The sequence below is a fragment of the Cytobacillus sp. FSL R5-0377 genome, from assembly GCF_038004385.1.
Taxonomy (GTDB): domain Bacteria; phylum Bacillota; class Bacilli; order Bacillales; family Cytobacillaceae; genus Cytobacillus.
Genome location: NZ_JBBORA010000001.1, coordinates 2,375,001 through 2,432,671, shown reverse-complemented (window position 1 = coordinate 2,432,671; position 57,671 = coordinate 2,375,001). Strand labels below are relative to the sequence as shown.

At 44.0% G+C, this 57,671-nt stretch carries 57 protein-coding genes, 2 tRNA genes and 2 rRNA genes (2 of these 61 cut by a window edge); 57 read left to right on the top strand and 4 right to left on the bottom strand.

The window, feature by feature from the left end; genetic code table 11:
* Together NSQ49_RS12590 and rrf are read left to right on the top strand one after the other, a co-directional pair.
* Window positions 1-849: ribosomal RNA gene (locus NSQ49_RS12590) — 23S ribosomal RNA — on the top strand; it begins 2,087 nt to the left of the window's first position.
* A 138-nt stretch (window positions 850-987) separates the two neighbouring features.
* Window positions 988-1,104: ribosomal RNA gene (rrf, locus tag NSQ49_RS12585) — 5S ribosomal RNA — on the top strand.
* Window positions 1,105-1,574: 470 nt separating this feature from the next.
* Here the strand turns inward: rrf and NSQ49_RS12580 are convergent.
* Window positions 1,575-1,778 (bottom strand): sigma factor G inhibitor Gin, encoded by a 204-nt coding sequence (locus NSQ49_RS12580; protein ID WP_159869916.1) that lies wholly within the window; start codon window positions 1,776-1,778, stop codon window positions 1,575-1,577.
* Between the two features lie 258 nt (window positions 1,779-2,036).
* Here NSQ49_RS12580 and NSQ49_RS12575 point away from each other — a divergent pair, with 258 nt between their 5' ends.
* The 10 genes from NSQ49_RS12575 to rsmI all read left to right on the top strand — a co-directional run bounded on the left by NSQ49_RS12575 (window position 2,037) and on the right by rsmI (window position 9,353).
* Complete coding sequence (locus NSQ49_RS12575) at window positions 2,037-3,473, top strand: aminotransferase class I/II-fold pyridoxal phosphate-dependent enzyme (protein ID WP_251284676.1); 1,437 nt, start codon at window positions 2,037-2,039, stop codon at window positions 3,471-3,473.
* A gap of 21 nt (window positions 3,474-3,494) precedes the next feature.
* A complete protein-coding gene (tmk, locus tag NSQ49_RS12570) occupies window positions 3,495-4,121 on the top strand; it encodes a dTMP kinase (RefSeq protein ID WP_159869921.1) in 627 nt (208 codons plus the stop codon).
* Between the two features lie 153 nt (window positions 4,122-4,274).
* On the top strand, window positions 4,275-4,604 hold the full coding sequence (locus tag NSQ49_RS12565; protein WP_159869924.1) for a cyclic-di-AMP receptor: 330 nt from the start codon (window positions 4,275-4,277) through the stop codon (window positions 4,602-4,604).
* 35 nt (window positions 4,605-4,639) lie between these two features.
* Window positions 4,640-5,080 carry a YaaR family protein gene (locus NSQ49_RS12560; RefSeq protein WP_159869927.1) on the top strand — a complete coding sequence of 147 codons (441 nt, stop codon included), beginning with the start codon at window positions 4,640-4,642 and terminating at the stop codon, window positions 5,078-5,080.
* Between the two features lie 13 nt (window positions 5,081-5,093).
* Window positions 5,094-6,101: a DNA polymerase III subunit delta' gene (holB, locus tag NSQ49_RS12555; protein WP_159869930.1), complete on the top strand. Its 1,008-nt coding sequence runs from the start codon at window positions 5,094-5,096 to the stop codon at window positions 6,099-6,101.
* A complete protein-coding gene (locus NSQ49_RS12550; protein ID WP_035332950.1) occupies window positions 6,094-6,921 on the top strand; it encodes a PSP1 domain-containing protein in 828 nt (275 codons plus the stop codon). The genes holB and NSQ49_RS12550 overlap by 8 nt, the downstream gene beginning before the upstream one ends.
* A 12-nt stretch (window positions 6,922-6,933) precedes the next feature.
* Window positions 6,934-7,308 (top strand): DNA replication initiation control protein YabA, encoded by a 375-nt coding sequence (gene yabA, locus NSQ49_RS12545; protein ID WP_159869933.1) that lies wholly within the window; start codon window positions 6,934-6,936, stop codon window positions 7,306-7,308.
* Window positions 7,309-7,380: 72 nt separating this feature from the next.
* A complete protein-coding gene (locus tag NSQ49_RS12540; protein ID WP_159869936.1) occupies window positions 7,381-8,121 on the top strand; it encodes a tRNA1(Val) (adenine(37)-N6)-methyltransferase in 741 nt (246 codons plus the stop codon).
* Window positions 8,111-8,374 carry a GIY-YIG nuclease family protein gene (locus tag NSQ49_RS12535; RefSeq protein ID WP_251284675.1) on the top strand — a complete coding sequence of 88 codons (264 nt, stop codon included), beginning with the start codon at window positions 8,111-8,113 and terminating at the stop codon, window positions 8,372-8,374. The genes NSQ49_RS12540 and NSQ49_RS12535 overlap by 11 nt, the downstream gene beginning before the upstream one ends.
* A gap of 97 nt (window positions 8,375-8,471) precedes the next feature.
* Complete coding sequence (rsmI, locus tag NSQ49_RS12530; RefSeq protein ID WP_159869942.1) at window positions 8,472-9,353, top strand: 16S rRNA (cytidine(1402)-2'-O)-methyltransferase; 882 nt, start codon at window positions 8,472-8,474, stop codon at window positions 9,351-9,353.
* 34 nt (window positions 9,354-9,387) lie between these two features.
* Here the strand turns inward: rsmI and NSQ49_RS12525 are convergent, their stop codons facing one another.
* A complete protein-coding gene (locus NSQ49_RS12525; protein WP_144546004.1) occupies window positions 9,388-9,672 on the bottom strand; it encodes an AbrB/MazE/SpoVT family DNA-binding domain-containing protein in 285 nt (94 codons plus the stop codon).
* A gap of 840 nt (window positions 9,673-10,512) precedes the next feature.
* Here NSQ49_RS12525 and metG point away from each other — a divergent pair.
* The 26 genes from metG (at window position 10,513) to NSQ49_RS12395 (ending at window position 37,059) form a co-directional block, all read left to right on the top strand.
* The gene (gene metG, locus NSQ49_RS12520) at window positions 10,513-12,480 is read left to right on the top strand and encodes a methionine--tRNA ligase (RefSeq protein ID WP_251284674.1); all 1,968 of its coding nucleotides are present in this window, start codon (window positions 10,513-10,515) and stop codon (window positions 12,478-12,480) included.
* A gap of 216 nt (window positions 12,481-12,696) precedes the next feature.
* Window positions 12,697-13,464 carry a TatD family hydrolase gene (locus tag NSQ49_RS12515; protein WP_251284673.1) on the top strand — a complete coding sequence of 256 codons (768 nt, stop codon included), beginning with the start codon at window positions 12,697-12,699 and terminating at the stop codon, window positions 13,462-13,464.
* Between the two features lie 622 nt (window positions 13,465-14,086).
* Entirely contained in the window at window positions 14,087-15,280 is a 1,194-nt protein-coding gene (locus tag NSQ49_RS12510) for a G5 and 3D domain-containing protein (protein WP_251284672.1), read from the top strand.
* 305 nt (window positions 15,281-15,585) lie between these two features.
* The gene (gene rnmV, locus NSQ49_RS12505) at window positions 15,586-16,146 is read left to right on the top strand and encodes a ribonuclease M5 (protein ID WP_159869951.1); all 561 of its coding nucleotides are present in this window, start codon (window positions 15,586-15,588) and stop codon (window positions 16,144-16,146) included.
* Window positions 16,139-17,017, top strand: a complete 879-nt coding sequence (gene rsmA, locus NSQ49_RS12500; protein WP_159869954.1) for a 16S rRNA (adenine(1518)-N(6)/adenine(1519)-N(6))-dimethyltransferase RsmA — start codon at window positions 16,139-16,141, stop codon at window positions 17,015-17,017. The genes rnmV and rsmA overlap by 8 nt, the downstream gene beginning before the upstream one ends.
* Before the next feature lie 177 nt (window positions 17,018-17,194).
* Window positions 17,195-18,079, top strand: a complete 885-nt coding sequence (yabG, locus tag NSQ49_RS12495; RefSeq protein ID WP_159869957.1) for a sporulation peptidase YabG — start codon at window positions 17,195-17,197, stop codon at window positions 18,077-18,079.
* Window positions 18,080-18,389: 310 nt separating this feature from the next.
* The gene (veg, locus tag NSQ49_RS12490; protein ID WP_009336667.1) at window positions 18,390-18,653 is read left to right on the top strand and encodes a biofilm formation stimulator Veg; all 264 of its coding nucleotides are present in this window, start codon (window positions 18,390-18,392) and stop codon (window positions 18,651-18,653) included.
* A gap of 118 nt (window positions 18,654-18,771) precedes the next feature.
* On the top strand, window positions 18,772-18,945 hold the full coding sequence (locus NSQ49_RS12485; RefSeq protein WP_026041722.1) for a small, acid-soluble spore protein, alpha/beta type: 174 nt from the start codon (window positions 18,772-18,774) through the stop codon (window positions 18,943-18,945).
* A 315-nt stretch (window positions 18,946-19,260) separates the two neighbouring features.
* Window positions 19,261-20,130 carry a 4-(cytidine 5'-diphospho)-2-C-methyl-D-erythritol kinase gene (gene ispE / locus NSQ49_RS12480; RefSeq protein ID WP_095246042.1) on the top strand — a complete coding sequence of 290 codons (870 nt, stop codon included), beginning with the start codon at window positions 19,261-19,263 and terminating at the stop codon, window positions 20,128-20,130.
* A gap of 60 nt (window positions 20,131-20,190) precedes the next feature.
* A complete protein-coding gene (gene purR / locus NSQ49_RS12475; protein WP_159869960.1) occupies window positions 20,191-21,009 on the top strand; it encodes a pur operon repressor in 819 nt (272 codons plus the stop codon).
* 24 nt (window positions 21,010-21,033) lie between these two features.
* Window positions 21,034-21,408: a 2-iminobutanoate/2-iminopropanoate deaminase gene (gene ridA, locus NSQ49_RS12470; RefSeq protein WP_251284671.1), complete on the top strand. Its 375-nt coding sequence runs from the start codon at window positions 21,034-21,036 to the stop codon at window positions 21,406-21,408.
* 163 nt (window positions 21,409-21,571) lie between these two features.
* Complete coding sequence (gene spoVG / locus NSQ49_RS12465; protein ID WP_009336662.1) at window positions 21,572-21,862, top strand: septation regulator SpoVG; 291 nt, start codon at window positions 21,572-21,574, stop codon at window positions 21,860-21,862.
* Between the two features lie 269 nt (window positions 21,863-22,131).
* A complete protein-coding gene (glmU, locus tag NSQ49_RS12460; RefSeq protein WP_095246045.1) occupies window positions 22,132-23,505 on the top strand; it encodes a bifunctional UDP-N-acetylglucosamine diphosphorylase/glucosamine-1-phosphate N-acetyltransferase GlmU in 1,374 nt (457 codons plus the stop codon).
* 44 nt (window positions 23,506-23,549) lie between these two features.
* The gene (locus NSQ49_RS12455) at window positions 23,550-24,506 is read left to right on the top strand and encodes a ribose-phosphate diphosphokinase (protein ID WP_095246046.1); all 957 of its coding nucleotides are present in this window, start codon (window positions 23,550-23,552) and stop codon (window positions 24,504-24,506) included.
* A gap of 168 nt (window positions 24,507-24,674) precedes the next feature.
* Window positions 24,675-25,325, top strand: a complete 651-nt coding sequence (locus NSQ49_RS12450; RefSeq protein WP_251284670.1) for a 50S ribosomal protein L25/general stress protein Ctc — start codon at window positions 24,675-24,677, stop codon at window positions 25,323-25,325.
* Between the two features lie 365 nt (window positions 25,326-25,690).
* A complete protein-coding gene (pth, locus tag NSQ49_RS12445) occupies window positions 25,691-26,251 on the top strand; it encodes an aminoacyl-tRNA hydrolase (protein ID WP_251284669.1) in 561 nt (186 codons plus the stop codon).
* Between the two features lie 129 nt (window positions 26,252-26,380).
* Window positions 26,381-26,611 (top strand): anti-sigma-F factor Fin family protein, encoded by a 231-nt coding sequence (locus NSQ49_RS12440; RefSeq protein ID WP_251284668.1) that lies wholly within the window; start codon window positions 26,381-26,383, stop codon window positions 26,609-26,611.
* A 395-nt stretch (window positions 26,612-27,006) separates the two neighbouring features.
* Window positions 27,007-30,546 carry a transcription-repair coupling factor gene (gene mfd / locus NSQ49_RS12435; RefSeq protein WP_251284667.1) on the top strand — a complete coding sequence of 1,180 codons (3,540 nt, stop codon included), beginning with the start codon at window positions 27,007-27,009 and terminating at the stop codon, window positions 30,544-30,546.
* Window positions 30,547-30,956: 410 nt separating this feature from the next.
* On the top strand, window positions 30,957-31,493 hold the full coding sequence (spoVT, locus tag NSQ49_RS12430) for a stage V sporulation protein T (protein WP_159869975.1): 537 nt from the start codon (window positions 30,957-30,959) through the stop codon (window positions 31,491-31,493).
* Between the two features lie 161 nt (window positions 31,494-31,654).
* Window positions 31,655-33,262, top strand: coding sequence for a putative polysaccharide biosynthesis protein (locus NSQ49_RS12425; protein WP_251284680.1), 1,608 nt, complete (start codon window positions 31,655-31,657; stop codon window positions 33,260-33,262).
* 8 nt (window positions 33,263-33,270) lie between these two features.
* Window positions 33,271-34,725, top strand: coding sequence for a nucleoside triphosphate pyrophosphohydrolase (gene mazG / locus NSQ49_RS12420; RefSeq protein ID WP_251284665.1), 1,455 nt, complete (start codon window positions 33,271-33,273; stop codon window positions 34,723-34,725).
* 16 nt (window positions 34,726-34,741) lie between these two features.
* Window positions 34,742-35,008 carry an RNA-binding S4 domain-containing protein gene (locus tag NSQ49_RS12415; protein WP_159869981.1) on the top strand — a complete coding sequence of 89 codons (267 nt, stop codon included), beginning with the start codon at window positions 34,742-34,744 and terminating at the stop codon, window positions 35,006-35,008.
* Window positions 35,009-35,162: 154 nt separating this feature from the next.
* A complete protein-coding gene (yabP, locus tag NSQ49_RS12410; protein ID WP_159869984.1) occupies window positions 35,163-35,465 on the top strand; it encodes a sporulation protein YabP in 303 nt (100 codons plus the stop codon).
* Complete coding sequence (gene yabQ, locus NSQ49_RS12405) at window positions 35,462-36,094, top strand: spore cortex biosynthesis protein YabQ (protein WP_159869987.1); 633 nt, start codon at window positions 35,462-35,464, stop codon at window positions 36,092-36,094. Before yabP ends, yabQ begins: the two co-directional genes overlap by 4 nt.
* 15 nt (window positions 36,095-36,109) lie before the next feature.
* Window positions 36,110-36,520, top strand: coding sequence for an FtsB family cell division protein (locus NSQ49_RS12400; protein ID WP_159869990.1), 411 nt, complete (start codon window positions 36,110-36,112; stop codon window positions 36,518-36,520).
* 83 nt (window positions 36,521-36,603) lie between these two features.
* Entirely contained in the window at window positions 36,604-37,059 is a 456-nt protein-coding gene (locus NSQ49_RS12395; RefSeq protein WP_251284664.1) for a S1 domain-containing RNA-binding protein, read from the top strand.
* Window positions 37,060-37,185: 126 nt separating this feature from the next.
* Here the strand turns inward: NSQ49_RS12395 and NSQ49_RS12390 are convergent.
* Together NSQ49_RS12390 and NSQ49_RS12385 are read right to left on the bottom strand one after the other, a co-directional pair.
* A tRNA-Glu gene (locus NSQ49_RS12390) sits at window positions 37,186-37,257 on the bottom strand.
* A 53-nt stretch (window positions 37,258-37,310) separates the two neighbouring features.
* A tRNA-Met gene (locus NSQ49_RS12385) sits at window positions 37,311-37,384 on the bottom strand.
* Between the two features lie 356 nt (window positions 37,385-37,740).
* Between NSQ49_RS12385 and spoIIE the strand changes: the two genes are divergently transcribed.
* The 19 genes from spoIIE to lysS all read left to right on the top strand — a co-directional run.
* Entirely contained in the window at window positions 37,741-40,221 is a 2,481-nt protein-coding gene (spoIIE, locus tag NSQ49_RS12380) for a stage II sporulation protein E (protein WP_159869996.1), read from the top strand.
* Window positions 40,222-40,255: 34 nt separating this feature from the next.
* Window positions 40,256-41,050 carry a VWA domain-containing protein gene (locus NSQ49_RS12375; protein ID WP_268891685.1) on the top strand — a complete coding sequence of 265 codons (795 nt, stop codon included), beginning with the start codon at window positions 40,256-40,258 and terminating at the stop codon, window positions 41,048-41,050.
* Window positions 41,019-41,996 carry a serine/threonine protein kinase gene (locus NSQ49_RS12370; protein WP_251284679.1) on the top strand — a complete coding sequence of 326 codons (978 nt, stop codon included), beginning with the start codon at window positions 41,019-41,021 and terminating at the stop codon, window positions 41,994-41,996. The genes NSQ49_RS12375 and NSQ49_RS12370 overlap by 32 nt, the downstream gene beginning before the upstream one ends.
* A 161-nt stretch (window positions 41,997-42,157) precedes the next feature.
* On the top strand, window positions 42,158-43,546 hold the full coding sequence (gene tilS / locus NSQ49_RS12365; protein ID WP_251284663.1) for a tRNA lysidine(34) synthetase TilS: 1,389 nt from the start codon (window positions 42,158-42,160) through the stop codon (window positions 43,544-43,546).
* Window positions 43,547-43,569: 23 nt separating this feature from the next.
* Window positions 43,570-44,115 (top strand): hypoxanthine phosphoribosyltransferase, encoded by a 546-nt coding sequence (gene hpt, locus NSQ49_RS12360; protein ID WP_251284678.1) that lies wholly within the window; start codon window positions 43,570-43,572, stop codon window positions 44,113-44,115.
* 142 nt (window positions 44,116-44,257) lie between these two features.
* Window positions 44,258-46,249 (top strand): ATP-dependent zinc metalloprotease FtsH, encoded by a 1,992-nt coding sequence (gene ftsH / locus NSQ49_RS12355; protein ID WP_159870008.1) that lies wholly within the window; start codon window positions 44,258-44,260, stop codon window positions 46,247-46,249.
* A gap of 154 nt (window positions 46,250-46,403) precedes the next feature.
* The gene (locus tag NSQ49_RS12350) at window positions 46,404-47,183 is read left to right on the top strand and encodes a type III pantothenate kinase (RefSeq protein WP_201306604.1); all 780 of its coding nucleotides are present in this window, start codon (window positions 46,404-46,406) and stop codon (window positions 47,181-47,183) included.
* A gap of 100 nt (window positions 47,184-47,283) precedes the next feature.
* Entirely contained in the window at window positions 47,284-48,162 is an 879-nt protein-coding gene (gene hslO / locus NSQ49_RS12345; protein WP_251284662.1) for an Hsp33 family molecular chaperone HslO, read from the top strand.
* A gap of 151 nt (window positions 48,163-48,313) precedes the next feature.
* Window positions 48,314-49,180, top strand: coding sequence for a peptidyl-prolyl cis-trans isomerase (locus NSQ49_RS12340; RefSeq protein WP_251284661.1), 867 nt, complete (start codon window positions 48,314-48,316; stop codon window positions 49,178-49,180).
* Between the two features lie 195 nt (window positions 49,181-49,375).
* Window positions 49,376-50,305, top strand: coding sequence for a cysteine synthase A (gene cysK / locus NSQ49_RS12335; RefSeq protein WP_159870017.1), 930 nt, complete (start codon window positions 49,376-49,378; stop codon window positions 50,303-50,305).
* Between the two features lie 158 nt (window positions 50,306-50,463).
* Entirely contained in the window at window positions 50,464-51,879 is a 1,416-nt protein-coding gene (gene pabB / locus NSQ49_RS12330; RefSeq protein ID WP_251284660.1) for an aminodeoxychorismate synthase, component I, read from the top strand.
* Window positions 51,876-52,469 carry an aminodeoxychorismate/anthranilate synthase component II gene (pabA, locus tag NSQ49_RS12325; protein WP_159870023.1) on the top strand — a complete coding sequence of 198 codons (594 nt, stop codon included), beginning with the start codon at window positions 51,876-51,878 and terminating at the stop codon, window positions 52,467-52,469. The genes pabB and pabA overlap by 4 nt, the downstream gene beginning before the upstream one ends.
* Window positions 52,470-52,472: 3 nt before the next feature.
* Window positions 52,473-53,342 carry an aminodeoxychorismate lyase gene (gene pabC, locus NSQ49_RS12320; RefSeq protein WP_159870026.1) on the top strand — a complete coding sequence of 290 codons (870 nt, stop codon included), beginning with the start codon at window positions 52,473-52,475 and terminating at the stop codon, window positions 53,340-53,342.
* Window positions 53,342-54,178: a dihydropteroate synthase gene (gene folP, locus NSQ49_RS12315; RefSeq protein WP_159870029.1), complete on the top strand. Its 837-nt coding sequence runs from the start codon at window positions 53,342-53,344 to the stop codon at window positions 54,176-54,178. The genes pabC and folP overlap by 1 nt, the downstream gene beginning before the upstream one ends.
* Complete coding sequence (gene folB / locus NSQ49_RS12310) at window positions 54,171-54,533, top strand: dihydroneopterin aldolase (protein WP_251284659.1); 363 nt, start codon at window positions 54,171-54,173, stop codon at window positions 54,531-54,533. Before folP ends, folB begins: the two co-directional genes overlap by 8 nt.
* Window positions 54,530-55,057 (top strand): 2-amino-4-hydroxy-6-hydroxymethyldihydropteridine diphosphokinase, encoded by a 528-nt coding sequence (folK, locus tag NSQ49_RS12305; protein ID WP_159870035.1) that lies wholly within the window; start codon window positions 54,530-54,532, stop codon window positions 55,055-55,057. Before folB ends, folK begins: the two co-directional genes overlap by 4 nt.
* Window positions 55,009-55,224, top strand: a complete 216-nt coding sequence (locus NSQ49_RS12300) for a helix-turn-helix domain-containing protein (protein ID WP_159870038.1) — start codon at window positions 55,009-55,011, stop codon at window positions 55,222-55,224. Before folK ends, NSQ49_RS12300 begins: the two co-directional genes overlap by 49 nt.
* A 37-nt stretch (window positions 55,225-55,261) precedes the next feature.
* Complete coding sequence (dusB, locus tag NSQ49_RS12295) at window positions 55,262-56,263, top strand: tRNA dihydrouridine synthase DusB (protein ID WP_159870053.1); 1,002 nt, start codon at window positions 55,262-55,264, stop codon at window positions 56,261-56,263.
* Window positions 56,264-56,473: 210 nt separating this feature from the next.
* A protein-coding gene (gene lysS / locus NSQ49_RS12290) for a lysine--tRNA ligase (RefSeq protein ID WP_311315961.1) crosses the window boundary here: on the top strand, window positions 56,474-57,671 show its 5' portion. The gene runs 293 nt beyond the window's last position; the window shows 1,198 of its 1,491 coding nt (coding positions 1-1,198); its start codon is at window positions 56,474-56,476; its stop codon lies off the right edge, out of view.

The window sequence follows — 57,671 nt, the reverse complement described above, 5'->3', positions numbered from 1 at the left end:
GGACGGAAAGACCCCGTGGAGCTTTACTGTAGCCTGATATTGAATTTTGGTACAGCTTGTACAGGATAGGTAGGAGCCTGAGAAGCCGGAGCGCCAGCTTCGGTGGAGGCGTCGGTGGGATACTACCCTGGCTGTATTGAAATTCTAACCCGCGCCCCTTATCGGGGCGGGAGACAGTGTCAGGTGGGCAGTTTGACTGGGGCGGTCGCCTCCTAAAAAGTAACGGAGGCGCCCAAAGGTTCCCTCAGAATGGTTGGAAATCATTCGCAGAGTGTAAAGGCACAAGGGAGCTTGACTGCGAGACCTACAAGTCGAGCAGGGACGAAAGTCGGGCTTAGTGATCCGGTGGTTCCGCATGGAAGGGCCATCGCTCAACGGATAAAAGCTACCCCGGGGATAACAGGCTTATCTCCCCCAAGAGTCCACATCGACGGGGAGGTTTGGCACCTCGATGTCGGCTCATCGCATCCTGGGGCTGTAGTCGGTCCCAAGGGTTGGGCTGTTCGCCCATTAAAGCGGTACGCGAGCTGGGTTCAGAACGTCGTGAGACAGTTCGGTCCCTATCCGTCGTGGGCGCAGGAAATTTGAGAGGAGCTGTCCTTAGTACGAGAGGACCGGGATGGACGCACCGCTGGTGTACCAGTTGTCTTGCCAAAGGCATCGCTGGGTAGCTATGTGCGGAAGGGATAAGTGCTGAAAGCATCTAAGCATGAAGCCCCCCTCGAGATGAGATTTCCCATAGCGTCAAGCTAGTAAGATCCCTGAAAGATGATCAGGTTGATAGGTCAGAGGTGGAAGCGTGGCGACATGTGGAGCTGACTGATACTAATCGATCGAGGACTTAACCAAAATGAAAAGCGGAGGCGACTGTTCAACTTCGAGAGAAGTTAGGAGCCGAAGCTAGACAAGTCATTGGTGAATACTCGGCAAAATGCTTCTTCATACATTATCTAGTTTTGAGGGAACGAAGTTTCTTCAACCAAATAGTCCGGTGGCGATAGCGAGAAGGTCACACCCGTTCCCATACCGAACACGGAAGTTAAGCTTCTCAGCGCCGATGGTAGTTGGGGGCTGTCCCCCTGTGAGAGTAGGACGCTGCCGGGCAAATGAAAGAGCACCTGATGGGTGCTCTTTTTTGTGTGTATGAAGGTCAGAAGAATAAATTTGTGCTTTAATTTAAAAGGAATTACACCTATATGTGTCACTTTGCCCGCATATGTGCTGCTTTTTCATTTTATGTGTCGCTTTCAGACATAAATGTGCAAGAACCAAAATATATGTGCTACTCCTTATTTCCGCGTCTGTTTTAAAATTCAAAGCTTTTCTCTCTAAAGATAACTAGTGCTAAATGTTAGATAAAATCCAAAGTATGCTAGATAAATCGAAAAACCTGTTAGATAAATTTACAGTCATGTTAGATAAAACCCATAACCTGTTAAATAACATTCAAAACATGCGAGATAAACCGCCAAGACAGGTATAAGCCGCCCAGATTCTACCGAAGCATGCCAAACCAAAACCTCAGCGCCAGCTGCGGACCCAAAATAAAAAGCCCCTATCAAAGGGCTTACATTTCAAGAAAATATCTCCGGCATCGTTATTTTCCGCAGTTTCTTTAAATAATAATTATATTTTGGATGACTTGTATCCGTGGCAATTAAATCATTTTCACAATCTGTGCAGATAAAAGAAGTGTATAGATGTATTCCCCTGGTTTTAGCCTGCTCGCATATGACACATTCTTCTCCTGCCTGTTTCTTTGCTAATAGCGAACCCAATCACTCCACCTCCATACCCTTATTCTGCCCAGATTAGTTGTATTGTATACAATTTTTCGAATATTCATTGGCGGGTTTTTCTGAGGTTACTTGATTAATATTGTATGATGGAAATCTAATTTGGGTGTATGTCTATAAAGGATTTCTTTTAAATTTTGCCTGATTCTTCTGGGACTGGCGCAGAGATCGCCCTTATGTAGCAGTTATATACTGGTTTTGTTAAAATAAGAGAAGAATTATAGGAAAGTGATGAAAAGTATGAGCCAGGAAAATACCCCATTATGGGACCAATTACGAAAATATGCTTCCCGCCAGCCGCTATCTTTTCATGTGCCGGGCCATAAAAACGGTTATCTTGCAGACGGTGCGGGAACAGACTATTTTAACCAGATTTTAAAGCTCGATGCAACGGAACTAAGCGGCCTGGATGATCTGCATTCTCCTGAAGGAGTCATCCTCGAGGCACAAGAGCTGCTTGCCGGCCTGTATGGGGTTTCAAAAAGCTTTTTTCTTGTGAACGGATCGACTGCCGGGAATCTTGCCATGGTTCTGTCAGCTGCAGGGGAAAATGAGACGGTGCTAGTCCAGCGGAACTGCCATAAGTCCATCTTAAATGGCATTACTCTGGCTAAGGCAAAGCCGGTCTTTTTGGCACCTGAGTATAATGCCGAGTGGGGTGTCGCCGGGGGAGTGGCTTTAGAAACGGTTAAAGAGGCGATCAGGCAATATCCCGATGCAAAAGCAATCATCTTAACCTATCCGAATTATTATGGAATGATCAATGATCTTGAAAGCATTATTCAGTGTGCCCATAATTATCGCATTCCAGTGCTGGTGGATGAGGCACATGGGGCACATTTCATAGGCGGAGCCCATTTTCCCAATTCGGCTGTTCAGCTTCAGGCAGATCTCGCTGTACAATCAGCACATAAAACGCTGCCTGCTATGACGATGGGGGCTTATCTTCATTTTAATAGCCGTTTTATTAAGGAAGAAAAGGTATCCAAATATCTGGAGATACTTCAATCAAGCAGCCCTTCCTATCCGATTATGGCTTCTCTTGATTTGGCAAGAGCGTATCTATCTTCATTTACGAAAAAGGATGAGGAGGCGCTGCTTGAAAAGGTCGGGCGTTTCAGGAGGAATTTAAACAGGATTAAAGGCATTAAGGTACTGCCATACGATCAATACAACGGTGACCCTTTAAAGGTAACCATCCAATCGGAAATCTCACTCAGCGGATTTGAACTGCAGACTCTTCTGGAGAAGAGAGGGATTTTTACGGAAATGGCGGATCCCCATAATGTCCTGTTTGTTTTACCTCTCCTAAAGAACGATATGGATTATCCATTTGAACGGGTTATTGAATGTTTGAAAGAGGACTTGAAGTCATTCGGACCGGCAGTCCGCCAGGAAAAAATCACTTTCAGCAAAAAGTCTGTTTCCGGCCTTGCCCTTGAGCAAAAGGAACAGAGCCAGCACACCATTAAAACGGTGGCACTGGAAGAGGCGGCCGGGAAAATATGTGCACAGCAGGTAATTCCGTATCCGCCGGGCATTCCGCTCTTATATCCGGGTGAAATCATTGAGGGTGAGGATATCGCAAACATCAAATTTCAAGTTCAGGCCGGAGCCCGGTTTCAAAATGGGAACAATCTAAAAAAAGGCAGTATTAACATTTATCAGGATCTATAAAAGCAGCTGGAGGAAGTAAAAATGAAAAAAGGGAAATTTATTACAGTCGAGGGACCTGAGGGTGCCGGGAAAACAACAATTATTGATATGCTGGCAAGCAATTTGGCAGAGGAAGGCTATCAGGTTCTACAGACAAGAGAGCCTGGCGGAATTGAGATAGCTGAGCAGATCCGAAGTGTAATTCTCGATAAAAAAAATACAAAGATGGACCCGAGAACAGAGGCTCTTCTGTATGCGGCAGCCAGAAGGCAGCATCTGGCTGAGAAAGTAAAGCCGGCACTGGATAAGGGATACATTATACTATGTGACCGGTTTGTTGATAGCTCTCTTGCCTATCAGGGCTATGCAAGAGGCCTTGGCATTGAAGAGGTCTATTCTATCAACAGCTTTGCGATTGAAGGCATGATGCCTGAACTGACACTGTATTTTGATATTGAACCTGAAGCCGGGCTGGAAAGGATCAACCAGCATAAAGGACGGGAAGTGAACCGCCTGGACCTGGAAAAGCTCGAGTTTCACCATAAAGTGCGAGAGGGCTATCTGAAGCTGATGGAGCTTTACCCAGAGCGCATTTTTAAGATTGATGCCTCAAAGCCACTGGAGGAAGTGTATCAGCAGGCAGAGAGCAAACTGAAAGAACGAATATAAAAATGGGCCTTAAAGATTTGATATCTTTAAGGTTTTTTTACAGACTTTAAAATTATTTTTCCTGTATTCCCTTAATTTCTGCTTGAAGATAAAATAATTGATATAATAAAAGTAAGACAATACGGAAAAAAACTTTGTAAAGGGGATGGACTTATGAAATTAATTCTCGCAGTTATTCAGGATCAGGACAGCAATAAGCTAATGAATGCGCTGGTTGATAATAATTTTCGTGCAACGAAATTGGCCAGTACAGGCGGATTCTTGAAATCAGGGAATACGACGTTCATGATTGGGACAGAGGATATTCGCGTGGAGAGAGCCCTGCAGGTTATTAAGGAAAATTGCAGAGCAAGGGACCAGCTGGTCGCACCGGTTTCGCCGATGGGCGGCAACGCGGATTCTTATGTGCCATACCCTGTGGAAGTAGAAGTTGGCGGTGCGACAGTGTTTGTTCTGCCAGTTGAGCAATTTCATCATTTTTAATTAATACAAAGAGAGCCCTTTGCGGAGGAACAGGTATGAAAATTAATCAGGAACTTCGGCTCAAGATGGAAAATTTTCGCAATGAGCAGAAGCAGTCGGACGGCAACGGCGTTAAATTTTCTGAAATGGTGCAGAAGCAGGACCGGAAGATGCAGGCTTCCCAGCTTCAAGGTCTGTTAAAGGATATAGATGCTGCAGGAGAACGGCTTGCCCGCTCCAGAACCTTTAAGGATTTAGCTAAATTTAAAACACTTGTGAAGCGATTTGTAAAAGAAGCTGTTGATTTTGGAATGGAGATGAAGCAATCTCACAGCTGGAATCAGCATGGACAGGGACGGTCTCTGAAAGTGGTGGAAACGGTTGATGAAAAACTTTCGGAGCTGACAGATGAATTAATGAAAAAAGAAGAATCTACTATTGATATATTAGGGAAAGTCGGAGAGATAAAGGGACTTCTAATAAATTTATATATGTAAGTGAGTGATACTTGTGGGAAAATCGTGGGAACAGCTGGAGGCCGTACAGCCAGTTGTATTAAAAATGTTTAAAAATAGCATAGTGAAGGATCGGCTGGCCCACGCCTACTTATTTGAAGGAATGAAAGGCACAGGAAAGCGGGAAGCTAGCATGCTTTTGGCCAAAAGCCGATTCTGCCATGAGCCGCTTGAAGGGTATGTTCCATGTGAAACATGTTCAAACTGCAAAAGGATAAACAGCGGAAATCATCCGGATGTTCATATTCTGGAGCCGGATGGGCTTTCTATCAAAAAAAATCAGATTCAAAGCCTTCAGGAAGAGTTTTCAAAGACCGGGGTCGAATCCAAGCGGAAACTTTATGTGATTGTTCATGCTGACAAAATGACAGTGAACGCTGCCAACAGTCTGCTTAAATTTCTGGAGGAACCCCATTCAGAGACGACCGCTGTGCTAATTACCGAGCAGTCACAGCAGATCCTTCCTACTATTCTATCCCGCTGCCAGGCCATTTCTTTTAAACCATTATCTCCTGCTGAAATGATCCAGCAATTAAAAAATAATGGAGTGGACCCTGCCCAGGCACCATTACTTGCACAAATTACCAATAATTTGGATGAAGCTTTGCAATATAGTTCTGATGATTGGTTTGTACAAGCACAAAAAATAGTGTTAAAATTATATGAAGTGGTAAGAAAAAATCCGCTTGAGGCCATGGTTGCCCTGCAGGAGGATTGGTTCTTGCACTTTAAAGAAAAAGAGCAGATTGATCGCGGCTTGGATCTATTACTTCTTATTTTTAAAGATTTACTATATATTCAGCTTGGAAAACAAGACCAAGTTGTCCATCTGAACGAACGAAATCGTTTAGAGCAGTTTGCGCTGCAATCTTCAGCTAAGCGCCTGACGGAACAGATGACGGCTGTTTTGGAAGCAAAAAGAAAATTGCAGGCAAATATGAATCCGCAGCTGTTGATGGAACAGCTTGTGCTAAAATTGCAGGAGGGATCTTCCTTTGTATGATGTAGTAGGAGTGCGCTTTAAAAAAGCGGGCAAGATTTATTATTTTGATCCCGGAGATCTCTCAATACAAAAGGATGACTTTGTCATTGTCGAAACTGTCCGAGGCGTTGAATACGGAAAAGTGGTAATTGCCCCGAAGCAGGTCGATGAGCATGATGTTGTCCTTCCATTAAAAAAGGTTCTTCGTATTGCAGATCAAAAGGATCGCATGATTGTTGAGGAGAACAAGCAGGCCGCCAAGGAAGCATACGAGGTATGCTGTGAAAAGGTACAAACACATCAGCTTGATATGAAGCTGGTCGATGTTGAATATACATTTGACCGAAATAAGGTCATTTTCTACTTTACGGCTGATGGCAGGGTGGACTTCCGCGAGCTTGTCAAAGATCTTGCTGCCATCTTCCGTACCAGGATTGAACTTCGCCAGATTGGTGTGAGGGATGAAGCAAAGATGCTGGGCGGAATTGGCCCATGCGGAAGAATGCTATGCTGTTCCACCTTCCTGGGTGATTTTGATCCTGTATCCATTAAGATGGCAAAGGATCAGAATCTATCGCTGAACCCAACGAAAATCTCGGGTTTATGCGGCCGCTTAATGTGCTGCCTGAAATATGAAAATGATGAGTATGAAGCAGCGAAAGAAATGCTTCCGGATCTTGGAGAATGGATTCAGACTCCGGATGGAGCCGGAAAAGTGGTAGGCTTAAATATATTGGAGCGTGTGCTGCAGGTTGATGTAAAAGAAGCCGAGCGCGTCCTCGAATATACACTGGATGAAATTTTAAAACAAGGTGCTGTATCAGTTCAGTCCACAGATTAAGAGGTGGAAGCCGTGGATAAAAAAGAAATCTTTGACTCAGTGAGTAATATGGAAACCCAAATTGGAGAGTTATATCAGCAGCTTGGTGAGTTAAAGCAGCATTTGGCAGAAATACTTGAAGAGAATAACTCTTTGAAGCTGGAAAATGAACATTTAAGACGTCATTTAGACATACCTGCGGAAAAGGAAAGCAAATCGGTGAAAAAAGGCAAATCAGAGCAGTCGGCCGATGCTGCAGATGATGATAAAGTAATTGATATAGGCGAAGGCTATGATAACCTGGCCCGCCTCTATCAGGAAGGCTTTCACATTTGCAATCTCCATTTCGGAAGCCCGCGTAAAGAGGGCGATTGTCTGTTTTGCCTGTCTTTCCTTAATAAGAAGTAACCTTTTAGCCTTCCTATGATAGGAAGGCTATTTTTCCATAAAAACAAAGAAAAGAAGCATGGAGGATCAAGAATGGATTTTTTAAAAGAAGGGGAGCGGCTGGACTACTTGCTGGCTGAAGATATGAGGATCATTCAAAGCCCGGCCGTTTTTTCTTTTTCACTGGATGCTGTCCTGCTGGCCCGGTTTGTGTATGTGCCGATCCAAAAAGGCAATCTCATTGATTTGTGCAGCGGAAATGGCGTGATTCCGCTTTTCTTAAGCACAAGAACAAAAGGGGCTATTACAGGCGTCGAAATTCAGGTGCGTCTGCATGATATGGCAGTCAGAAGCATTGCATACAATAAGCTTCAAGACCGGATTAAGATGATTCATGGGGATATTAAAGAGATCCATCAGGTATTAGGTTATGGAAAATACGATGTTGTGACCTGCAACCCGCCATATTTCCCCACTCCTTCTAAGGAAGAAATCAATGAGAATGAGCATTTGGCCATTGCCCGCCATGAAATTCTCTGTACACTTGAAGATGCGGTGAAAGCGTCAAGCGGGCTTGCGAGACAGGGAGGCAAGGTGGCATTTGTGCACAGGCCTGGCAGGCTCCTGGACATTGTCACGCTCATGCGGAAATATAAGCTTGAGCCAAAAAGGGTGCAATTTGTCTACCCGAAGGCTGGAAAAGAAGCGAATACCCTGCTGATTGAGGGAGTCAAAAACGGCAATCCGGATTTGAAAATCCTGCCTCCTTTATATGTATATAATGAAGAAAATGAATACACACCTGAAATGAGAGAGATTTTATATGGAGAATAGCCATTTTTTTTACGTTCTCCATTGCCGTGATGGCAGCTTATATGCCGGCTATACCAATGATCTTGAAAAACGGGTGAAGGCCCATAATGAAGGAAAAGGGGCCAAGTATACCAGAGGAAGAGGACCGGTTGAGCTGGTCTTCTCCCGTTCTTTTTCAGATAAGAGCGAAGCGATGAGGGCGGAATATGAATTCAAGCAATGGTCCCGCAAAAAGAAGGACGAGTTTTTAAAGCAGCACAATAATTCAATTTAATCATTTGAAAACTGTCTAGCGCCGAGCATCCTCGTCTCGAGGTCTTTAGCCGATAGCGGGTGCGCTGCGCTTTTCAAGAAGGAGACGGGTGGTACATATGTGGCAGCAAAAAAGCTTTGAGCATGAAGAAACAAAAGGAATTCTATACTTAGTCCCGACTCCGATCGGGAATCTGGAAGACATGAGTTTCCGGGCTGTCAGAATCCTGAAAGAAGCGGACTTTATAGCAGCTGAGGATACGCGAAATACCAAAAAGCTATGCAATCATTTTGAGATTGCCACACCGATCATCAGCTATCATGAACATAATAAGGAAATTAGCGGTCAGAAGCTGCTTGATAAAGTGGCCAATGGTGCAAAAATTGCTCTTGTCAGTGATGCAGGAATGCCTGCAATTTCAGACCCGGGTTATGATCTTGTAACAGCCGCTGCTGAAGAAAAGCTGACTGTGGTGCCCCTTCCCGGTGCGAATGCTGCTTTAACCGGCCTGATTGCATCCGGCATCAATACCCAGCCCTTTTATTTCTATGGGTTTTTGAACAGGCAGAAGAAACTCAAGAAACAGGAGCTGGAGGATCTCTCCAGACTGTCGGCAACCATCATTTTATATGAAGCTCCCCACCGCCTGAAGGAAACCCTCTCGCTGATGTCTGTAATTATGGGCAACAGAAATATTGCGCTATGCCGCGAACTGACCAAGAGATATGAGGAGTTTATCAGGGGTACTGTAGAAGAAGTGATAGAATGGGCTTCAAGCGGCGAAGTAAGAGGAGAATTTGTGATTATTATTGAAGGGACTTCCGAGACATGGCAGAATGCAGAAGAAACAGCCTGGTGGGAGGATCTTTCGATTGAGGATCATGTCAGACATTATATAGAAGAAACTGGTCTCCCGAGCAAGGATGCCATTAAGCAAACGGCAAAAGATCGGGGATTAAGTAAGCGGGATGTTTATCATGCTTATCATATTGAAGAATAAAAAAAGCTTCTCACACAAGTGAGAAGCTTTTGTATTATTTTACAAGTTCAAACGTGTTTTGAATTTCTTTTAACAGCTGTTCTGCACCGTCACGACTTAAAATTAGCTTGCCGTTAGCAAGTGAGATGTTTTCATCAGATACTTCCCCTGTAACCTGGCAAGTCATGTTAGGCTTGTACTTTTTAAGGATGATTCTTTCGTCGTCTACGTAGATTTCCAAAGCATCCTTTTCAGCGATTCCAAGTGTGCGTCTTAGTTCAATAGGGATTACTACGCGGCCAAGCTCATCAACTTTACGAACAATACCTGTCGATTTCATAATTAAATTCTCCTCTCAAATCTCCAATAATATTTTTCTCTATCTATATCGTTTCGTCATTATTCGACAAAATCTTTGTTACAATTATAATACCAGCCATTCCCATATACGTCAATTACTTTATTTTGGAATGAAATAGTAAATTTTAGGATGTTTAATGAAGCGTTGATAGAACTACGATTATCGAAATAAAAGTAATTTTTTACGGATAAATGGAAAAGAGATGCCGAAAATAAAATGTATAAATGATATTCGACATTTCGACAAAATTCTACAAAAATCTTGCTTTTACAATAATAATATTCGAATGGCAGTTTCCTTTTTTAGGGATAGAAAATAAAAAAATTTTATTTGAAAAAAATCCTGCTGTTCCTATCTGCCTATTGGTTGCACAATTTCAAGTTTTTAGGTATATTTTGATGGTATAAGAGGTTATGCTGACGAATATAACTTCTTGTAAAATATCGATATAGCAGGCCCAGTAACGGCAAGATTTTCTGATTAAAACTCTCGTCCAAATGGGGCGGGATTTTTTTACAGAGATAAGAAAGTAAAAATTAAAATTCGATAACTGTCTAGCGCAAGCAGCCTACCCCCTCGAGGTCACAAGCCAAGCCTTCCAATAAGGTAAAGATTTACCTTCTGTGAAGTCCGTTTTGTGCTTGAGGCCCCCGGGATGGGGGTCATGCAGATGATGCCGCAGGATGTGGTGTTCTCAGTCTGTGCTACTTCGGGGGGGGAGGGCTCCTGCGCTTTTTTAGTATTCATTGTGAGACAGCAAAAAGCATAGCTGCATATAGATATGCACTGATGTTTTCATTAAATGAGGGAGGGAATCTTGTGGAGGACAAATTAAAGACGTTTTATTTAACCACTCCAATTTATTATCCTAGCGGAAATTTACATATAGGGCATGCCTATACAACAGTGGCCGGTGATGCAATGGCCCGCTACAAGCGCATGCGCGGCTTTGATGTTATGTATCTGACAGGAACGGATGAACATGGACAGAAGATCCAGGAGAAGGCAGAAGAAAAAGGGGTAACACCTCAGCAGTACGTAGATGAAATTGTTGCCGGCATTCAGGATCTTTGGAAAAAGCTTGATATCTCTTATGATGACTTTATCCGCACGACACAGGACAGGCATAAGCAGATCGTCGAAAAAATCTTTGCTCAGCTTGTAGAACAGGGCGATATCTATCTTGGTGAATATGAAGGCTGGTACTGTACTCCATGCGAGTCTTATTATACAGAACGCCAGCTTGCTGATGGCAACTGCCCTGACTGCGGACGCCCTGTTCATAAAGTGAAGGAAGAATCCTATTTCTTTAAGGTAAGCAAATACGCTGACAGACTTCTGCAGTATTATGAAGAGAATCCAGCTTTCATACAGCCTGAATCACGCAAAAATGAAATGATCAATAACTTCATTAAACCGGGACTTGAGGATTTGGCGGTATCCAGGACAACTTTCGACTGGGGCGTAAAAGTGCCAAATAATCCAAAGCATGTGGTGTATGTCTGGATTGATGCTTTATCAAATTACATTACAGCGCTTGGCTATGGAACCGAAGATGATTCCAAGTATCTGAACTACTGGCCTGCAGATGTTCACCTGGTAGGAAAAGAAATTGTTCGCTTCCATACGATTTACTGGCCTATCATGCTGATGGCTTTGGATCTGCCTCTTCCGAAAAAGGTATTTGCGCACGGCTGGCTTTTGATGAAGGACGGCAAAATGTCCAAGTCAAAGGGAAATGTAGTGGATCCTGTTACCCTAATTGACCGTTATGGCCTGGATGCACTGCGTTATTACCTTCTTCGCGAAGTGCCATTTGGTGCGGACGGAGTCTTTACACCGGAAGGATTTGTGGAACGAATCAACTTTGATCTAGCTAACGATTTAGGCAATCTGTTAAACCGCACTATTGCGATGGTGAATAAATACTTTGACGGTGTTATTCCGGTATATGCAGATTCAGAAGGCGAGTTCGACCAGCAGCTGCTCCAAATGAACCGTGAAACGGTTTCCAAGTACGAGGAAGCGATGGAAAAAATGGAGTTCTCTGTTGCCTTGTCTGCTGTATGGCAGCTTGTCAGCAGAACGAATAAATATATAGATGAAACACAGCCTTGGACTTTAGCTAAAGAGGAAGAAAAAAGAGAAGAGCTTGCAAGTGTAATGGTTCATCTGGCGGAATCCCTGCGCAGAATCGCAGTGCTTCTGCAGCCATTCCTGACGCGTACGCCGAAGGAAATCTTCAAACAGCTGAATGTAAATGAGGAAGCCTTAACATCCTGGGAAAGCCTTGAGACATTCGGCCTGATTCCTGAGGGCACAAAGGTATTAAAGGGAGAACCGATTTTCCCTCGCCTGGATATTACGGAAGAAGTTGAGTTCATTAAAACAAAAATGCAGGGATCTGCTGCTCCTAAAGAAGAAGCGAAGCCCGAAGCAAAAGCAGAGGAAAAGCCGGATAGTGAGGAAATCTCAATCGATGACTTTATGAAGGTCGATTTAAGAGTGGCTCAGGTTATCGAGGCAGAACCTGTGAAAAAAGCTGATAAGCTTCTGAAATTACAGCTGGATCTTGGCTATGAAAAGCGCCAGGTCGTTTCGGGAATTGCTAAATTCTACACACCGGAAGAACTGGTAGGCAGAAAAGTTATCTGTGTAACCAATTTAAAGCCTGTTAAACTTCGCGGCGAGCTTTCAGAAGGAATGATTTTAGCAGGAGGTAAAGACGGTGAGCTGTCACTTGCCACAATCGCTGAATCTCTTCCATTAGGTGCAAGGGTAAAATAATATTATTTGTTTTTCTTGTTAAACATAAAAACATAGAAGTGTTAAGCGTATAACGTAAGCATTTCTATGTTTTTTATTTTTGGAAAAAATTATTGTCAGAAAGTAATTTCTGGTGGGATTATGAAATTGGAACCACATTTCCAGTAAAGTAATTTTGTTACATCACTGACATAATAGTAATAGAAAAATAATATGAAGAAAAAGGAGTTTTTTGATGTGTTTTTCGACACACACGCACACCTTAATGCCGAACAATATAACGAAGATTTACAAGAGGTAATCGACAGGGCCCTGAGTGAGGGTATTTCCAACATAGTGGTTGTGGGATTTGACCGTCCAACGATAGAAAAAGCGATGGAGCTGACTGAGAAATACGATTTTATCTATGCAAGTGTCGGATGGCACCCGGTTGATGCCATCGATATGACTGAAGAAGATTTGCTATGGATTGAGAAGCTTTCCAGTCATCCAAAAGTGGTCGCACTGGGAGAAATGGGCCTGGATTATTATTGGGACAAGTCCCCGAAGGATATTCAGCAGGAAGTCTTCCGGAAGCAGATCCGTCTGGCGAAGAAAGTTAAGCTTCCCATCGTCATCCATAACCGTGATGCCACAGCCGATATAGTCGAAATCCTTAAGGAAGAAGGAGCAGGAGAAGTAGGCGGAATTATGCATTGTTTCAGCGGCAGCCCGGAGATTGCCCAGGAGTGTGTGGATATGAATTTTTATATTTCCCTGGGCGGTCCGGTGACCTTCAAAAACGCAAAAAAACCAAAGGAAGTAGCCGATATTATTCCGCTTGAAAAGCTGCTGATTGAAACAGACTGCCCATACCTTACCCCTCATCCACACAGAGGAAAACGGAATGAACCCAGTTATGTCAAATTGGTAGCAGAGCAGATTGCAGAAATAAAAGGACTTACAACAGAGGAAGTTGCACAGGCAACCACAGAAAATGCAAAAAAATTATTCGGCATAAACTGATAGCTCAATTTGTCGAAGTCTGTAGGAGCTTGTCCAAATTTTTTCTGATTCTAAAAAGTTCTACACGTCTCCTTCCTCTCATAGGATAACCATGTCGATAAGTCTCTCTTTTCTTTCATCTTGTTTTTTTGCATAATAGGAAATATGTTTACGAGAGAGCTTGCCAAAAGGTGCTGTTCTGGCACCCTGTTGATCGAGCGGAGGGCGTTTGATGACAGTCGGGGAGAATGAAAGATGGAGGGCCGGAAGCCTGAAGTCCTGAAAAATGTTCTGAAACTGTTCCCGATTGCCGAGCGCCTGGTCAGCAGAATACAAAGGATTTCCAGATGAGTGAAAAACTCCAAAATCAAAAAAAGAAGGATTTTTCTCATGGATGTGGAAAGTATAAATCCAAGGCAAGCATGACCGAAAACAGGACATTTGCAAGATTGCATGCATAGAAGGGAACTATCATTCATACATAGAGATAGAGTGCAGTTCTGAGAATACAGGCAAAAATGCCCAATGCCTGCATTCTTCCAGCCTTTCGGAAGCTGGAAAATTGAAAGAGTTGACAGTCGGCTAGATACTCTATATAATCACTCCGAGAGAAAAGGAGGCGTTTTTCATCGTGATTCAAAACATGAAAAACCTGTTATCCAAGTCTTTGAGTAAAAAGAAATTGGCCATTTTTTCTGCTAGTTTAGTAGTTTTTGCTGCTGCCTGCGGTTTCATTGCATATGAGACGACAAAGAAAACAGTAGCATTGACAATAGAAGGCCAAGAGAAAGTCATCAAAACGCATGCAACAACAGTTCAAGATATATTCGATGATCTAGATATTTCACTCCGCTCAGAAGATTATGTGTTTCCCTCGGTAAACACAGAGGTTAAGGACAATACAGAAATTGTCTATGAACCGGCTAAACAGGTGAAAGTAGTAACAGATAACGGGAAGAAAACGATTTGGACGGCTGCAAAGACGGTCGGAGACGTTTTAAAAGAACAGGATATTACGCTGACTGAACATGACAAGGTTCAGCCAAAGCCAGAAGAACCCATTAAAAGCAACCTGGAAATTCAAGTAGAGAAGGCTTTCGCTTTAACGCTGAATAATGGCGGCAAAGAGAAGCAGGTTTGGTCAACTTCGACTACGGTCGCTGACTTTTTATCACAGCAGGGAATCAAGCTTAATGATTTAGACCGTGTTGAACCAAAGTTGGAAGAGACAGTCAAAGCCAATGACGAAATAAAAGTCATTCGAGTTGAAAAAGTCACCGATGTAGTGGAAGAACCAATTAATTTCGCAGTTGTGACAAAGAAGGATACTAGTTTGGCAAAGGGCACTGAAAAAGTAATGAATGCTGGAAAAGAAGGCCTTAAGACGAAAAAGTTTGAGGTTGTCATGGAGAATGGCAAGGAAATTTCCAGAAAGCTGATCAGTGAAAAGCAAGTGAAAGAGAAGCAGGATAAAGTCATTGCTGTTGGAACAAAGGTGGCTGCGGCAACACAGGTGGTTTCCCGCGGAACGAGCAGCGAGGCAAGCGGCAAAGAAATATATGTATCATCTACAGCCTATACGGCCAATTGCAGCGGATGCACAGGCAAAACGGCTACCGGTATGGATCTGCGCGCCAATCCGGGTGCTAAGGTCATAGCGGTTGATCCAAGTGTCATTCCTCTTGGAACGAAGGTCTATGTAGATGGCTATGGCTATGCTGTTGCAGCTGATACAGGCGGCGCCATTAAAGGAAACAAAATCGACGTATTCTTCTCATCCAAATCAGAAGCTTACAAGTGGGGAAGAAAAACGGTAAAAATTAAAATACTGAATTAAATTTTTTATGATGCAGGGGGCTCCCCCTGCATTTTTTATTTCATTGGAGAGAAGGTTAATGGATAACATTTTTTCATTTTGAAGCTGGTTCATATATAATAAGAACTATTCTTTATAAATATATTCTTTTTACATCTATTTAGACGAATTACATTACAGAAATGTTTCAAGTTTTTTTCATTTTATTGTTTTTTTTTAAAAACAAGCAGTTCTTAATTCGAACATTGATAACAGTCTAGCGCAAAGAGCCTGTCCTTCGAGCATTCATGGGCAGGCGGAGACTTTCGCTTTTCTTAGGAGGAACCATGAAAATCAAGGAAATTATCGTTGTAGAAGGCAAGGATGATACAGCGGCGATTAAAAGGGCGCTGGATGCCGATACAATTGAAACGAATGGATCTGCCATTAATGAGGCAACCATTGAAAAAATAAAGCTTGCCCAGAAGACAAGAGGGGTCATCGTATTTACAGATCCGGACTTTCCCGGCCAAAAAATCAGGAATACGATTACCAATGAAGTCCCGGAATGCAAGCATGCTTTTATAGAAAAAGCGGATGCCCTCCACAAGCATGGCAGAGGAGTGGGCGTTGAGCATGCATCGCCTGAAATGATCCGCCAGGCATTAAAGGACGCCCAGGTTATGAAGGAAACCTATGAAGAAACCATTACCCAGGAAGACCTGGTCACTGCTGGCCTGATTGGCGGGGAAGGTGCCAAGGAAAGAAGAGAAAAGCTTGGCAGACTGCTAAAAATCGGCTACACAAATGGCAAGCAGCTTCATAAGCGCTTAATGATGTTTCAAATTTGCCGGAAGGATTTTGCAGAGGCAATCGAAGCTATTCGCAAGGAGGAACAAAATGCATAAAGATATTGCAACGCCAGCCAGAACACGTGCGATTTTGGATAAATACGGTTTTTCTTTTAAGAAAAGCCTGGGACAGAACTTTTTGATCGATACGAATATTCTCCGGAGGATTGTCGATCATGCTGAATTAACGGAGGAGTCGGGCGCCATCGAAATCGGACCGGGGATTGGGGCATTAACTGAACAGCTGGCCCGGAGAAGCAAGAAGGTGCTTGCTTTTGAAATCGACCAGCGGCTGCTTCCTATTTTAGAGGAAACTTTATCGCCATATCCCCATGTCTCCATCATCAATGAAGATGTATTGAAGGCAGATGTTAAGACAGCGATTGAACAGAAGTTCGAAGGGGTTGACGATATTATGGTTGTCGCCAATCTTCCATATTATGTTACAACGCCGATTATCATGAAGCTGCTCGAGGACAAGCTTCCGATCAGGGGCATCGTCTGTATGCTCCAAAAAGAGGTGGCAGACAGAATTTCGGCCCGTCCAGGCACGAAAGAGTACGGCTCCCTTTCCATCGCTGTCCAGTACTATACAGAGGCTGAAACAGCCATGATCGTGCCGAAGACAGTCTTTGTGCCGCAGCCGAATGTTGATTCTGCCGTCATTAAACTGACAAAGCGCAAAGAGCCAGCAGTGGCGGTTAAAAGTGAATCCTTCTTTTTCAAGGTCACAAAAGCAAGCTTTGCCCAAAGGCGAAAGACACTGCTGAATAACTTAACGAGCCAGCTTCCTGAAGGAAAGCAGAAAAAGGAAAAAATCCTCTCTGCTCTCGAACAAGCTGCTATCGAGCCGGGCAGAAGAGGAGAAACACTTTCCATCGAAGAATTTGCCCGTTTGAGCGATGCCCTGCTGCCACACTTTTCATAATTGATCAGGCCTGCTGCCTAACCAGCAGGCTTTTTTTCGTTCAAAAGCCTTCTTCCCCATTCGCCTTTTCTACGCACATGTTCATAGTCAAGTGCATAATTTATGACATAAATAATAAATCACAAACAAGTGCTTAGATGCAGCCCGCGTTTACCTCGGGAAATTGGAGTGACGACATTGACTATAAATACGATGGATATCGTCGGAAGAATTTCGTATCATTGTGATATTTTATTCCGCGTGATTGATATTAAAGAACAGGGCGGCAAAAGGTTTGCCATTTTATTCGGAGAGGATATCCGTCTAGTTGCGGATGCTCCCTGTGAGGACTTAATCGTCATTAACCAGGCGCAGCGGATGAAGTTCGAGCAGGAGTTCAGGTCACTTGAGGAACAGTCCTTCCAGCTATTCAGGCAGGATGTGGCTCTCTTAAGGGAGAAGCAGGAGTATGAAGTAACAGACGGCTACAGCAAGACACTTAACTATTTTCAAATACCAGGCAGGGTGCTTCACTTGGATGGTGATCCATCCTATTTGAAAAAATGCTTGAGTGTGTATGAAAAAATAGGCATACCCGTAACAGGCATACATTGCAATGAAAAGGAAATGCCGATGAAAATCGGACAGCTCATCGATCATTACAGGCCGGATATCCTCGTTATAACCGGTCATGATGCTTATTCAAAGGCCAAGGGGAAAAAATCTGACATCAATGCTTACAGGCACTCCAGAGAATTTGTCCAGGCGGTAAGGGAAGCGCGCAAAAAAGTTCCGCACCTTGATCAGCTTGTTATTTTTGCAGGAGCATGCCAGTCACATTTCGAATCACTCATCCATGCTGGAGCTAATTTTGCCAGTTCTCCTTCCAGAGTGAATATTCATGCCCTTGATCCTGTATACATTGTTGCGAAAGTCAGCCTTACTCCATTTATGGAAAGAATCAATTTATGGGATATCTTAAGAAATACACTAACAGGTGAAAAGGGACTTGGAGGCATTGAAACACGGGGAGTACTTAGAACTGGTATGCCATACAATGACGAAGATTTAAACGAATCATAATCAGCGGGCCGTTTGCAAGATATAGCGGCTTGTTTTTTTATGTTTGTTTTTAATAAGAACTTAAGCATTTTTCGAGAAATTTCGCGCAGGGGCATTCGTCTATTTCCCAGGTAATGAACGGCATGCTGATAAGCTTTCTAAAAACTATACATAATTTTTTCCAATTAGGGCAATCCTAAAATTGTTGAAAATTAGAAGAAAAAGTAGAACAAAACATATTGACATTTAATTTTAAACACTGTTATAATTTATATTTTTGTTTGACAGTCTAGTGTCAGTGTGATATACTTAACATAGTGAGGTGGACCGAATGGCAAAAACATTATCAGATATTAAAAAAGCTCTTGATTCAAATCTTGGGAAGAGGCTCCTGCTAAAAGCCAATGGCGGGCGCAGAAAGACCATCGAACGCTCAGGAGTTCTGGCAGAAACGTATCCTTCTGTATTTGTGATTGAGTTAGATCAGGATGAAAATGCATTTGAACGGGTATCTTACAGCTATGCGGATGTTTTAACAGAAACGGTTCAAATTACATTCTATGAAGATACATCAGGACAGGTTGCTTTAAGCTAATATATATATGACAGCGGGCGGTGAACAAATTGTTTACTGCTTTTTGTTTGCCTTTTTCATGAATAACAGTACCCTTTCACATACTATACATACCGCAGTGCGAAAGGGGATGTTAATGTTGGGCAGAAGACGCGGCGTTATGTCAGATGGTTTAAAAGAGGAAATTGCGAAAGAGCTTGGCTTTTATGATGTGGTCCAAAAGGAAGGCTGGGGCGGCATCCGTGCGAAAGATGCCGGCAATATGGTTAAGCGGGCCATCGAAATCGCACAGCAGAACCTTCTTAACAAATAGCATTCGCTCACTAGTTCTGAGCATTAATATGCACTGCGTCTGCCGAGGCTTATGCCTCGGATTTTTTCTGTTCAATAGCGATTCCCTCTATATTCCAAGCCGCCTGGGCTTTTATGTTTATTTTGTGGTAAAATAGGACAAAAAATGGAGACGCTCTATAAGAAAAGCTTTAAGCCTCCGCTTATTGCCGGGTAAAATGAAGTCAATACTGAATGAAGGTATGGCTTTCCCTTCGAAATGAACCGGCAGGGCAAAGCGCTTCGCTTGTGGAGCTGGACAGGAGTCCGATTTAAAGGAAAGAAGTAGGTGGAAATGTTGAAGGTCATGGTGAAGGCGCCTGCTAAAATCAATTTGTCATTGGATGTTTTACATAAACGGAAAGATGGCTATCATGAAGTGGAAATGATAATGACAACGATTGATTTGGCTGACCGCCTGGAATTAACACTTTTAGATAAAGACGAGATCAGAATTATCTCTCATAACCGCTTTGTTCCGGATGATCAGCGGAATTTGGCATATCAGGCTGCACACCTTCTTAAAGAACGGTTTCAAGTAAAAAAAGGTGTAGCCATTACAATAGAAAAAATGATTCCGGTTGCGGCTGGACTTGCCGGCGGCAGCAGTGATGCAGCAGCGGCTCTCAGAGGGCTTAACAAGCTGTGGGGGCTGGGGCTTTCATTAGATGAGCTTGCTGAAATAGGGACGGAAATCGGTTCTGATGTTTCTTTTTGCGTATACGGAGGCACTGCATTAGCTACTGGGCGTGGAGAGAAAATTCAGGAGCTTCCTGCGCCTCCAACCTGCTGGGTCATACTTGCTAAGCCGTTCATCGGCGTATCGACAGCGGATGTATACAGGAGACTGGATGTAGAGCAGGTGCAGCATCCAAATACAAAAGGAATGGTTGAAGCAATCAAATGGGGCTGCTATGAGGATGTCTGCCGGAACATGGGCAATGTTCTCGAGGATGTCACACTGAGTATGCACCCTGAGGTCCTGCAAATAAAAGACCAGATGAAACGATTTGGTGCGGATGCTGTCCTGATGAGCGGCAGCGGTCCAACTGTGTTTGGGCTTGTGCATCATGATTCAAGAATGCATCGGATTTATAATGGCCTTAGAGGGTTTTGTGACCAGGTTTTTGCAGTCAGAATGCTCGGAGAAAGACATAAGCTTGATTAAATCCGTATGTTAATGGTATATTATCGTTAAAACATTCGGATTTAAATGGGGGTTCCACAAATGAAATTTCGCAGAAGCGAACGGTTGATAGATATGACCAATTATTTATTGAACCATCCGCGTCAGCTGGTATCCTTAACTTTCTTTTCAGAAAGGTATGGTTCCGCCAAGTCTTCGATCAGTGAAGATCTCGCCATTATCAAAGAAACTTTTGAGCAAAGAGGAATAGGTACACTGCAGACCGTTTCCGGAGCAGCAGGCGGCGTCAAGTTCCATGTTAAAGTACCTGATGATGAAGCCCGGCCATTTGTAGAGGAGCTTTGCGGCTTGATTGCCAGCCCGGAAAGGCTTCTTCCCGGGGGCTATCTCTATATGACTGACATTCTCGGTGATCCTTTAATTGTCCAGCGTGCAGGACGGCTTTTTGCCTCAGCCTTTGCGGATAAGCCCGTTGATGTGGTTATGACGGTAGCTACAAAAGGAATACCGCTTGCTTATGCTGCCGCCAATTACCTCAACGTGCCCGTTGTGATCGTAAGACGTGACAGCAAGGTGACAGAAGGATCCACGGTAAGCATTAACTATGTGTCAGGATCTGCTAAGAGGATTCAAACCATGGTACTTTCGAAAAGAAGCCTGGCAGAGGGTTCCAATGTCTTAATCATTGACGATTTCATGAAAGCCGGCGGAACGGTTAATGGCATGGTCAGCATGCTGGAAGAATTCAAGGCAAACCTTGCAGGCATTGCAGTCCTGGTTGAGGCAGAAAAGGCAGAAGAACGGCTGGTTGATGAGTACCTTTCTCTAGTGCGTCTATCTGATGTGGATGTAAGGGAAAAGAAAATCAATGTAAGTGAAGGCAACTATTTTAAAAAATAATCATATTTTTTAGGGGGAGAATTCATGAAAGTCATTCAAACGAATCAGGCACCGGCAGCAATTGGACCCTATTCTCAGGGGATTATAGTAAATAACCTATTCTATAGCTCAGGGCAAATTCCGCTTACAGCTGAAGGCGTTCTGGTGGATGGGGATGTAAAAGAGCAGACGCATCAGGTATTTAAAAACCTTCAAGCAGTGCTTGAAGAAGCTGGCGCGTCATTAGATACCGTGGTAAAAGCGACAGTATTTATTAAGGACATGAACGAATTTGCGGCTATTAATGAAGTGTATGGGGAATACTTCAGCACCCACAAGCCTGCGCGCTCCTGTGTGGAAGTGGCACGCCTGCCAAAGGATGTCCTAGTGGAAATTGAAGTTATAGCTCTTGTAAAATAAATAACCGTAATTCACTCGCTCGTTCATATGACGGGCGTTTTTTATTCGAAAAAATCTTTGAACAAAATATTCAAAAAATATTTTTTATTAAAGAAGGAGATTAAGGAAATATGTTGAATTTATACAATTAGGATTATATCTTCTCGAAAAGGTGGTGAACAGGATGGAAGTGACAGACGTAAGATTACGCCGCGTTAATACGGATGGACGAATGAGGGCAATTGCATCTATTACGCTTGATCATGAATTTGTTGTTCATGATATTCGTGTGATTGATGGAAATAATGGCTTATTTGTAGCCATGCCGAGCAAACGTACTCCGGATGGGGAGTTTAGAGATATCGCGCACCCAATCAATTCAGGAACGCGCGGTAAAATCCAGGAGGCTGTTTTAGCCGAGTACCACCGCTTAGGTGAATTAGAAGTTGAATTTGAAGAAGCCGGTGCTTCCTAAGAAAATAAATCAACAAGGGCCTACTTCATAAGTAAGGCTCTTTTTTATTTCAGCTGTTAAAAACTAGCTCTAAGCCCCCTATTGAAGGCGGTGCTTAGGGCTTTTTCTTTCTTCCTCCTTACCCTTTCTCTAAAAATAGTAAACCAATATTTAAATAAATACCGTTTAAGGTAATGACAAATATATGTACTTTATCATCAATTCTTGAAATAAGAGCCCATTTAAGATATATTCGTTATGGATAAAAAGGTTAAATTGGAGGCCTGTAAATGTCTAATCGATACGCGGTTATTTTAGCCGCAGGCCAGGGGACAAGAATGAAGTCAAAGCTTTACAAAGTCCTTCACCCTGTATGCGGCAAACCGATGGTTCAACATGTAGTTGATCAAGTTACAAAGCTTAACATAAAGGAAATTGTCACAATTACTGGACACGGAGCGGAAATGGTAGAGCAGCAGCTTGGCTCAAGCAGCAAATATGCTCTTCAAGAGGAGCAGCTTGGCACTGCTCATGCCGTTATGCAGGCACGTGAAATGCTTGAAGGCAAAGAGGGTGTCACGATCGTAGTCTGCGGAGATACACCGCTCATCAGGCATGAAACAATGGAAGCGCTTTTCAAGCATCATGAAGAGCTTTCTGCCAAAGCGACTATTTTAACAGCTCATGCGGAAAATCCATTCGGATATGGACGCGTGATCCGCAATGACATGGGGATGGTTGAAAAAATCGTTGAACAGAAAGATGCTTCCGAGGAAGAACGCAAGATAAAAGAAATTAATACTGGAACGTATTGCTTTGATAATAAAGCATTATTCGAAGCCTTGAACAAAGTAACAAATGATAATGTGCAGGGCGAGTATTACCTTCCTGATGTAATTGAGATCCTGAAAAATGAAGGGGAGGTCGTTACAGCTTACCAGACGGCTGATTTCGGCGAAACTCTGGGTGTCAATGACCGGGTAGCCCTATCTCAGGCAGAATCATTCATGAAACAGCGGATAAATGAAGAACATATGCGTAACGGCGTGACCATTATTGATCCATCCAACACATATATTGGTTCGGATGTGAAAATTGGTTCAGATACAGTTCTTTACCCTGGAACCATCATTTCCGGAAATACCATCATCGGTGCTGAATGTGTGATCGGACCTCATACGGAGATTTCTGATTGCCATATTGGGGAAGGTACAGTGATCCGCCAATCTGCAGCACATGACAGCCATATCGGTTCAAAAGTGAACATTGGCCCGTTTGCTCACATTCGTCCGCAATCAGATATTCATGATGAAGTGAAAATCGGCAACTTTGTTGAAGTGAAGAAATCTGTTTTCGGAAAAGGAAGCAAAGCCTCTCACTTGAGCTATATTGGCGATGCAGAAGTAGGCAAAGGTGTTAACCTGGGCTGCGGCTCAATCACAGTTAATTATGACGGCAAAAATAAGTACCTGACTAAAATCGAAGATGGTGTATTCATTGGATGCAACTCCAATCTCGTGGCACCGGTAACGATTGGGGAAGGTGCATATGTGGCAGCAGGCTCAACGATTACTGAAGATGTGCCGGGAGAAGCTCTTTCCATTGCCCGCGCACGCCAGGTGAACAAAGAAAACTACACGCACAAATTAAACATTAAGAAATAAACAGAACTTTCTATTTGTAAGAAATAAATCGATGGAGGCCCAAAATGTCAAACCAGTATTTAGATCCAAATTTAAAGGTGTTCAGTTTAAATTCAAACCGCAGGCTAGCTGCTGAAATCGCCAATGTGATTGGTGTGGAGCTTGGTAAGTGTTCCGTAACGCGCTTCAGCGACGGCGAAATCCAAATTAACATTGAAGAAAGCATCCGCGGATGCGATGTGTATGTGATTCAGTCAACAAGCTCACCTGTTAATGAGCATTTAATGGAGCTTTTGATCATGATCGATGCTCTTAAGCGTGCATCTGCCAAGACGATCAACATCGTAATGCCTTACTATGGCTATGCCCGTCAGGACCGCAAAGCAAGAGCGCGTGAGCCGATTACTGCTAAGCTTGCAGCAAACCTTTTGGAAACTGCTGGTGCAACCCGTGTGATAACACTTGACCTGCATGCGCCGCAAATTCAAGGATTCTTTGATATTCCTATTGATCATTTAATGGGTGTGCCAATCCTTTCTGATTACTTCAAGAACAAACTGACTGACAGCGACATCGTAATCGTGTCACCGGACCATGGCGGCGTAACACGTGCGCGTAAAATGGCTGATCGCTTAAAAGCGCCGATTGCCATCATTGACAAACGCCGTCCAAGACCAAATGTGGCTGAAGTTATGAACATTGTAGGGAACATCGATGGAAAAACGGCCATCTTAATCGACGATATTATTGATACTGCAGGAACTATTACATTAGCAGCAAATGCCCTGATTGAAAACGGTGCATCAGAAGTTTATGCATGCTGTACACACCCGGTTCTATCAGGACCTGCCATCGAAAGAATTGAAAACTCAACTATTAAAGAATTGGTTATAACAAACTCCATTTCTCTTCCGGAAGAAAAGAAAACAGACAAGATTGTCGAACTATCGGTTGCGCCGCTAATCGGTGAAGCGATTATCCGGGTTCATGAAGAGCAATCTGTCAGCACATTGTTTGATTGATCGGCAATAAAATAACTGTCCAGGCTTGCTGCAAAGCAAGCCTGATTTGCTTTTTCTTTCTAAAAAAAATAATAAGGCTTCAAAACAAAAACGTTTAGATTTCCTCATTTTAGGGCATTTTTTTATATAGACAAGACTAATTCTTTAAATGAGGAAGGGGACGTATTTATGACAGCTGTATTGCAGGCAAAAGAAAGAAAAGGTTCACGCAACTCTAACTTAACTTCACTGCGCAAGGAAGGGAATATTCCGGCCGTTGTGTACGGGTCGAAGCTGCAAAGCAAATCCATTTACTTAAGTGAAGCTGACTTTCTGAAAACGATCAAGGAAGTGGGCAGAAACGGCGTATTTTCATTGGATGTGGATGGCAGCAAGCATGATGTGGTACTTAGTGACTATCAATCCAACCCGATTAAAAATGAAATCGTCCATGCAGATTTCATAGCGGTCGATATGAATAAAGAAATGACGGCTGATGTACGCGTCGTCTTGACCGGTGATGCAGCAGGTGTAAAAGATGGAGGCGTTATGCAGCAATCTCTGCATGAAGTTTCAGTCACGGCGACACCGAATAATATTCCATCCACTGTTGAGGTGGATGTAACAAGCCTTCAGGTAAACGAGACTTTGACTGTCGCAGATATCAAAGCAAATCGCGGCTATGAAATAAACAATGAAGAAGATGAGGTTATCGCTTCCATCCTTCCTCCAAGACAGGAAGAAGAAATCAACAGCGGTGAAGAACAGGAAGCGGGTACACCTGAAAATGAAGAAGGCAGAGAAACAACTGCCAATGAAGATAAAACAGGCGGAGAATAAGCTCGAGAGAAGCTATTCTTACAGGGGCTTTGCAATATGGCAAGCCCCTGTTTGCTTGGTGTGGGAATGGGTTTTGGATTGGCTTGTCTTTTGACAGAGGAAACGAAAAAATAGCAGTTAGAGTCCGAATCTGGTTTAACTTTGACACAAAAAGACGGAAACGTGCCAGTAGAGTCAGAACCAGGCACATCTTCGGACAAGGCGCCGGAAAAAACGCCAGCAAGGTCCAAACCCGCAACCTCCAAACAGAATCTTCTTACCGAACCACACACTTTCAACTATAATAAAAAAGAGAATGGATTAAATCAGCACACACGCCAGGCAGTTAACGGGCGTATGATGCTGTTCTAATATGGGGTGAGAAAATGAAATTGATTGTAGGGCTCGGAAATCCCGGCAAGCAGTATGATAAAACAAGGCATAATATTGGCTTTGAAGTAATTGATGTTTTATCAGACCGGCTGAATATTCCTCTGAATCAGGCTAAGCTGAAAGGCGTATTTGGCGCAGGCTATGTGAACGGAGAAAAAGTATTTCTGCTTAAGCCTCTTACATATATGAATTTGTCAGGAGAGTCCATCCGGACAGTTATGGATTATTTTGAAATTAATGATGATGAACTTGTGGTGATCTATGATGATCTGGATCTTCCTGTGGGCAAGATTCGGCTCCGCCAAAAAGGAAGCGCAGGCGGCCATAATGGGATCAAATCAACGATTGCCCATCTGGGGACACAGGAATTTAACAGAATCAGAGTCGGCATTGACCGTCCGCCAAGCGGCATGAAGGTGCCAGACTATGTGCTCGGCCGCTTCACGAAAGAAGAACAGGCCGTTATGGATGAAACGGTTAAAAAGTGCGCAGAGGCCTGTGAGGAATGGTTTAGAAAACCATTTTTACAGGTTATGAACGATTTTAATCAATAAGCTTCATATTTTATGAATCTTATCATAGAATAATGTATCTCATCATTGGCGGCAGTGCCGGATGCGTGAATAAGTTCCCTGCCAGAGGTCCATAATAGAATCATGGACAGTTAAACGGGAGGGACAGGCATGGCTATTCATTATCATTGCCGTCATTGCGGAACAAAACTTGGTTCTCTGGAGAACAGCTCTGTTTATTCAGAGCAGCTTGGGTTCCATAAGCTAAACGAACAGGAACGCCAGGAGATGATCTCGTATGATCAATCAGGAGATATGCATGTAACAGCGATCTGTGAGGATTGCCAGGAATCCCTGGAGCGCAATCCGGATTATCATCAGCACGACTTTATTATTCATTAACAAGCTTTGGAGGCAATCCAAAGCGTTTTTCTATTTCTATTTTGGGCATCATTATATTTAATAGAAACCGTTCTATAGTTTCTTGTTGGAACCTTATTATTTTTAGTAAGATTAATGATAGGAAAAATGGATTTTGCAGACTGTCAGTTTTCTGTCTCAATGGGGCTGGAACGGCATCTGCTTTTTGGCGGTTGAACTGCCGGAGCATTTAAAAAAAATGCTTTTGAAAAGATTAAGGGAAATTTGAACGTTGAGAATTGTCTAGCTCCAGCGCCACCCCCTCGAGGTCATAAGCTCATAGGGACGATAGACTAGTCAATCCCTTGCAGGGCTCGTCTTATGCTATTTTAGGGGTGATCGAGGCGCTTGCGCTTTTCGTTATAGGAGGGGCTTTCATGTTTGGTCTTAAAGAGATTATTAGCCGGCAGGATGATGTAAGTTCCATCTTGTCTGGCATAGAGGGAGGACTAAGGGAGCAGATGCTTGCCGGTTTATCAGGATCGGCACGCACCTTGTTTTTGTCTTCCATATATGAGCAGTCGGGAAGGCCGATGCTTGTTGTAACGCACAACCTTCTGCAGGCACAGAAACTATATGATGATATCGTCAGTCTGGCAGGGGAATCGGAAGTATTTTTGTATCCTGCCAATGAATTGATCGCAGCTGAGATGGGGATTGCCAGCCCTGAGTTAAAGGCCCAGCGGATCGAGGCTTTAAATTATTGGAGTACACATAAGACAGGAATCATGATTGTCCCGATGGCAGGGCTAAGAAAAATTCTTCCGCCTCCAAGCCATTGGAAGAATTACCAGCTGTCTTTAGCAATAGGCGATGATTTGACTGAAGATCAATTAAAAAGATTTGTTCAAATGGGCTATGTCCGTTCTGAAATGGTTTCCTCGCCCGGGGAATTCAGTGTCAGAGGCGGAATCATTGATATCTATCCGCTGACTGAAGCTGATCCGGTAAGGATAGAGCTGTTTGATACGGAAGTGGACTCAATCCGGACTTTTTCTTTGGAGGATCAGAGATCAAAAGAAAAACTAACCGAGATCTCAATCGGTCCGGCAACTGAAATTCCTCTTGAATCAGAGCACTTCGAGACTATCATTGAAAAATTGGAAAAAGGTCTGGGATCAAGCCTGAAAAAACTGAAGGATGATAAAGCGAAAACACAGCTGGCCCAGAATATCGGGTATGAATTAGAACAGCTGCGAATGGGGAACAAGCCTGAACAGCTTTTCAAATACCTATCGTTTGCCTTTGAGGACGGAAGTAGTTTAGTAGACTATCTCCCTGCCAATGGCTTAATTTTCATTGATGAAATCAGCCGTGTTCAGGAAATGAATGACACCCTTGATAAGGAGGAGGCGGAGTGGTATACGAGTCTTTTAGGTGAGGGCCAGATCATACATGATGTGAAGGTATCCCATACCTTAAAAGAGTTCCTTCACCGCTCCAGGCATTCGATTACATATATGTCGCTGTTCCTGAGGCATGTACCGAATACCAATCCGCAAAACATTATAAATGTCACCTGCAAACAGATGCAGAATTTCCATGGCCAGATGCATGTGCTGAAGGGCGAACTGGACAGATGGAAAAAAGGCAAATATTCGGTCGTATTCCTGGGCCCGGATGAAGAGCGGATCAAAAAGCTGCAACGAGTGCTTGAAGACTATGAAATTGAAGCGGCGTTTGTGAGTGAGGAGGATCCAGTCTTAACAGGAAAAATCCAAATTACAGAGGGCAGCCTCCAGACTGGCTTTGAGCTTCCAGGTCAAAAGCTGGCCGTTATTACGGAAGAAGAGCTTTTTAACAAACGCACGAAAAAGAAAACCCGCAGGCAAAAGCTTTCAAATGCTGAAAGAATTAAAAGTTATTCCGAACTGAAGGTCGGGGACTATGTTGTTCATGTCAATCACGGGATCGGAAAATACTTGGGGATTGAAACCCTCGAGATTAACGGAGTCCATAAAGATTATCTTCATATCCGCTACCAGGGCAGCGACAAGCTGTATGTGCCGGTGGAGCAGATTGATCTTGTCCAGAAATATGTCGGCTCTGAAGCAAAAGAGCCAAAAATTTATAAGCTGGGCGGAAACGACTGGAAGCGGGTTAAGAAAAAGGTTCAATCATCTGTTCAGGATATTGCGGATGACCTGATCAAGCTTTATGCAGAGCGTGAGGCATCAAAGGGCTATGCCTTCAATCCGGATGGCGATATGCAGAGAGAATTTGAAGCGGCCTTCCCTTACCAGGAAACAGAGGACCAGATCCGCTCTATCCATGAAATTAAGAAGGATATGGAGAGGGAGCGCCCAATGGACCGCTTATTATGCGGAGATGTGGGCTATGGGAAAACTGAAGTAGCCATTCGTGCTGCCTTTAAAGCGATTGCAGATGGAAAACAGGTTGCCATTCTCGTTCCAACGACCATCCTGGCTCAGCAGCATTATGAAACGATGAGAGAGCGATTCCAGGATTACCCGATTGAAATTGGGCTGTTAAGCCGATTCAGAACAAAAAAACAGCAGACTGAAACCATTAAAGGATTAAAGGCAGGGACTATTGACGTAGTTGTCGGCACTCACCGCATTTTATCAAAGGATATTCAGTATAGAGATTTAGGCCTGCTCATTATTGATGAAGAGCAGCGCTTTGGCGTGACACATAAAGAAAAGATTAAACAGCTTAAGACCAATGTGGATGTCCTTACTCTGACAGCCACGCCAATCCCGCGAACCCTTCATATGTCAATGCTGGGCGTCAGGGACCTTTCAGTTATTGAAACACCGCCTGAAAACCGATTCCCGGTTCAGACTTATGTAATGGAATACAATGGTGCACTGGTCCGTGAAGCCATTGAAAGGGAACTGGCGAGGGATGGACAGGTCTATTTCCTATATAACCGGGTGGAGGATATAGAACGAAAAGCCGAGGAAATATCCATGCTGGTTCCAGATGCAAGGGTAACATATGCCCATGGGAAAATGACGGAAAATGAGTTAGAATCTGTTATGTTAAGCTTCCTTGAAGGCGAGTCCGATGTTCTCGTCAGCACCACGATTATTGAAACAGGCGTAGATATTCCAAATGTCAACACGCTGATTGTCCATGATGCAGACAAAATGGGTCTGTCCCAGCTTTATCAGCTCAGGGGCCGGGTTGGCCGTTCCAACAGGGTTGCCTATGCGTATTTTACGTATCGAAAAGATAAAGTATTAACAGAAGTAGCTGAAAAGCGGCTTCAGGCCATAAAGGAATTTACGGAGCTCGGTTCAGGCTTCAAAATTGCCATGCGGGATTTGTCCATCAGGGGCGCCGGCAATCTGCTCGGAGCCGAACAGCATGGATTTATCGACTCCGTCGGTTTTGATCTGTATTCGCAAATGCTTAAAGAAGCGATTGAAGAACGGAAGGATAAGCTCGATGGCATCGAGGAAAAGCCGGCTAAAATTGAAATCGATCTGGACGTGGATGCTTATATCCCTGATTTCTACTTGTCTGATGGCCATCAGAAAATTGAAATGTATAAGCGATTCCGGGGCATTTCAACTCTTGAAGATGTAGAAGAGCTTCAGGATGAAATGATCGACCGTTTTGGCGAATATCCAGATGAGGTAGGCTACTTATTCCAGATTGCCGAAATGAAGGCTTACGGTGAATTGGCAGGAGTCGAAACCGTTAAGCAATCCAAACAGGAAGTGCTGATTCTTTTATCTGAAAAGGCCAGCGAAAATGTGGACGGACAGAAGATTTTCCAGATTACCAGCAAATATGGCCGCATGATCGGCTTGGGCATGGATGGCAAGAAGCTGAAAGCAGTCCTTCATATTAAAGGCGTCAAAACAAATGAATGGCTCAACATTGCCTATGAAGTGATTAAAGGAATGCACGAAGCTAAAAAGGAGCAAGAACATCCAACTGCCTAGTTTGGACACACTCCTGTCAATAAAATGAAACATTAGAAATGTTTATCTTGTTTCTGGCAAGGGTATTTTTAAGTGAAGAACCATTTGGAATGTTTATCCGAAAATGGAATGAATAACATCTACGAGAAAAAGTTTTTGTGCACGTATATAACTTTCCATATGAAAGATACTAAGTTCAAACATGGCGATGCATTCATTTTCTCCCAATTATGGATCATAGCCAAAAGAGGAAAGAGTAAGTGCTGCGCTGAAGTGAGAATGGTCTAGCTTCGGCGCCTAGCCCCTCGGGTCATAAGACAAATCACTCCAGAAATCAGGATTTCCTGCGTGATTCGTCTTATGCTTGTCGGGGCTCTGCAAGGCGCTTCCGCTTTTCTAAAAATCATCAGATGAAAGTGAGGCAACGTTGGATGAAAGCAACAGGTATAGTTCGTCGTATCGATGATTTGGGTCGTGTAGTCATTCCGAAAGAAATCCGCAGAACATTGCGTATTCGTGAGGGGGACCCGCTGGAGATTTTCGTAGATCGTGATGGAGAAGTCATCTTAAAGAAATACTCACCAATCAGTGAATTAAGCGATTTTGCAAAAGAATATGCAGAAGCATTATATGACAGCCTGGGAAATCCAGTGTTAATCTGTGACAGAGATACTTATATCGCTGTGGCAGGCGGTTCTAAAAAGGATTACTTAAACAAAAATATAAGCGATCTTGTTGAAAAAACAATGGAAGAACGCAGTTCAGTTCTGGTTAACCAGTCAGGCGACATTTCGCTTGTGGATGGGAACACTGAAGCTTCCTCCGCTTATACAATTGGCCCAATCATTGCTAACGGCGATCCAATTGGAGCAGTTATCATTTTTGCTAAAGAAGATTCTCTTGGAGACGTGGAACAAAAAGCAGTTGAAACAGCAGCTGGCTTCCTGGCAAGACAAATGGAATCATAAAAATGGATACTTATTGAAAGGGGTAGCGGAATGCTGCCTTTTTTCTTTGGCGTGCAGACTAAAATGAAGTGCACGCAAGCAGCGAATAAGGTATAGAATCCGCGTACTATGCCCCAATATGCTATAATACTTTCGAATTCAATTGGAAGGAGATGGGCAACCTGAGGCCCGTTCAGACATCCGGCGATTTGTTTAGGGGTGCGTTTATCCTGACAATCGCTGCCCTGATTACCAAAATTTTAAGCGCTATTTACCGGGTCCCTTTCCAGAATATTGTCGGGGATGTAGGATTTTATATATATCAGCAAGTTTATCCGTTCTATGGAATCATTATTGTGTTATCTACATATGGGTTTCCTGTTATTATTTCTAAGCTTTATGCCGAGCAGGCTGCTTTAGAGAAAGAGCAGGATATTCACAATTTATTTGCGATTTCAGTCCTGGTTCTGTCCCTAATAGGAATTATCGGGTTTTCCGCCCTTTACTGGGGTGCGGATTGGCTGGCAGCCAGGATGGGTGATCCGCAGCTGGCAGTTTTGCTTAAAGTAGTGGCAGTTGTGTTCCTTATGTTTCCCATTCTGTCTCTTTTCCGGGGATATTTTCAGGGGAAAGGAAACATGGTTCCAACCGCTGTTTCCCAGGTAGGAGAACAGTTAATCAGGGTCGTTACGATCCTGCTGGCTGCTTATCTGCTTGTTAAGGGAGGGAATTCTCTCTATATGGTTGGAGGCGGGGCCATGTTCGGGGCTATTACCGGCGGAATGGTCGCCATTTTGATTTTAATTACGTACTTTTATATAAATGAGAGAAGAAGCCTGCCATCTTCCATTGCGATTGATTTTAAAAAAAGCGGGAAGCTGGCCAAAACGATTATCATACAGGGGTTTGCCATCTGCATCAGCAGTCTGGTGCTTATTTTCATTCAGCTGGCAGATTCGTTCAATTTATACTCGCTTCTTTTGGCATCCGGGCTGGAAGGAGAAGAAGCGAAGGCGCTAAAAGGCGTGTATGACCGCGGACAGCCGCTTGTTCAGCTTGGCATTGTGGTGGCAACATCCATGTCCCTGTCACTGGTACCGCTTATTTCCAAAGAAAAATTGAGAAATCAGCCCGCATTCCTTCACGGTAAAATCAGACTTGCCCTGAAAATCGGCATACTGGTTGGAGCTGCCGCAACCGTTGGGCTCTGGAATATCATAAAGCCTGCAAATATTATGCTGTTTGAAAACTCATCAGGATCGGGTGTCCTGGCTATCCTCAGTCTGATGATTTTGCTGAGCAGCCTGATCATCACCATCACTGGCATCCTGCAGGGACTGGGATTTATCTTTTTCCCAGCTGCGGCCATTCTGGTGGGGTTTGCGTTAAAGCTTGGCCTGAACATCCTGTTGGTGCCATCTTACGGTACAGCCGGTGCAGCGGCTGCATCAGCTCTGGCCCTTGCTGCTATCCTGTTTCTTCTTATTATAAAGCTTCATAGATATTTAAACATATCATTGATCTCTATGCGGTTTTTATTGTTGACCGGATTTGCTGCTTTCATAATGACGATTGTTTTGCAGCTATACCTTCAAGCCCTGGCCATGCTGCCAATCGCAGAACCGGGCAGGATATTTTCCGGATTCCAGGCATTAAGCGGCGTAGTGCTGGGGGGCCTTACGTATTTGTATATCATGTTTAAAGGCAATACTTTTAAAGAGGAAGAGCTTGCTTTGCTGCCGCTTGGAAGCAAACTCATGTTCTTGCTTCCCAAAAAGACTAGGAGATGAATTGCTTTATGAAAAAAATAACCATTCTCGGACTTGGAGCAGGAGATTTGGATCAGCTTCCTTTTGGTGTGTATCGACAGCTTAAAAATTCAGAGGCTCTATATCTGCGCACGAAGGAGCATCCAGTTCTGCTTGATCTCGAACAAGAAGGTCTGACATATCAGTCTTTTGATCATATATACGAAAAGCATGAGCAGTTTGAAGAGGTATACGAGGAGATTTGTGAATTTCTCCTCCGTGAAGCCCTTGCGAAAGATATTACGTATGGAGTACCGGGGCATCCGCTTGTAGCAGAGCGTACCGTGCAGCTTCTCCTTGAGCATGGACCGCAGAGAGGAATTGAAATTATGATCGGAGGAGGACAAAGTTTCCTGGATCCTTTATTTCAGGCTTTGAAGATCGACCCGATCGAGGGGTTTCAGCTTTTGGATGGAACCGATCTGAAAAGGGATGAGATCCAGGTGGCACAGCATGTCATCATTGGACAGGTGTATGATCAGTTTACTGCGGGCGAAGTCAAGCTGACTCTGATGGAAAAGCTGCCTTACGATTATGAGGTTTATATTGTAACAGCGGCCGGCAGCAAAGATGAGGTTATAAAAAAAGTGCAGCTGCATGAACTGGATCATAATATGGAGCTGAATAACTTAACTTCTGTATATGTGCCCCCTGTAAAAGATGAGGCTGTTCTCTATAAAGATTTTTCAAAGCTGCGGAGCATTATCGCTGAATTGCGCGGACCAAATGGCTGCCCATGGGATAAAAAGCAAACTCATGAAAGTTTAAAGAAATACTTAATTGAAGAAGCTTATGAGCTGATCGAAGCGATTGATAATGAAGATACCGAGCATATGACAGAAGAGCTTGGCGATGTCCTTCTTCAGGTGATGCTCCATGCTCAAATCGGCGAGGATGAAGGCTATTTTGCCATCGATGAAGTGATTGAAGGGCTTTCCGAAAAAATGGTCCGCCGTCATCCCCATGTTTTTGGTGATGAGCAGGCTGAAAATGAGGAAGATGTCCTGAAAAATTGGCAGAGCATTAAGCAGGAAGAAAAGGGAGAAAAACAGGAATCTATGATGGATTCAGTCCCGAAATCATTCCCGAACTTAATGAGAGCGACTGAAATCCAGAAAAAAGCAGCGAAAGTCGGCTTTGACTGGAAGGAAGTAGAGCCTGCCTGGGAGAAGGTAAAAGAAGAGATTGCCGAATTCGAGAAGGAAGCTGCGGATTTCAGCGCGGAGATGGAGCCGGAATTTGGCGACATCCTGTTCGCTCTTGTGAATATTGCACGTTTTTATAAAATTGATGCCGAAGAAGCAGTGAGAAAAACAAATGAAAAATTCATCCGCCGTTTTAAGTATGTGGAAGAACGGGTAATGATGAGCGGCAGAACATTTGAAGACTTTACACTCGAACAGCTCGATGAATTCTGGAATGAGGCAAAATCCAAAGGCTATTAATAGAGGAGTGGCATACATGAGATTAGATAAATTTTTAAAAGTATCAAGACTTATCAAAAGAAGAACACTGGCTAAAGAGGTGTCTGATCAGGGAAGGATTACGATAAATGGACAGCAGGCGAAAGCAAGCTCCACTGTTAAAGTGGGAGATGAGCTTCAAGTCCGCTTCGGCCAGAAGCTGGTGACGGTCAAGGTGGAACGTCTCCAGGAAACGACCCGCAAGGAAGAAGCGGCTAACATGTACTCAATTGTGAAGGAAGAAAAAGTGGAATCGGAAGCATAAGCTAGCCTGCATTGTCCGATAACCGGAAACAAGCGGAATTTCTGTTTCCAAATCAGCAGAGCTCCTGCTTTTCATCACGGCTTGTTCTATTTTTTTCCCCCCATTCATAAACATGTACAAAAAGGTTGTACTATGTGATTGCGGGGGATGAATAATGAGTCAATATTATGAGCCAAATTCAAACAAAACCAATACTCAGGAACATGATGTCATTATGAGAGGCAGAAGGCTGCTTGATATTACAGGTGTTAAACAGGTGGAAAGCTTTGATAATGAAGAGTTTTTACTCGAGACCGTAATGGGCTTCCTGGCGATTAGAGGGCAGAACCTTCAGATGAAGAATCTGGATGTGGACAAGGGAATTGTTTCCATTAAAGGGAAGGTATTTGACCTTGTTTATATTGACGATCAGAATGGAGATAAAGCTAAAGGTTTCTTTAGCAAGTTGTTCCGATGACGCTGACTACTCAATTTTTGACCATGCTGGCGATGATTGGCATGGGAAGTGTATTTGGGGCTGCCCTTGATACGTATAATCGTTTTCTGCAAAGGACTAAGCGGAAAAGCTGGCTTGTTTTTATTAATGATATTCTTTTTTGGGTAGTACAGGGTCTGGCAATCTTCTATATATTATTCCTGGTGAATAAGGGTGAACTGAGGTTTTACATTTTCATTGCTTTGCTGTGCGGTTTTGCCGCTTATCAAAGTTTATTTAAAAAAATGTATCTGCGGGTATTGGAGATTTCCATCCGGATGGCGATCTCCATATACCGCTTTTTCGTGAAGGCTGTAACTATCCTTATTTATAAACCCATTCAGGGTCTGATTATGGCGTTAATTGCGATTGCCGTCATGCTTGGAAAAGGACTTTATTCCCTTCTAAAAGTCATTATTCGAGTCCTTTGGTTCACCTTGAAGGCAGCTTTTCTGCCTGTCAAATGGATTTTGTCACTTTTATGGAAACTTTTGCCGAAAAAGATTAAAAAAACAGTCGAGAAGTTATATAATAAATTGGCAGGATATTTACAGCGGATAAAGAATTATGTTTTAAAATGGACAGCAAAGTGGAAAAAACCTAAAGAGTAAGGAGGGAGTGCGGAAGTGAGTGCCACCAAGAAGAAAAATGTAGCCAAAATGGAAACCAGCTATGTCAAACAGCAGGAAGAAGCAGAGATCAGTGCAGGCCGTAAGAAAAAACTTTTATTTCGCAGATTAGCAGCATTTTTTACACTGGCAGCTGTCGTTTCTTTTTTTATGATCACCACACTCGTTTCGCAGTCTGCTGCTCTGGAAGAAAAAGTGGAAGAGAAAAACAGGCTGGATCAGGAGCTTTCTGATCTGAAGAAAAAAGAAGTTATGCTTGAAGAAGAAATTGTTAAGCTGAATGATGATGAGTATATCGCGAAGCTTGCCCGCAAAGATTATTTCCTATCTGACAATAATGAAATCATTTTTAACCTCCCTGAAGAAGAGACGGAAAAAGAAAAGAAAAAAGAAAAAAAGGCCGACTGACGCTATATTGACACTCTTTTTTTGGTTTCTGTATAATATATAAAAAGTTTCACTTTATATCTTTCAAGGAGGCAGTTTTTTTAATGTCAATCGAAGCAGGCAGCAAGTTAACAGGAAAGGTCACAGGCATTACAAATTTCGGAGCATTTGTGGAGCTGCCGGATGGCTCAACCGGTTTGGTGCACATAAGTGAAGTCGCTGACAAATATGTAAAAGATATTAATGAACACCTAAAAGTGGGTGACATGGTTGAAGTGAAAGTCATTAATGTCGAAAAGGACGGCAAGATTGGATTATCCATTAAGAAGGCAAAAGACCGGCCTGAGCGTTCTGAGAGACCTGAAAGAGGAGACAGAAAGGAATTCAGACCGAATTCAAATTCTGGCCGCCCTCGCCAAAACCGGCCAAACGACCATCGCCCTAAAGAGAACTTTGAAGCCAAAATGGCCCGTTTCCTGAAGGACAGCGAAGATCGTCTTTCATCGCTGAAGCGTCATACTGAATCCAAGCGCGGAGGAAGAGGAGCTAAGCGAGGCTAACTTGCTGCTGATTGATCTATATAGCAGGATGGAAAACAAGTCCGAATAGGGCTTGTTTTTTTGTGCTGGCTAACGCTGATTCAAACATCAAAAAAACGCCAGCCTAAGGCTGACGCTCTTTTGAAATGACCCGTACGGGATTCGAACCCGTGTTACCGCCGTGAAAGGGCGGTGTCTTAACCGCTTGACCAACGGGCCAGGATAAAATTGTGTTATGCAGATCGCCTCAAAGCGCTTCCGCATTTCTTAGATAGCGGCGGAGGGGATCGAACCCCCGACCTCACGGGTATGAACCGTACGCTCTAGCCAGCTGAGCTACACCGCCAAATTTCAATAGATTAATAGTTGTGCTCTTAAGCACAAAATTTATAATACAAACTTTTAAAAAGGAAGTCAATAAGATATTGAAAGAAATATGTCGTAAACCTCCCTTCCGCCTTCGTCAATTTTTTCCATGCTTCGCTTTCGGCAGAAAGCTGTCATTCCAGCGGTTTGTTTACTTTTTTTGTCAGATTATAAATGGACTCCGGAAGTTTCAATCTTAAATCATGTTATCTATCCCCATATATAGTGGAAAACCGTCGAACGAAAAGCCGGGGCTTGTCCGCTATTTTGACAAACTTTTGGAACAGATGAATTTATAATTGTCAGCAACGATAAAAAAATGGGGAGTGTAGTTTAATGGAAAAGGTAGAAAGGAATGTAATGGAGCCGATCGGGGAAGTTCCCTTCAACAAACCGAAACTGGATATTGCCAAAGGCTTAAAAAAACTCCAATCAGGGCTGGAGAATTTCTTTCTGAAAAAAGGCTATGTTCTGCTGATCATTGGCTTTTTGCTTGGAAGAGCCTTGATATTGGCGAAGCTTACCCCATTCAGCCTTCCGTTTTTTGCAGCGGTTTATTTCATACGAAGGGATAAGGCGCCGCTTGCATTAGTGGGACTGATCGCAGGAGCTGCCACATTATCCATATCCGATGCTGTATCCGCTTTTGGCATCACCTTCATCTTTTTATTTGCCTTCCGGGTCTCAAAGAAATGGCTGACTAATGAAATCCGGGCACTGCCTTTTTATGTATTTTTCACTCTTTTAACAGGCAAGCTCCTGGAGGCTTTCATTATGAAGGGCAAGCTGACTTTATACGATGGCATGATGGCCGGGGTTGAGTCTAGCCTGGGCTTCATCCTGACACTTATTTTTCTGCAGGGACTGCCCCTGCTATCAATAAATAAGCGCAGACAATCACTGAAAACCGAAGAAATTGTCTGTCTGATCATTATGCTGGCTTCAGTCATGACGGGAACCATCGGCTGGACAGTCTATGATCTTTCCGTGGAGCATATTATGTCACGCTATCTTGTCCTGCTCTTCGCATTTGTAGCAGGAGCGACAGTCGGTTCCACAGTAGGGGTGGTAACCGGCCTGATTTTCTCTCTTGCGAATATATCAAGCTTTTATCATATGAGTCTGCTTGCTTTTGCGGGCCTTTTAGGCGGCCTTTTAAAAGAAGGCAGGAAGTTGGGAGTGGCGTTCGGCCTGCTGATTGCGACACTGCTTATGGGCATGTATGGAGAGGGCAGCGGAAACCTTATGAAAACTTTGTCAGAAACAGGTGCAGCCATCTTCTTATTTTTATTAACCCCGCAGGTGTTAACGATGAAATTGGCCAAACACATCCCGGGAACGCCTGAATATGCGGCAGAGCAGCAGCAATATATGAGAAAAATGCGTGATGTGACAGCACAGCGCGTTGCCCAGTTTTCAAGTGTCTTTCAGGCCCTTTCCAAAAGCTTTTCCTCTCATGATGAGCCGTCTCAATGGGAAGAGGACAGTGACAGGGAAGTGGATTATTTCTTAAGCAATGTAACGGAAAAAACCTGTCAGACCTGCTTTAAGAAGGATCACTGCTGGTCAAAGAACTTTAATACAACCTATGACTATATGATGGATATTATGCATGATGTGGACAATAACGAAGGTGCCCTTTCTCCTAAACTGGCAAGAGAGTGGGAAAAGTACTGCACAAGATCGAAAAAAGTGACAGAAGCCGTCCAGCAGGAGCTGACTTATTATAAAGCGAACCAAAAGCTGAAGAAGCAGGTTCAGGAAAGCAGAAGGCTGGTAGCTGACCAGCTGCGGGGTGTTTCGGAGGTAATGGGTGACTTCGCCAAAGAAATACAGAGAGAGCGGGAAAATCATCATAAACAGGAAGAACAAATCCTCGAAGCACTTCAGGAGTTTGGCATCCATATTGAACAGGTGGAAATCTACAGTCTGGAGCAGGGAAATGTCGACATTGATATGACCATCCCATATTGCCAGGGCCATGGGGAATGTGAGAAGCTCATTGCACCGATGCTATCTGATATATTAGGCGAAACGATATTAGTAAATTCAGAGGAATGTGCCGCCTTTCCGAATGGATACTGCCATGTCACATTCCGGTCAGCCAAGGCTTTCGTGGTTGAAACAGGCGTTGCCCATGCGGCCAAGGACGGGGGCTTAGTGTCCGGTGACAGCTATTCCACCATCGAGCTGGGCTGCGGCAAGTATGCGATTGCCATCAGTGATGGAATGGGCAATGGGGAAAGGGCTCATGCGGAAAGTCAGGAAACACTTCAGCTTCTGCAGAAAATTCTTCAATCAGGAATAGAAGAGCAGGTTGCCATTAAATCCGTCAACTCCGTCCTTTCTTTGAGAACTACAGACGAAATTTTCTCGACCTTGGATTTGGCCATGATCGATCTGCAGAATGCTGACGCAAAATTTTTGAAAATTGGATCAACTCCGAGTTTCGTAAAAAGAGGCCCTAAAGTAATGAAGATTCAGGCCAGCAACCTTCCGATGGGCATCATTCAGGAATTTGATGTTGATGTGGTCAGTGAGCAGCTTAAAGCCGGTGACTTATTGATCATGATGAGTGATGGAGTATTTGAGGGTCCAAAGCATGTCGAAAACTTTGATTTGTGGATGAAGCGCAAAATATCCGAGTTGAGGACGGACGATCCGCAGGAAGTTGCCGATCTGATTATGGAAGAGGTCATCAGGTCAAGGTCCGGAAATATTGAGGATGATATGACTGTGGTGGTCTCAAAGGTGAAGCATAATACACCGAAATGGACAAGCATCCCTGTACACGCCATCCGCCAAAAGGCCAACTGATTAATTTGCTCATCGAGTAGTATTTATATGTATAATTCCCCTCCAATCAGTCGAAAATGCTAACAACTCAATTGTGGAGGGGAGTTTCAAAATGAAAACAGGAACACTGAAGCAGATTTTATTGATAACGGATGGCTGTTCAAATCAGGGTGAAGATCCCATTGCTATGGCGGCTTTAGCCAAGGAGCAGGGAATAACGGTGAATGTAATCGGAGTCATGGAGCAGGATGTCATTGATGAACAGGGAATGAATGAAATAGAAGGTATTGCAATGTCAGGAGGAGGAGTCAGTCAGGTAGTCTACTCTCAGCAGCTATCACAGACTGTACAGATGGTGACAAGAAAAGCTATGACACAGACTCTGCAGGGAGTGGTGAACAAAGAGCTCCAGCAGATCCTCGGCGGCCCCAAAACAATGGATGATCTCCCGCCGGATCAGCGCGGCGAAGTGATGGAGGTCGTGGATGAATTGGGTGAGACCGTCGAGCTTGAAGTGCTGGTCCTCGTTGATACCAGTGCAAGCATGAAGCATAAGCTTCCGACTGTTAAGGAAGCCTTGCTGGACCTGTCCTTAAGCCTCAATGCCCGCTCTGGTGATAACCGTTTTTCCGTATTTGTATTTCCCGGGAAAAAGAAAGATGTCGAAAAACTGCTTGATTGGACACCGAATCTTGAATCGCTGACCAGCATATTCTCGAAATTGACAACAGGCGGGATTACACCAACAGGCCCGGCCATTCAAGAGGCATTAAATCATTTCAAGAAAAAACGTTCATTAAGGAGTCTGCTTTCCCGTGATGATGAATCATTCTTTGAAGAGTCAGTGTAAAGTAAACCCTGGTACTGTGATTGAAGGAAAATGGCACCGCAGCCGATATACCATTGTAAAGGAATTGGGCTATGGTGCTAATGGGATTGTTTATCTCGCCAAAAACCAAAATCAGCAGGTTGCTTTGAAAATGAGTGATAACGGGATGTCCATCACGTCCGAAGTGAACGTCCTTAAATCCTTTGCAAAGGTCCAAGGCTCTGCCCTCGGGCCTTCTTTGCTTGATGTCGATGATTGGGAACGAAGGAGCGGCAAGGTTTCATTCTATGTAATGGAATATATTCAGGGGCCTGATCTGCTGACATTCATTCAGCAGAAGGGGCCATCCTGGACCAGTGTTTTATTGGTACAGCTTCTGAACGATCTGGATGCGCTGCATAAAGCAGGATGGGTGTTTGGTGATTTAAAGCCGGATAATCTAATCGTAACAGGTCCTCCCTCGAGAATACGCACCATTGATGTGGGCGGCACTACCATTCAGGGCAGGGCAATAAAAGAATTTACCGAGTTCTATGATCGCGGTTATTGGGGTTTGGGGACCAGAAAGGCTGACCCTGCTTATGATCTCTTTGCTGCAGCCATGATTTTAATCAATACGGCATACCCAAAAAGGTTTGCCAAGACAACGGGTGACCTTAAACAGCTCAAAATGATGGTCCGCCAAAAGAAAGAGCTGCTGAAATACGAAGATGTTATTCTGAATGCACTGCAGGGCGGGTATAGCTCAGCAGGTGAAATGAGAAATGATATGCTCCAGCTCACTCGTGCAAATCCGGTGCAAAGAAGTACGGTAAGCAGGAATCCTGGAAAAACAGCCAGCCAGCAGCCAGCCAGCAGGCAAATGCGCAGGCAGAAAAGTAAAAAAGGGAGCTTCTTTGAAACTCTGCTTATTACTCTTATTGTCACCCTGCTATATTTCTTATATATTTATGGGCAGCTGATGTGAATTTCAAAGAAATGAAACTTTCTTTCCTGTGACCCGTATTATAATCTTAATCCCTTTTGATATTTTTCCTTAAAAAGTGATATGCTTTTCTATAGGAAGGATTATGCTGCCCTTTGCAGGGGTAATAGTAAATATATCTAAATAGGATAAGGAAGAAGCCTATGCTCGAAGAGAAAGTGAGTGCTTTCCTTAAGAAAAAGGGATTGAATTTAAAAGGTAAGAAAATAGTAATTGGTGTATCAGGCGGGCCGGATTCCATCGCCCTGCTCCATTATTTTTGGAGCCGGCAGCAGCATCAGCAGACAGAACTGATTGCCGCACATGTCGATCATATGTTCAGAGGTGAAGAATCCCTTCAGGACGCCATGTTTGTGAAAGATTACTGCAGAGACAAAGCCATTCCATTTGAAATGGAAAGAGTGAATGTGCCTGAGTATATGGAGAAGTCCGGGAAGAGTTCACAGACAGCTGCCAGGGATTGCCGCTACAGCTTTTACCGAAGAACAGCCGATAAATATGGGGCAGATTATATTGCTCTTGGGCATCATGGAGATGATCAGGTTGAAACCATCTTAATGCGCCTTACAAGAGGAAGCACAGGCAGCGCCAGAGCCGGAATTCCCTTTACGCGTCCGTTCGGCGATTATACGATTATCCGTCCGTTCCTGTGCTTGAACAGAGCTGAAATCGAACACTATTGTCTGAAGGAGTCTCTTAACCCAAGGCGGGATCCAAGCAATGAAAAAGGCATATACAGCCGCAACCGCTTCAGGGCAGAAGTGCTCCCATTCCTGAGAAAAGAAAATCCTCAGGTGCATGAGCATTTTCAAAAATTCAGTGAAGATTTGCAAAGTGATGAAGCATATCTGCAGGAATTAACCGTCCATAAAATGAATACAGTAATGAAAAAGAATGCCAATGGGGAAATTAGTGTGGATATTGATGCTTTTGAGGCAATGCCAATGCCTTTACAAAGGAGAGGGATTCAACTAATATTAAACTATCTTTATAAGGAAAGGCCAGCATCGTTATCGGCTTCTCATATAGAGAGTGTTTTTTCCTTAATGAAAAGTCCTCATCCATCGGGAAATTTAGATTTTCCAGGCGGTTTACATATTGTACGCTCCTACCGGCAATGCCACTTTTTATTCCCGAAGGAACCTGTACAATCCTATCGATATGAAATCTTCAAACCTGCAAGCATAAAACTCCCAAACGGCGGATCGATTATTCTTGAATATGCTGACTGTCCTGATGGAAATCTAAACAATGAAACCCTTGTATTAGACAGGGACGGTGTTTCTTTTCCAATCATTATCAGGACAAGAGAAAAGGGAGACCGTATGACGCTTAAAGGGATGCAGGGGTCCCGAAAGATTAAGGATATTTTCATCGATCATAAAATACCGCTGCATGATCGGAAAACCTGGCCAATCGTGACAGATGCACAGGGCAGGATCCTATGGGTGCCAGGTTTGAAGAAGTCGCATGATGATAGGCAGCAGCAATCCTGCTCAAGTTATATTATTTTACAATACATAAAGCAATGATCTTCTAGGGGGCACAAAAAATGATGAAGAATGATATTGAAAAAGTACTGATTTCGGAAGAGGAGCTGCAGGATAAGATTAAATCCCTTGCTGCTGAACTTACGGAAGAATACCAGGATCGATTTCCGCTTGCCATTGGGGTTTTAAAAGGGGCAATGCCTTTCATGAGCGACCTTTTAAAGCGTGTGGATACATATCTTGAGATGGACTTCATGGATGTATCAAGCTATGGGAATTCAATGGTATCTTCAGGAGAAGTCAAAATTCTGAAAGACCTTGATACTTCTGTGGAAGGCAGAGATATTCTGATCATCGAAGATATCATCGACAGCGGCTTGACACTCAGCTACCTGGTTGAGCTGTTCCGCTACAGAAAAGCGAAAAGCATTAAGATTGTAACACTGCTTGACAAGCCAACAGGAAGAAAGGCTGATATCAAAGCGGATTATGTAGGGTTTATTGTTCCTGATGCGTTCGTAGTCGGATATGGCCTGGACTATGCGGAGAAGTACCGCAATCTTCCTTATATTGGAGTGCTGAAGCCGGAAGTATACAGCAATAACGATTAAGGAAATCCTAAGCATGATCTTGGATTAAAGCCCTTTACTGAAACAAGAATCACCCGGTTTTAAGAAGTCTAATTCCTTGTATTGGCATGATTTTCTATGATACTATACACTATAGTTTGTTTACCGTGGGAGGAGGTAAGGGATGAATCGGATCTTCCGGAATACCATCTTTTATTTATTAATATTTTTAGTCATTATTGGAGTTGTCAGCTTCTTTAATGGCAACAATGAACCAACGGAGCACATCTCTTATAATAAATTTGTTGATCATTTGGAAAGCGGCGATGTTACGTCCATTTCCCTTCAGCCTGAGAGAGGTGTTTTTGAAGTACGGGGTAAGCTTAAGGGATATGAGGAAGGCAAATTCTTCCTGACTTATATCATGAACAATGATAATATCCTTGACCGTGTGGACCAATTAGCCCAGACATCAGATGTTGATGTTATGCCGGCTAAGGAAACAAGCGGCTGGGTTACATTCTTTACGTCAATCATTCCTTTCATCATCATCTTCATTCTATTCTTCTTCCTGCTGAATCAGGCGCAGGGCGGAGGCAGCCGAGTGATGAACTTTGGCAAAAGCAAAGCCAAGCTGTATGATGAAAGCAAAAAGAAAGTGCGCTTTAAAGATGTTGCAGGCGCCGATGAAGAAAAGCAGGAGCTTGTTGAGGTCGTTGAATTCCTTAAAGACCCGCGCAAGTTTGCTGAATTAGGAGCGAGAATTCCTAAAGGGGTTCTTCTTGTAGGACCTCCGGGAACAGGTAAAACCTTGCTTGCACGGGCAGCTGCCGGTGAAGCGGGCGTTCCGTTCTTCTCTATAAGCGGTTCTGATTTCGTTGAAATGTTCGTTGGTGTGGGTGCTTCCCGTGTCCGCGACTTATTCGAAAATGCGAAAAAGAATGCGCCATGTATTATTTTCATCGATGAAATTGATGCTGTAGGGCGTCAGCGTGGTGCCGGCCTTGGCGGCGGACATGATGAACGCGAGCAGACCCTAAATCAGCTTCTTGTTGAAATGGATGGATTTGGAGCAAATGAAGGAATTATCATCATTGCTGCCACAAACCGACCTGATATTCTTGACCCGGCATTATTGCGTCCGGGACGTTTTGACAGACAGATTACAGTTGACCGCCCGGATGTCAAAGGCCGTGAAGCAGTGCTTAAAGTACATGCCCGCAACAAGCCTTTAGATGAGTCGGTTAACTTAAAGAGCATTGCAATGCGCACTCCTGGATTTTCAGGTGCAGACCTTGAAAATCTATTGAATGAAGCAGCGCTTGTGGCTGCCCGCCGCAATAAGAAAAAAGTCGATATGGAAGATATCGATGAAGCAACAGACCGCGTTATTGCTGGACCAGCCAAGAAGAGCCGTGTTATTTCCCAAAAGGAAAGAAACATTGTTGCCTTCCATGAAGCAGGTCATACAGTCATCGGTTTGGTGCTTGATGAAGCAGAGATGGTTCATAAGGTTACAATCGTGCCTCGCGGCCAGGCCGGCGGATATGCGGTTATGCTTCCAAAAGAAGACCGCTACTTCCAGACGAAGCCTGAGCTTCTCGACAAAATTGTCGGATTGCTTGGCGGACGTGTGGCTGAAGAAATCGTCTTCGGTGAAGTAAGCACAGGTGCCCATAATGACTTCCAGCGTGCGACAGGCATTGCCCGCCGCATGGTAACCGAATTTGGAATGAGCGACAAGCTAGGACCATTACAGTTCGGTCAGTCTCAGGGCGGCCAGGTATTCCTTGGACGTGACTTCCATAATGAGCAGAACTATTCAGATGCAATCGCATATGAAATCGATCTTGAGATCCAGCGCATAATCAAGGAATCTTATGAAAGAGCAAGAAAGCTCTTAACAGAAAACCGTGATAAGCTGAATCTGATTGCAAATACCTTGCTTGAAGTTGAAACGCTTGATGCAGAACAAATCAAGCACTTATCAGACCATGGCAGACTGCCTGACCGTTCAGCGACTTCCATTTCAACAGATGAAGATGTGAAAGTAAACATTAGCATCAAGAAAGACGATCCTGCTGAAACAGGCGAAATCACTGAAACAAGGGAAGGCTCAAGTCCAGCTGAAGCGGATGTGCCACCTGCCATCGACGAAGAACGCAAAGACAGATAATCATCGAAAAGCGCCTCCAGGGGCGCTTTTTTTTGCCGCAAAATATCAATTCCCAGGCTGCCCGGAATTTTCGATTACACGAATCAACAGCAGTTGTGATATGATGTTTTCAGTGAAAAAAAGCGTTTTAAATAATCATAAAGTGGTGAGAATGTTGATCTTTGTTTTCGACGTAGGGAATACGAATATCGTTCTGGGTGTCTATGACCAAGATGAATTAAAGCATCATTGGCGAATTGAAACCAACCGGAATAAAACAGAAGATGAATACGGGATGATTGTGAAGTCTCTGTTTGAGAATGTAAATCTTTCCTTTTCAGATATAGATGGCATTATCATTTCCTCTGTAGTGCCGCCAATCATGTTTTCGCTTGAAAGAATGTGCCAGAAATACTTCCGTGTAAAGCCCCTTGTGGTGGGGCCTGGAATCAAAACAGGCTTAAACATCAAGTATGAGAACCCCAGAGAAGTAGGGGCAGACCGCATTGTCAATGCTATAGCGGCCATTCATGAATATGGAAGCCCGTTAGTTATTGTCGATTTTGGAACAGCCACTACCTATTGCTATATCAATGAAAATAAGCAGTATATGGGCGGAGCCATTGCCCCGGGAATCGGGATTTCGACAGAGGCTCTTTATTCCCGTGCAGCGAAGCTTCCAAGAATAGAAATTGCCCGTCCTGACCATATTGTCGGAAAAAATACCGTATCTGCCATGCAGGCTGGAATTCTATATGGTTACGTCGGCCAGGTTGAAGGAATTGTCAAAAGAATGAAAGATCAGGCTGACGAACAACCGACTGTCATTGCTACAGGCGGCCTTGCAGGGCTCATCGCACAGGAGTCGGATATTATCGATGTTGTGGATCCTTTTTTAACTTTAAAGGGTCTGCAGATTATTTATAAACGAAATATGGAAAACATAAAAAAATAGTACTTTTTGAAATTCGAAAATTGTCTTGCGCAAGCGTCTACCCCCTCGAGGTATCGGGGGTGGGCAAGGCGCTTGCGCTTTTCGTGGAAAGGAGCAAAAAATGAGCGATTATTTAATTAAAGCACTTGCATATGATGGACAAGTCCGTGCCTATGCATCCCGTACCACCGAAACAGTTGGAGAGGGCCAGCGCAGACATTATACATGGCCAACCGCATCAGCTGCTTTGGGAAGAGCCATGACGGCAGGCGTGATGATGGGTGCCATGCTGAAAGGCGATAACAAGCTGACCATAAAAATTGAAGGCGGCGGTCCGATTGGCGCCATCCTGGTAGACAGCAATGCAAATGGAGAGGTGCGCGGATATGTAACAAATCCGCAGACGCACTTCGATCTGAATGAGCAGGGCAAGCTTGACGTGCGCCGTGCGGTCGGCACTGAAGGGACCCTGACTGTCGTGAAGGACATCGGAATGAGGGAACACTTCACAGGACAGGTCCCGCTGATTTCCGGAGAACTTGGGGAAGACTTAACTTATTACTTTGTTACTTCTGAACAGGTGCCTTCTTCAGTTGGGGTGGGTGTTCTCGTTAACCCTGACAACTCCATTCTTGCTGCAGGGGGATTCATTCTGCAGCTCATGCCGGGAACAGGTGAAGAGACGATTACTTTAATTGAGAACAGACTGAAAGAAATTCCGCCTGTATCGAAATTGATCCAGCAGGGCTTAACGCCTGAAGAGCTATTGGAAACAATTCTTGGCAAGGACAATGTAAAGTTTCTTGAAAAGCTTCCTGTGTCCTTTACCTGCACATGTTCAAAAGAGCGTTTTGCGAATGCGATCATCAGTCTCGGAGAAGAAGAAATCCAGCAGATGATCGATGAAGATGGCCAGGCTGAAGCTGCCTGCCACTTCTGCAACGAGAAATATCATTATACAAAAGAAGAACTGGAAGAATTAAAGACCGAAGTAAATTGAAAAGATAAGCGTTTGCCGGTCTCCTAGGTTCGCCTGAGGCCGGGGCATGCGCTTTTGTTTTTTGAACTTGGAGAAATGTCCAGCTTCAGTGCCTGCCCTTCGAGGCATTGGGAGGGTAAGGTGCTTGCGCTTTTCTTAGGGGGAGGAGCACTTGGAAAAGAGACTGCTTTTAATAATCATTGCCGGTTTAGTACTGCTGAATCTTATCACATTGGCCTTTTTGCTTTTTAAAGGCGATGGCAGCGGGGAAGCAGTCGCAAAAATCGGCGGAGAAAAGATCACCCGCCAGGAATGGCTGAGTGAGATGGAAACAAAGTACGGAAAAAGCACCTTAAGCGAACTAATTGATCAAAAGGTCATTGAAGAAGCCGGGAAAAAATACGGGGTCAAGATCTCTGATAAGGCAGTAGAGCTTGAGCTGAAAATGGTCAAGACGATGTACGGCGGCAATTTCACTGATGAGATGAGTGAAGACAAATGGCGCAGGCAAATAAAGAACAATCTTATTCTTGAAGAGCTGCTGACGGCAGATGTCTCTGTCTCAGAAGAGGAAATGAAGAGCTACTATAATGAGAACAGCAGCCAATTTCATGTACCTGATACCTATCACATCTCTCAAATCATTGTGAAAACAAAAGAAGAAGCAGAACAGACATTGAAGGAGCTGAAAGAAGGCTCCAGCTTCTCTGTGCTGGCGATGGAACGATCGATTGATGAATTCACTGCTAACCAGGGGGGGAATGCAGGGTATGTCAGTGAAGATGATGAACATATACCGGCTGAAGTCTTTAAACAGGTCAAAAAACTTAAGCCCGGCAAATGGACCAAGCCGATTAAAACAGAAGATGGCTATGCGATTGTCATGCTTCACGAGCATTTAAAGGGAGAAAAGTATTCCTTTAAAGAGGTAAAGAACATGATTCGCCGCCAGATTGCTCTTGAGCAGATGGATGTTCCTGTCTCTGCCAAACCATTCTGGAAAGAGACCGATGTGGAATGGTACTATGGTGAGCAATAAATAAAAAAACGCGGAGTGAATTCCGTGTTTTTTTCTGCATAAAATGAGTATCATGAATAGAGATGGGTAATTGTCTATAATGACAAAAGTATGAATTTTCTTTTAAATACGGAGCAATTTCGTTGACATTCCCATTGGAAGTTGGTAAATTTATATTAAACCAATAAAAATAGTCGGAAATAAGGAGTGGGGAAAATGGTACGTGTAGCAAATTCAATTGCAGATCTTGTTGGGCATACACCAATTGTGAAACTAAACCGTTTAGTTGATGATAATAGCGCAGATGTTTATCTGAAATTGGAATACATGAATCCGGGGAGCAGCGTTAAAGACCGTATTGCCTTGGCAATGATCACCGCAGCAGAGAATGATGGCAGTCTTAAGCCAGGTGATACCATCATTGAACCGACAAGCGGAAATACAGGAATCGGATTAGCCATGATTGCCGCAGCAAAAGGCTATAAAGCCGTTCTTGTAATGCCGGAGACAATGAGTATGGAGCGCCGCAACCTGCTTCGTGCATACGGTGCTGACCTTGTCCTCACACCTGGACCGGAAGGAATGGGCGGTGCAATCCGCAAAGCGCAGGAGCTTGCAAAGGAGAATGGCTATTTCGTGCCTCAGCAGTTTGAAAACCCTGCGAACCCTGAAATTCACCGTTTAACAACAGGACCTGAAATCACAGAGCAAATGGGCGACCAGCTGGATGCTTTTATTTCTGGAATTGGAACAGGCGGAACAATTTCAGGAGCCGGCCAGGTACTTAAAGAAAAATATAAAGACATCAAAATTTACGCAGTAGAGCCAACTGATTCACCTGTCTTATCAGGCGGAAAGCCTGGCCCGCATAAAATCCAGGGAATTGGAGCGGGATTTGTGCCGGATACACTTGATACGAAGATTTATGATGAAGTGATCCAGATTTCGAACGATGAGGCATTTGAATATGCCCGCCGCGCGGCCAAGGAAGAAGGAATTCTTGGCGGGATTTCCTCCGGTGCGGCGATCAGTGCGGCTCTGAAGGTGGCAAAAGAGCTTGGCAAGGGCAAGAAGGTTCTGGCCATTCTCCCAAGTAACGGCGAACGTTATTTAAGTACTCCTTTATACCAATTTGATGCTGAATAATTGATAGAACAGCGGTCTTCGATGGCCGCTGTTTTTTGTTGTATCGGGAACGGCAAAAATTGGTGAGTATACGCTTCAGCTTTTGTTAATAAAAATTATGAAAGCGTGCCCTGTATCATGTATGATGAAAAATGAGAACTATATAGGGGTGACTTTCAATGAAGCATCTACAGATCCACGCAAAGAAAATACCATATACATATAACCATTTTTTCCGTACATACCGCTCGCTGTCCGAGGGATTGCCGCATCATGTTTTGCTGGAAAGCGGACGGGGCGGCAGATACAGTATTGCAGCTCTTGAGCCGGATGCCATTTTAACAGGCAAAAATTCAAAACTTGAAATTGCTGCAGACGGCGAAAAACAGGTGCTTGAAGGCAACCCCCTTCACCTGATGCAGGAATGGCTGAACCAATATAAAGCAGATAAGCTTGAAGAACTTCCTGACTTTCAGGGAGGTGCAATTGGGTTCATCAGCTATGATTATGCACGCTATATCGAAAAGCTTCCAAATGAAGCACGGGATGATCTGCAAATACCTGATATCCACTTTTACATTTATAAAGAATGCTTTGTCTTTGATCATGAAACTGAAATGCTATGGCTTATTCTCTTATATGAAAAAGGGGAGGAGCATTCCATTGAGGAACGGGCAGAGAATTGGGAGCAGAGATGGAAGAAGGATAGCGGAGAGCCTTCTGAGGCAGCGGGATGCAATGAGCCAGAACATGCACTTGGTGTATCCATGAATGAAGAAGAATTCCAGTCTGCTGTCCGGAGTGTACAGGACTATATTTCACAGGGAGATGTCTTTCAGGTGAATCTCTCGGTACGCCAAAGCCGCCCGATTCATATCCAGGCTATGGATGTATACGAGCAGCTGAGAGTGTTGAACCCTTCTCCGTACATGGGGTATTTCCACACGCCAGCCTACCAGCTTGTGAGCGCATCGCCGGAATTGCTGATTAAGAAAAAAGGAAACACCGTCAGCACGAGGCCAATTGCCGGGACAAGATCCCGTGGGAAGGATCATGAGGAGGACCTCAAGCTCGCCAATGAACTGATTGAAAATGAGAAGGAGCGTGCAGAGCATGTAATGCTGGTGGACCTGGAGAGAAATGATTTGGGAAGAGTCTCCAAATATGGGACTGTTGAAGTGGATGAGTTCATGGTCATTGAAAAATACTCTCATGTGATGCATATCGTTTCCAATGTAAAGGGAGAGCTTGCTGACGGCAAGAATGCAGTTGATATTATTGATGCTGTATTTCCCGGGGGAACGATCACAGGTGCTCCTAAGGTGAGGAGCATGGAGATCATTGAAGAGCTTGAACCGGTCACAAGGGGACCATACACCGGCTCTCTTGGCTGGATCAATTTCAGCGGCGACCTGGAACTGAATATAATTATCCGCACCATGCTTGTTAAAGATGGACAGGCTCATGTGCAGGCAGGGGCAGGCATTGTCATAGACTCCAATCCGAAAAATGAATACAAAGAGTCGCTGAAGAAGGCGATTGCTCTATGGAAAGCAAAAGAACTCGCAGAACAGGCAAAAGGGGATCAGCTATGATTTATATGATCGATAATTACGATTCTTTTACGTATAATCTCGTGCAGTATCTCGGTGAATTAGGAGAAGAGCTGGTTGTCAAAAGAAACGATGAAACATCGATTCATGAAATAGGCAGTAGGCAGCCGAAGTTCCTGATGATCTCGCCGGGGCCGTGCAGTCCGAATGAAGCAGGCATCAGCCTGAAAGCCATTGAAGCTTTTGCAGGCAAAATCCCGGTCTTTGGCGTTTGTCTGGGACATCAGTCGATTGCTCAAGTATTCGGAGGCGATGTGGTGCAGGCAGAGCGCCTGATGCATGGAAAAACCTCTGACATTTTTCATGATGGGAAGACTATATTTAAAGACCTGCCCAATCCTTTTCCAGCTACCCGCTACCATTCGCTGATTGTTAAAAAGGAGTCACTGCCGGATTGTCTTGAGGTTTCGGCATGGACAGCCGAGGGAGAGATTATGGCCATTCGCCATAAAGACCTGCCTGTAGAGGGTGTCCAATTCCATCCGGAATCTATTATGACCACAGCCGGAAAGGAACTCCTCCAGAATTTTATTCAGCATTACAAAGCCTTACTGCAGGCAGAGGGGCTGTAAACTTTGTATATTTATATGAATGGGGAAGTTGTCAGGAAAGAGGAGGCCATGATCTCTCCTTTCGATCATGGCTTTTTATATGGAATGGGGCTGTTTGAGACGTTCCGTGTCTACAATGGGCATCCCTTTTTATTGGACGACCATCTGGAGAGGCTGAATCGAAGCCTTGAAGCCATAAACATCGAAGCCAGCTTCACCCGGGAACGAGTGCTCGCTGCCCTGGAGAAGCTGCTTGAGAGAAACGGATACGATAATGCCTATATCCGAGTGAATGTGTCAGCGGGAAACGGAGAAGTTGGTCTGCAGACAACCCCTTACACAAATCCGAATACGATTATTTTCTGCAAACCGCTTCCGTCAAGAAGCAGAAGCGCAGAAAAGCAGGCAGTGCTGCTTGAGATTCCCCGCAACACTCCTGAAGGGGCAGAACGTCTGAAGTCCCACCATTTTTTAAATAATATTCTGGCAAAAAAAGAAGCGGGGGACGATCCTGGCACGGAAGGGATCTTTTTGACCAGGGATGGCTATCTGGCAGAAGGAATCACATCAAATTTATTCTGGATTTGTGATGGCCATCTATTTACCCCGTCTCTTCATACCGGCATACTTAACGGCATTACTAGGAAATTTGTGATCAGGCTTGCCGGGAAGCTGGGGATGAATGTGCTGGAGGGCATGTACAGGCCGGAAGCTGTACGGAATGCGGATGAAGTTTTTGTCACGAATTCCATCCAGGAAATTGTGCCAATTTCATCTTTTGACGGCCATTCAATGCCAGGGATATCCGGGAAGAAAACATCGGAGCTCCAGATGCACTATGAAAAGCACTGTGAACACTTATGGAGCAGGAAAGAACTACAGGAGGATTCATAATGTCTAATACAACCATTCAGTGTGGGCCATATACGTTGGATTACGAGAAGAAAACCATTGTAATGGGAATTTTAAATGCAACGCCTGACTCTTTTTCGGATGGAGGCAAATACAGCCATCAGGATCTGGCAGTCAAGCATGCTATCGAGATGGTGGAGAACGGAGCGGATATCATCGATGTAGGAGGAGAGTCAACACGTCCGGGATTTGATCCGGTTCCTGCAGACGAAGAGCTGAAGCGTGTTCTTCCTGTGATTGAGGCAATTTCAAAAGAAGTGGATGTTCCGATTTCGATTGATACCTATAAAGCTGATGTCGCCAGGCAGGCCGTTGAAGCCGGTGCCCATATTATCAATGATGTGTGGGGAGCCAAAGCGGATCCTGAAATGGCATCAACAGCAGCAGAAACAGGAGTTCCGATCATCTTAATGCATAATCGCAAGAACATGGAATACACATCCTTTTTCCGTGATGTTATGAATGACTTATACGAAAGCATTGCGCTTGTAAAGTCTGCAGGTGTAACAGACGAGAATATTATCCTTGACCCGGGCATCGGCTTTGCCAAAGACTTGAACTATAACCTGGAAATGATGAGGGATTTGGACAAGCTGGTGGCTGTCGGGTATCCTGTGCTGCTTGGCACATCGAAGAAGCGGATGATTGGAACCATTCTGGACCTTCCGGTTGAGGAGCGGACAGAAGGAACGGGGGCAACGGTCTGCTATGGCATTCAAAAGGGCTGCCAGATGATCCGTATCCATGATGTAAAGGAAATGAGCCGAATGGCTAGAATGATGGACGCTTTAATGGGAAAAGGTGAATACGATGGATAAAATATATGTGAATAGAATGGAGTTTTATGGATACCACGGTGTTTTTCCGGAAGAAACACGCCTTGGCCAGCGCTTTGCTGTTGACCTGACTGTGGAAGCAGACCTGAAAAAGGCGGGGGAAACAGATAATCTAGATGAGTCCATTAACTATGGTGAGCTGTATACAGTGTGTAAAGAGGTTGTGGAAGGAAAGCCATATAAGCTGGTTGAAGCGGTAGCAGAAAAGCTGGCAGCAGAACTTCTTTCCCGTTTCCCGCTCATACTGCAGCTGACGGTCAAAGTGATCAAGCCGGATCCGCCGATTCCCGGCCACTATCAATCAGTAGCTGTTGAGATTACAAGAGGCAGATCATGAGGACCACTGCTTTTATTGCGCTCGGCTCGAATATCGGCAGCCGTTTTGACCACCTGAAGAAAGCAGTTGAGATGGTTGATCAGCTTCCGGAAACTGAAGTGGTAAATACTTCATCTGTTTATGAAACAGATCCGGTCGGTTATGAAGATCAGGAGCAATTTTTAAATATGGCAATCCAAATTTCTACCGGCTTAAATCCCTTTAAATTGCTGGATGCATGCCTGGATATTGAATTGAAGCTTGGGAGAAAAAGGGAAATCCATTGGGGCCCACGGACAATAGACCTTGACATTTTACTGTATAGTCACGAAAATATTGAAACAGAGAAGCTAATAGTTCCTCATCCTCGGATGCATGAAAGAGCATTTGTCCTTGTTCCTCTTTTAGAGATTGATTCCAGCATCAGGCTTCCGAAGATGGAGCGGCCCTTAATTTCAATACTGGAAGACATACCTGACAGAGAGGGAGTACGGATATGGAAGCAGAAAAATGGGGAAGACGTATTCGCGCTTTTCGAAAGCTAAAAGGATTTACGCAGGAGGGATTTGCAAAAGAGCTGGGTGTATCGGTTTCGATTTTAGGGGAAATTGAAAGAGGAAACCGCATGCCTGCACCGGCTTTAATCGAGCAAATCGCCATGGCGCTAAAAGTGACACAGGAAGAATTGGCTCCGAGACCGGAGCAAGATTAATATATATGTTTGATCAAGTATAAAGGGAGGTGCAATGATGTTTAAAATAGGTGATATCGAGCTGAAAAACCGTGTGGTACTTGCTCCGATGGCCGGAGTATGCAATTCTGCTTTCCGCCTGACTGTTAAAGAATTCGGAGCAGGGCTTGTATGTGCTGAGATGGTCAGCGACAAAGGCATTGTCTTTCAGAATGAAAGGACAATGAACATGCTTTATATTGATGAAAGAGAAAAGCCGCTAAGCCTGCAGATTTTCGGAGGCAAAAAAGAAACACTTGTAGAAGCGGCGAAATTTGTAGATCAAAATACGAATGCAGATATCATCGATATTAACATGGGCTGCCCTGTCCCTAAGATCACCAAATGTGATGCAGGTGCCAAGTGGCTTCTGGACCCAGATAAAATCTACGAAATGGTTTCTGCTGTAACAGCTGCAGTGGAAAAGCCGGTTACCGTAAAAATGCGGATGGGCTGGGATGAAGATCACATCTACGCTGTTAAAAACGCGCAGGCAGTTGAACGCGCAGGGGGAAAAGCGGTAGCCCTCCATGGCCGTACGCGCGTCCAGCTGTATGAAGGGCAAGCGAACTGGGATATTATCCGTGAAGTAAAGCAGAGCATTAACATTCCGCTGATTGGGAACGGTGATGTGGAAACACCCCAGGACGCCAAGCGCATGCTTGATGAAACAGGCTGTGACGGTGTGATGATCGGCCGGGCTGCGCTGGGAAACCCTTGGATGATTTACCGTACTGTTAAATACCTGGAGACCGGGGAATTAATGGGCGAGCCTTCTGTACGCGAGAAAATGGATGTGTGCATCCTTCATCTGGATCGCCTGATTGCATTGAAGAACGAGCATATAGCAGTCCGCGAAATGAGAAAGCATGCTGCGTGGTATCTGAAAGGAATCCGCGGGAATGCGAAGGTCCGCAATGGAATCAATGAATGCAATACAAGAGATGAATTGGTGACACTTCTTAATGCTCTTGCCATTGAAGCAGAAGAAAAAGAAAGAAGCCAAATACCGGCTGTTTAAGCTGCTTAAAGTTTGACAGGCTGACATTCTTTGCCTATAATACTTTTGATAAATGGAAACTGCCAGTGCATGAACTGGCAGTTTTTATTCTATTTAACTATTTAGGATGTCTGATTTACCATGTTTGTGTAAAATAATAGAGATATACATTTTTGAAGGATCGCAGAATTGTGCGTACATAAAAAGATTTACAAAATGGAGATGATTTCAGTGAGCCAGAGTCATGAAGAATTAAATGACCAGTTGAAAGTAAGACGCGAGAAAATGAACAGCATGCGCGAACAGGGAATGGATCCTTTCGGAAAACGTTTCGACCGTTCACACCAAAGTAATGAACTGATTGAGCATTATGGTGAGCTTGAGAAGGAAGAAATTGAAGAAAAGAACGTTTCTGTTACACTGGCAGGGCGCATCATGACCAAGCGCGGAAAAGGAAAAGCCGGATTTGCTCATATACAGGATTTATCAGGGCAAATTCAAATCTATGTCCGCAAAGACGCAGTTGGAGAAGAAAGCTACGCCGTTTTTGAGACTGCGGACCTTGGAGATATCGTTGGAATCAGCGGAAATCTCTTTAAAACAAAGGTAGGTGAACTGTCTGTTAAAGCGGAGGAATTTGTCCTTCTGACAAAATCCCTGCGTCCGCTTCCGGATAAGTTCCACGGATTAAAGGACGTTGAGCAGCGCTACCGCCAGCGTTACCTGGATCTTATTATGAGTGAGGAAAGCAAACGGACCTTCATTACAAGAAGCCGCATTATCCAATCCATGCGCCGCTACCTTGACAGCCATGGCTATCTTGAAGTTGAAACTCCTATGATGCATTCCATTGCAGGAGGAGCTTCTGCCCGCCCGTTTATTACTCACCATAATGCGTTGGATATGGAGCTTTATATGCGTATCGCGATTGAACTTCATCTGAAGCGCCTGATTGTGGGCGGCCTTGAAAAGGTCTATGAAATTGGCCGGGTATTCCGTAATGAAGGTGTATCTACACGTCACAACCCTGAATTCACTATGATTGAATTATACGAAGCGTATGCTGACTATAGAGATATCATGAGCCTTACTGAAAACCTTATTGCACATATTGCCCAAGAAGTGCTTGGTACAACTACTGTGCAATACGGCGAGTACGAAGTGGATCTAAAGCCTGAATGGAAAAGGCTTCATATGGTAGATGCCATTAAGGAATACACAGGGGTAGACTTCTGGAAAGAAACAAGCAAGGAAGAAGCCCAGCAGCTTGCCAAAGAACATGGCGTTGAAATCAAAGACAATATGGAATATGGTCATATTGTTAATGAATTCTTCGAGCAGAAGGTTGAAGAGAAATTAATTCAGCCTACATTCATCTATGGACATCCTGTTGAGATCTCGCCGCTTGCGAAGAAAAATGAGGAAGACC

Excerpts from the sequence above, each read along its gene's own strand:
- NSQ49_RS12575 (WP_251284676.1), top strand. The coding sequence starts at position 2,037 with ATGAGCCAGGAAAATACCCCATTATGGGACCAATTACGAAAATATGCT.
- tmk (WP_159869921.1), top strand. The coding sequence starts at position 3,495 with ATGAAAAAAGGGAAATTTATTACAGTCGAGGGACCTGAGGGTGCCGGG.
- NSQ49_RS12565 (WP_159869924.1), top strand. The coding sequence starts at position 4,275 with ATGAAATTAATTCTCGCAGTTATTCAGGATCAGGACAGCAATAAGCTA.
- NSQ49_RS12560 (WP_159869927.1), top strand. The coding sequence starts at position 4,640 with ATGAAAATTAATCAGGAACTTCGGCTCAAGATGGAAAATTTTCGCAAT.
- NSQ49_RS12540 (WP_159869936.1), top strand. The coding sequence starts at position 7,381 with ATGGATTTTTTAAAAGAAGGGGAGCGGCTGGACTACTTGCTGGCTGAA.
- NSQ49_RS12535 (WP_251284675.1), top strand. The coding sequence starts at position 8,111 with ATGGAGAATAGCCATTTTTTTTACGTTCTCCATTGCCGTGATGGCAGC.
- rsmI (WP_159869942.1), top strand. The coding sequence starts at position 8,472 with ATGTGGCAGCAAAAAAGCTTTGAGCATGAAGAAACAAAAGGAATTCTA.
- NSQ49_RS12525 (WP_144546004.1), bottom strand. The coding sequence starts at position 9,672 with ATGAAATCGACAGGTATTGTTCGTAAAGTTGATGAGCTTGGCCGCGTA.
- NSQ49_RS12510 (WP_251284672.1), top strand. The coding sequence starts at position 14,087 with ATGAAAAACCTGTTATCCAAGTCTTTGAGTAAAAAGAAATTGGCCATT.
- rnmV (WP_159869951.1), top strand. The coding sequence starts at position 15,586 with ATGAAAATCAAGGAAATTATCGTTGTAGAAGGCAAGGATGATACAGCG.
- rsmA (WP_159869954.1), top strand. The coding sequence starts at position 16,139 with ATGCATAAAGATATTGCAACGCCAGCCAGAACACGTGCGATTTTGGAT.
- veg (WP_009336667.1), top strand. The coding sequence starts at position 18,390 with ATGGCAAAAACATTATCAGATATTAAAAAAGCTCTTGATTCAAATCTT.
- purR (WP_159869960.1), top strand. The coding sequence starts at position 20,191 with ATGAAATTTCGCAGAAGCGAACGGTTGATAGATATGACCAATTATTTA.
- ridA (WP_251284671.1), top strand. The coding sequence starts at position 21,034 with ATGAAAGTCATTCAAACGAATCAGGCACCGGCAGCAATTGGACCCTAT.
- spoVG (WP_009336662.1), top strand. The coding sequence starts at position 21,572 with ATGGAAGTGACAGACGTAAGATTACGCCGCGTTAATACGGATGGACGA.
- glmU (WP_095246045.1), top strand. The coding sequence starts at position 22,132 with ATGTCTAATCGATACGCGGTTATTTTAGCCGCAGGCCAGGGGACAAGA.
- NSQ49_RS12455 (WP_095246046.1), top strand. The coding sequence starts at position 23,550 with ATGTCAAACCAGTATTTAGATCCAAATTTAAAGGTGTTCAGTTTAAAT.
- NSQ49_RS12450 (WP_251284670.1), top strand. The coding sequence starts at position 24,675 with ATGACAGCTGTATTGCAGGCAAAAGAAAGAAAAGGTTCACGCAACTCT.
- pth (WP_251284669.1), top strand. The coding sequence starts at position 25,691 with ATGAAATTGATTGTAGGGCTCGGAAATCCCGGCAAGCAGTATGATAAA.
- NSQ49_RS12440 (WP_251284668.1), top strand. The coding sequence starts at position 26,381 with ATGGCTATTCATTATCATTGCCGTCATTGCGGAACAAAACTTGGTTCT.
- mfd (WP_251284667.1), top strand. The coding sequence starts at position 27,007 with ATGTTTGGTCTTAAAGAGATTATTAGCCGGCAGGATGATGTAAGTTCC.
- spoVT (WP_159869975.1), top strand. The coding sequence starts at position 30,957 with ATGAAAGCAACAGGTATAGTTCGTCGTATCGATGATTTGGGTCGTGTA.
- mazG (WP_251284665.1), top strand. The coding sequence starts at position 33,271 with ATGAAAAAAATAACCATTCTCGGACTTGGAGCAGGAGATTTGGATCAG.
- NSQ49_RS12415 (WP_159869981.1), top strand. The coding sequence starts at position 34,742 with ATGAGATTAGATAAATTTTTAAAAGTATCAAGACTTATCAAAAGAAGA.
- yabP (WP_159869984.1), top strand. The coding sequence starts at position 35,163 with ATGAGTCAATATTATGAGCCAAATTCAAACAAAACCAATACTCAGGAA.
- yabQ (WP_159869987.1), top strand. The coding sequence starts at position 35,462 with ATGACGCTGACTACTCAATTTTTGACCATGCTGGCGATGATTGGCATG.
- NSQ49_RS12395 (WP_251284664.1), top strand. The coding sequence starts at position 36,604 with ATGTCAATCGAAGCAGGCAGCAAGTTAACAGGAAAGGTCACAGGCATT.
- spoIIE (WP_159869996.1), top strand. The coding sequence starts at position 37,741 with ATGGAAAAGGTAGAAAGGAATGTAATGGAGCCGATCGGGGAAGTTCCC.
- NSQ49_RS12370 (WP_251284679.1), top strand. The coding sequence starts at position 41,019 with ATGATGAATCATTCTTTGAAGAGTCAGTGTAAAGTAAACCCTGGTACT.
- tilS (WP_251284663.1), top strand. The coding sequence starts at position 42,158 with ATGCTCGAAGAGAAAGTGAGTGCTTTCCTTAAGAAAAAGGGATTGAAT.
- hpt (WP_251284678.1), top strand. The coding sequence starts at position 43,570 with ATGAAGAATGATATTGAAAAAGTACTGATTTCGGAAGAGGAGCTGCAG.
- ftsH (WP_159870008.1), top strand. The coding sequence starts at position 44,258 with ATGAATCGGATCTTCCGGAATACCATCTTTTATTTATTAATATTTTTA.
- hslO (WP_251284662.1), top strand. The coding sequence starts at position 47,284 with ATGAGCGATTATTTAATTAAAGCACTTGCATATGATGGACAAGTCCGT.
- cysK (WP_159870017.1), top strand. The coding sequence starts at position 49,376 with ATGGTACGTGTAGCAAATTCAATTGCAGATCTTGTTGGGCATACACCA.
- pabB (WP_251284660.1), top strand. The coding sequence starts at position 50,464 with ATGAAGCATCTACAGATCCACGCAAAGAAAATACCATATACATATAAC.
- pabA (WP_159870023.1), top strand. The coding sequence starts at position 51,876 with ATGATTTATATGATCGATAATTACGATTCTTTTACGTATAATCTCGTG.
- folP (WP_159870029.1), top strand. The coding sequence starts at position 53,342 with ATGTCTAATACAACCATTCAGTGTGGGCCATATACGTTGGATTACGAG.
- folB (WP_251284659.1), top strand. The coding sequence starts at position 54,171 with ATGGATAAAATATATGTGAATAGAATGGAGTTTTATGGATACCACGGT.
- folK (WP_159870035.1), top strand. The coding sequence starts at position 54,530 with ATGAGGACCACTGCTTTTATTGCGCTCGGCTCGAATATCGGCAGCCGT.
- NSQ49_RS12300 (WP_159870038.1), top strand. The coding sequence starts at position 55,009 with ATGGAAGCAGAAAAATGGGGAAGACGTATTCGCGCTTTTCGAAAGCTA.
- dusB (WP_159870053.1), top strand. The coding sequence starts at position 55,262 with ATGTTTAAAATAGGTGATATCGAGCTGAAAAACCGTGTGGTACTTGCT.